The organism is Roseateles sp. P5_D6, from assembly GCF_054049415.1.
Genome location: NZ_JBFUMK010000017.1, coordinates 57,511 through 112,804, shown reverse-complemented (window position 1 = coordinate 112,804; position 55,294 = coordinate 57,511). Strand labels below are relative to the sequence as shown.

54 protein-coding genes and 1 pseudogene (2 of these 55 running past the window's edge) are annotated in these 55,294 nt (G+C 67.1%); 26 read left to right on the top strand and 29 right to left on the bottom strand.

The genetic code is table 11. The features are described from left to right. The 4 genes in view from ACXJKM_RS21470 to ACXJKM_RS21455 are tightly spaced (at most 17 nt apart) and all read right to left on the bottom strand, a layout consistent with a single transcriptional unit that may run on beyond the window. Positions 1-94, bottom strand: the 5' portion of a protein-coding gene (locus ACXJKM_RS21470) for a hydrolase 2, exosortase A system-associated (RefSeq protein WP_457355036.1). The gene continues 716 nt to the left of window position 1, outside the view; the window shows 94 of its 810 coding nt (coding positions 1-94); its start codon is at positions 92-94; its stop codon lies off the left edge, out of view. Continuing rightward, entirely contained in the window at positions 91-1,134 is a 1,044-nt protein-coding gene (locus tag ACXJKM_RS21465) for a GNAT family N-acetyltransferase (RefSeq protein WP_157281412.1), read from the bottom strand. The genes ACXJKM_RS21470 and ACXJKM_RS21465 overlap by 4 nt, the downstream gene beginning before the upstream one ends. Positions 1,135-1,139: 5 nt before the next feature. After that, on the bottom strand, positions 1,140-2,321 hold the full coding sequence (locus ACXJKM_RS21460) for a DegT/DnrJ/EryC1/StrS family aminotransferase (RefSeq protein ID WP_457355034.1): 1,182 nt from the start codon (positions 2,319-2,321) through the stop codon (positions 1,140-1,142). 17 nt (positions 2,322-2,338) lie between these two features. Further along, entirely contained in the window at positions 2,339-2,593 is a 255-nt protein-coding gene (locus ACXJKM_RS21455) for an acyl carrier protein (RefSeq protein ID WP_056195895.1), read from the bottom strand. 102 nt (positions 2,594-2,695) lie between these two features. Here ACXJKM_RS21455 and ACXJKM_RS21450 point away from each other — a divergent pair, with 102 nt between their 5' ends. Beyond that, complete coding sequence (locus tag ACXJKM_RS21450; protein ID WP_457355032.1) at positions 2,696-4,285, top strand: acyl-CoA ligase (AMP-forming), exosortase A system-associated; 1,590 nt, start codon at positions 2,696-2,698, stop codon at positions 4,283-4,285. Continuing rightward, complete coding sequence (locus ACXJKM_RS21445) at positions 4,282-5,544, top strand: pyridoxal-dependent decarboxylase, exosortase A system-associated (RefSeq protein WP_056195901.1); 1,263 nt, start codon at positions 4,282-4,284, stop codon at positions 5,542-5,544. Before ACXJKM_RS21450 ends, ACXJKM_RS21445 begins: the two co-directional genes overlap by 4 nt. Positions 5,545-5,590: 46 nt before the next feature. Here ACXJKM_RS21445 and maiA read toward each other — a convergent pair whose 3' ends face one another. The 13 genes and pseudogenes from maiA to ACXJKM_RS21380 all read right to left on the bottom strand — a co-directional run bounded on the left by maiA (position 5,591) and on the right by ACXJKM_RS21380 (position 15,716). After that, on the bottom strand, positions 5,591-6,244 hold the full coding sequence (gene maiA, locus ACXJKM_RS21440; RefSeq protein ID WP_056195904.1) for a maleylacetoacetate isomerase: 654 nt from the start codon (positions 6,242-6,244) through the stop codon (positions 5,591-5,593). A 2-nt stretch (positions 6,245-6,246) separates the two neighbouring features. After that, entirely contained in the window at positions 6,247-6,972 is a 726-nt protein-coding gene (locus ACXJKM_RS21435; protein WP_056195907.1) for an ABC transporter ATP-binding protein, read from the bottom strand. Then, positions 6,969-7,046 (bottom strand): ABC transporter ATP-binding protein C-terminal domain-containing protein, encoded by a 78-nt coding sequence (locus ACXJKM_RS21430; RefSeq protein WP_457325456.1) that lies wholly within the window; start codon positions 7,044-7,046, stop codon positions 6,969-6,971. Before ACXJKM_RS21430 ends, ACXJKM_RS21435 begins: the two co-directional genes overlap by 4 nt. Positions 7,047-7,250: 204 nt before the next feature. Then, a pseudogene (locus tag ACXJKM_RS21425) lies at positions 7,251-7,649 on the bottom strand (ATP-binding cassette domain-containing protein); the annotation flags it as partial. Between the two features lie 71 nt (positions 7,650-7,720). Next, a complete protein-coding gene (locus tag ACXJKM_RS21420) occupies positions 7,721-8,716 on the bottom strand; it encodes a branched-chain amino acid ABC transporter permease (RefSeq protein ID WP_056195912.1) in 996 nt (331 codons plus the stop codon). Between the two features lie 13 nt (positions 8,717-8,729). Beyond that, positions 8,730-9,650: a branched-chain amino acid ABC transporter permease gene (locus tag ACXJKM_RS21415; RefSeq protein ID WP_056195913.1), complete on the bottom strand. Its 921-nt coding sequence runs from the start codon at positions 9,648-9,650 to the stop codon at positions 8,730-8,732. A 10-nt stretch (positions 9,651-9,660) separates the two neighbouring features. Continuing rightward, positions 9,661-10,818, bottom strand: a complete 1,158-nt coding sequence (locus ACXJKM_RS21410; protein WP_056195916.1) for an ABC transporter substrate-binding protein — start codon at positions 10,816-10,818, stop codon at positions 9,661-9,663. Between the two features lie 23 nt (positions 10,819-10,841). Further along, the gene (locus ACXJKM_RS21405; RefSeq protein ID WP_056195918.1) at positions 10,842-11,159 is read right to left on the bottom strand and encodes a non-heme iron oxygenase ferredoxin subunit; all 318 of its coding nucleotides are present in this window, start codon (positions 11,157-11,159) and stop codon (positions 10,842-10,844) included. A gap of 11 nt (positions 11,160-11,170) precedes the next feature. Beyond that, on the bottom strand, positions 11,171-11,653 hold the full coding sequence (locus tag ACXJKM_RS21400; protein WP_200955258.1) for an aromatic-ring-hydroxylating dioxygenase subunit beta: 483 nt from the start codon (positions 11,651-11,653) through the stop codon (positions 11,171-11,173). A gap of 3 nt (positions 11,654-11,656) precedes the next feature. Then, positions 11,657-12,916, bottom strand: coding sequence for an aromatic ring-hydroxylating dioxygenase subunit alpha (locus tag ACXJKM_RS21395; RefSeq protein WP_056195921.1), 1,260 nt, complete (start codon positions 12,914-12,916; stop codon positions 11,657-11,659). A 33-nt stretch (positions 12,917-12,949) separates the two neighbouring features. Further along, entirely contained in the window at positions 12,950-13,645 is a 696-nt protein-coding gene (locus ACXJKM_RS21390) for a fumarylacetoacetate hydrolase family protein (protein ID WP_457355027.1), read from the bottom strand. Between the two features lie 23 nt (positions 13,646-13,668). Next, on the bottom strand, positions 13,669-14,715 hold the full coding sequence (gene gtdA, locus ACXJKM_RS21385; protein WP_457355025.1) for a gentisate 1,2-dioxygenase: 1,047 nt from the start codon (positions 14,713-14,715) through the stop codon (positions 13,669-13,671). 11 nt (positions 14,716-14,726) lie between these two features. Continuing rightward, entirely contained in the window at positions 14,727-15,716 is a 990-nt protein-coding gene (locus ACXJKM_RS21380; RefSeq protein ID WP_056195931.1) for a 2Fe-2S iron-sulfur cluster-binding protein, read from the bottom strand. A 120-nt stretch (positions 15,717-15,836) separates the two neighbouring features. Between ACXJKM_RS21380 and ACXJKM_RS21375 the strand changes: the two genes are divergently transcribed. Continuing rightward, complete coding sequence (locus tag ACXJKM_RS21375; protein ID WP_056195933.1) at positions 15,837-16,742, top strand: LysR family transcriptional regulator; 906 nt, start codon at positions 15,837-15,839, stop codon at positions 16,740-16,742. Between the two features lie 174 nt (positions 16,743-16,916). On the opposite strand, the gene ACXJKM_RS21370 is transcribed toward ACXJKM_RS21375, so the two are convergent. Both ACXJKM_RS21370 and ACXJKM_RS21365 read right to left on the bottom strand, forming a co-directional pair. Beyond that, on the bottom strand, positions 16,917-17,666 hold the full coding sequence (locus tag ACXJKM_RS21370) for an arginyltransferase (RefSeq protein ID WP_056195936.1): 750 nt from the start codon (positions 17,664-17,666) through the stop codon (positions 16,917-16,919). Then, positions 17,663-18,394 (bottom strand): leucyl/phenylalanyl-tRNA--protein transferase, encoded by a 732-nt coding sequence (locus tag ACXJKM_RS21365; RefSeq protein ID WP_056195939.1) that lies wholly within the window; start codon positions 18,392-18,394, stop codon positions 17,663-17,665. The genes ACXJKM_RS21370 and ACXJKM_RS21365 overlap by 4 nt, the downstream gene beginning before the upstream one ends. Before the next feature lie 23 nt (positions 18,395-18,417). Here ACXJKM_RS21365 and ACXJKM_RS21360 point away from each other — a divergent pair, with 23 nt between their 5' ends. The 15 genes from ACXJKM_RS21360 to ACXJKM_RS21290 all read left to right on the top strand — a co-directional run bounded on the left by ACXJKM_RS21360 (position 18,418) and on the right by ACXJKM_RS21290 (position 34,048). Beyond that, positions 18,418-18,786: an ArsC family reductase gene (locus tag ACXJKM_RS21360; protein ID WP_056195941.1), complete on the top strand. Its 369-nt coding sequence runs from the start codon at positions 18,418-18,420 to the stop codon at positions 18,784-18,786. Between the two features lie 131 nt (positions 18,787-18,917). Then, positions 18,918-20,123, top strand: a complete 1,206-nt coding sequence (locus tag ACXJKM_RS21355) for an ammonium transporter (protein WP_268795246.1) — start codon at positions 18,918-18,920, stop codon at positions 20,121-20,123. Between the two features lie 48 nt (positions 20,124-20,171). Continuing rightward, on the top strand, positions 20,172-20,876 hold the full coding sequence (locus tag ACXJKM_RS21350; RefSeq protein WP_457355021.1) for a riboflavin synthase subunit alpha: 705 nt from the start codon (positions 20,172-20,174) through the stop codon (positions 20,874-20,876). 177 nt (positions 20,877-21,053) lie between these two features. Beyond that, positions 21,054-21,146 carry a K(+)-transporting ATPase subunit F gene (kdpF, locus tag ACXJKM_RS21345; protein WP_082532572.1) on the top strand — a complete coding sequence of 31 codons (93 nt, stop codon included), beginning with the start codon at positions 21,054-21,056 and terminating at the stop codon, positions 21,144-21,146. Further along, positions 21,143-22,939: a potassium-transporting ATPase subunit KdpA gene (gene kdpA, locus ACXJKM_RS21340; protein ID WP_457355019.1), complete on the top strand. Its 1,797-nt coding sequence runs from the start codon at positions 21,143-21,145 to the stop codon at positions 22,937-22,939. The genes kdpF and kdpA overlap by 4 nt, the downstream gene beginning before the upstream one ends. Then, positions 22,936-25,074 (top strand): potassium-transporting ATPase subunit KdpB, encoded by a 2,139-nt coding sequence (kdpB, locus tag ACXJKM_RS21335; RefSeq protein ID WP_457355017.1) that lies wholly within the window; start codon positions 22,936-22,938, stop codon positions 25,072-25,074. Before kdpA ends, kdpB begins: the two co-directional genes overlap by 4 nt. Before the next feature lie 3 nt (positions 25,075-25,077). Beyond that, positions 25,078-25,662: a potassium-transporting ATPase subunit KdpC gene (gene kdpC / locus ACXJKM_RS21330; protein WP_457355015.1), complete on the top strand. Its 585-nt coding sequence runs from the start codon at positions 25,078-25,080 to the stop codon at positions 25,660-25,662. A 16-nt stretch (positions 25,663-25,678) separates the two neighbouring features. Next, positions 25,679-26,647 (top strand): magnesium/cobalt transporter CorA, encoded by a 969-nt coding sequence (corA, locus tag ACXJKM_RS21325; protein ID WP_457324986.1) that lies wholly within the window; start codon positions 25,679-25,681, stop codon positions 26,645-26,647. Continuing rightward, a complete protein-coding gene (locus ACXJKM_RS21320; RefSeq protein WP_200955259.1) occupies positions 26,638-29,316 on the top strand; it encodes a DUF4118 domain-containing protein in 2,679 nt (892 codons plus the stop codon). The genes corA and ACXJKM_RS21320 overlap by 10 nt, the downstream gene beginning before the upstream one ends. 17 nt (positions 29,317-29,333) lie before the next feature. Then, positions 29,334-29,999, top strand: a complete 666-nt coding sequence (locus ACXJKM_RS21315; RefSeq protein WP_056197196.1) for a response regulator — start codon at positions 29,334-29,336, stop codon at positions 29,997-29,999. Then, positions 29,996-30,214, top strand: a complete 219-nt coding sequence (locus ACXJKM_RS21310) for a DUF3820 family protein (protein ID WP_056195958.1) — start codon at positions 29,996-29,998, stop codon at positions 30,212-30,214. Before ACXJKM_RS21315 ends, ACXJKM_RS21310 begins: the two co-directional genes overlap by 4 nt. Further along, positions 30,211-30,924, top strand: coding sequence for a phosphodiester glycosidase family protein (locus ACXJKM_RS21305; protein ID WP_457355013.1), 714 nt, complete (start codon positions 30,211-30,213; stop codon positions 30,922-30,924). Before ACXJKM_RS21310 ends, ACXJKM_RS21305 begins: the two co-directional genes overlap by 4 nt. 120 nt (positions 30,925-31,044) lie before the next feature. After that, entirely contained in the window at positions 31,045-31,911 is an 867-nt protein-coding gene (locus ACXJKM_RS21300) for an ABC transporter ATP-binding protein (protein ID WP_457355011.1), read from the top strand. After that, the gene (locus tag ACXJKM_RS21295; protein ID WP_457355009.1) at positions 31,908-33,476 is read left to right on the top strand and encodes a hypothetical protein; all 1,569 of its coding nucleotides are present in this window, start codon (positions 31,908-31,910) and stop codon (positions 33,474-33,476) included. Before ACXJKM_RS21300 ends, ACXJKM_RS21295 begins: the two co-directional genes overlap by 4 nt. Positions 33,477-33,532: 56 nt before the next feature. Then, a complete protein-coding gene (locus tag ACXJKM_RS21290; protein WP_056195968.1) occupies positions 33,533-34,048 on the top strand; it encodes a hypothetical protein in 516 nt (171 codons plus the stop codon). Here the strand turns inward: ACXJKM_RS21290 and ACXJKM_RS21285 are convergent, their stop codons facing one another. From ACXJKM_RS21285 to ACXJKM_RS21270, 4 genes are all read right to left on the bottom strand, one after another. Then, the gene (locus ACXJKM_RS21285) at positions 34,049-34,915 is read right to left on the bottom strand and encodes a DMT family transporter (protein WP_056195971.1); all 867 of its coding nucleotides are present in this window, start codon (positions 34,913-34,915) and stop codon (positions 34,049-34,051) included. It abuts the gene before it with no gap. Continuing rightward, a complete protein-coding gene (locus ACXJKM_RS21280; protein WP_056197200.1) occupies positions 34,908-35,735 on the bottom strand; it encodes a DUF2182 domain-containing protein in 828 nt (275 codons plus the stop codon). Before ACXJKM_RS21280 ends, ACXJKM_RS21285 begins: the two co-directional genes overlap by 8 nt. A gap of 145 nt (positions 35,736-35,880) precedes the next feature. Further along, positions 35,881-36,483: a DUF1326 domain-containing protein gene (locus tag ACXJKM_RS21275; protein ID WP_056195975.1), complete on the bottom strand. Its 603-nt coding sequence runs from the start codon at positions 36,481-36,483 to the stop codon at positions 35,881-35,883. 145 nt (positions 36,484-36,628) lie between these two features. Continuing rightward, entirely contained in the window at positions 36,629-38,200 is a 1,572-nt protein-coding gene (locus ACXJKM_RS21270) for a cation:proton antiporter (RefSeq protein ID WP_056195978.1), read from the bottom strand. 134 nt (positions 38,201-38,334) lie between these two features. Here ACXJKM_RS21270 and ACXJKM_RS21265 point away from each other — a divergent pair, with 134 nt between their 5' ends. Further along, entirely contained in the window at positions 38,335-39,078 is a 744-nt protein-coding gene (locus ACXJKM_RS21265) for an ankyrin repeat domain-containing protein (protein WP_056195982.1), read from the top strand. Here the strand turns inward: ACXJKM_RS21265 and tsaA are convergent. Together tsaA and ACXJKM_RS21255 are read right to left on the bottom strand one after the other, a co-directional pair. Further along, entirely contained in the window at positions 39,075-39,482 is a 408-nt protein-coding gene (gene tsaA / locus ACXJKM_RS21260; protein WP_056195984.1) for a tRNA (N6-threonylcarbamoyladenosine(37)-N6)-methyltransferase TrmO, read from the bottom strand. The genes ACXJKM_RS21265 and tsaA overlap by 4 nt on opposite strands. A 30-nt stretch (positions 39,483-39,512) precedes the next feature. Further along, the gene (locus tag ACXJKM_RS21255) at positions 39,513-39,908 is read right to left on the bottom strand and encodes a YciI family protein (RefSeq protein WP_457355006.1); all 396 of its coding nucleotides are present in this window, start codon (positions 39,906-39,908) and stop codon (positions 39,513-39,515) included. A gap of 530 nt (positions 39,909-40,438) precedes the next feature. On the opposite strand from ACXJKM_RS21255, the gene ACXJKM_RS21250 reads away from it, so the two are divergent. The 3 genes from ACXJKM_RS21250 to ACXJKM_RS21240 all read left to right on the top strand — a co-directional run bounded on the left by ACXJKM_RS21250 (position 40,439) and on the right by ACXJKM_RS21240 (position 44,420). Further along, on the top strand, positions 40,439-42,139 hold the full coding sequence (locus tag ACXJKM_RS21250; protein WP_457355004.1) for a hypothetical protein: 1,701 nt from the start codon (positions 40,439-40,441) through the stop codon (positions 42,137-42,139). 68 nt (positions 42,140-42,207) lie between these two features. Beyond that, positions 42,208-43,353, top strand: a complete 1,146-nt coding sequence (locus ACXJKM_RS21245) for a hypothetical protein (protein WP_457355002.1) — start codon at positions 42,208-42,210, stop codon at positions 43,351-43,353. 242 nt (positions 43,354-43,595) lie between these two features. Then, on the top strand, positions 43,596-44,420 hold the full coding sequence (locus ACXJKM_RS21240; RefSeq protein ID WP_457355000.1) for a M15 family metallopeptidase: 825 nt from the start codon (positions 43,596-43,598) through the stop codon (positions 44,418-44,420). A 305-nt stretch (positions 44,421-44,725) separates the two neighbouring features. Here the strand turns inward: ACXJKM_RS21240 and ACXJKM_RS21235 are convergent, their stop codons facing one another. The 4 genes from ACXJKM_RS21235 to ACXJKM_RS21220 form a co-directional block, all read right to left on the bottom strand. Further along, complete coding sequence (locus ACXJKM_RS21235; protein WP_457354998.1) at positions 44,726-47,371, bottom strand: TonB-dependent receptor; 2,646 nt, start codon at positions 47,369-47,371, stop codon at positions 44,726-44,728. Positions 47,372-47,448: 77 nt separating this feature from the next. Continuing rightward, a complete protein-coding gene (locus ACXJKM_RS21230) occupies positions 47,449-48,687 on the bottom strand; it encodes an MFS transporter (protein ID WP_457354996.1) in 1,239 nt (412 codons plus the stop codon). Positions 48,688-48,697: 10 nt separating this feature from the next. After that, positions 48,698-49,639, bottom strand: coding sequence for a carbohydrate kinase family protein (locus ACXJKM_RS21225; RefSeq protein ID WP_457354994.1), 942 nt, complete (start codon positions 49,637-49,639; stop codon positions 48,698-48,700). Positions 49,640-49,703: 64 nt separating this feature from the next. After that, entirely contained in the window at positions 49,704-50,954 is a 1,251-nt protein-coding gene (locus ACXJKM_RS21220) for an ROK family protein (protein ID WP_457354992.1), read from the bottom strand. A 316-nt stretch (positions 50,955-51,270) separates the two neighbouring features. On the opposite strand from ACXJKM_RS21220, the gene ACXJKM_RS21215 reads away from it, so the two are divergent. The 4 genes in view from ACXJKM_RS21215 to ACXJKM_RS21200 are tightly spaced (at most 57 nt apart) and all read left to right on the top strand, a layout consistent with a single transcriptional unit that may run on beyond the window. Beyond that, positions 51,271-52,392: a hypothetical protein gene (locus ACXJKM_RS21215; protein WP_457354990.1), complete on the top strand. Its 1,122-nt coding sequence runs from the start codon at positions 51,271-51,273 to the stop codon at positions 52,390-52,392. Next, positions 52,389-54,194 carry a glycoside hydrolase family 9 protein gene (locus tag ACXJKM_RS21210; RefSeq protein ID WP_457354988.1) on the top strand — a complete coding sequence of 602 codons (1,806 nt, stop codon included), beginning with the start codon at positions 52,389-52,391 and terminating at the stop codon, positions 54,192-54,194. The genes ACXJKM_RS21215 and ACXJKM_RS21210 overlap by 4 nt, the downstream gene beginning before the upstream one ends. A 57-nt stretch (positions 54,195-54,251) precedes the next feature. Further along, the gene (gene sigJ, locus ACXJKM_RS21205) at positions 54,252-55,202 is read left to right on the top strand and encodes an RNA polymerase sigma factor SigJ (protein WP_457354986.1); all 951 of its coding nucleotides are present in this window, start codon (positions 54,252-54,254) and stop codon (positions 55,200-55,202) included. A 48-nt stretch (positions 55,203-55,250) separates the two neighbouring features. After that, positions 55,251-55,294, top strand: partial view of a carboxymuconolactone decarboxylase family protein gene (locus tag ACXJKM_RS21200; RefSeq protein ID WP_457354985.1) — the 5' portion only. The gene runs 436 nt beyond the window's last position; the window shows 44 of its 480 coding nt (coding positions 1-44); the start codon lies at positions 55,251-55,253; the stop codon falls past the right edge of the window.

Here is a 55,294-nt window from a genome sequence, read left to right as displayed (position 1 = left end):
CCCGGCTGCGTGGTGTACCTGCCGGCGCATGGAACAGGCACAGCCGCTGCTCGCCGCCGGCTGGCAGGAAGAAGGCGTCGATTGAGGCTTTCAAGCTGCGCGGGTCTTGCTGCGGTTGAGCCAGTCCTGCAGCGCCTTGAGCCAGGCCCACCGGTAGGCGGTCAGGTGGAAAAGCTGGCGGCTGTTGTCGGTCCAGCGCGTATGCCACTCCATCACGCGGCCAAAGAACTCGATGCGCTTGAAGCGGCCTTCGTCGAAAAGAGCTTTGAACTCCTCGGCGCGCATCAGCGTCGACGGGGACACCGCCTGGTGGGCCTGCTGATAGGCTGTCTTCAGGATCACCAGGCAGTCGTCCTGGTGCACGCACAAGTCCATCGCGACGACTTCGTCGCCGAACCAGTAGCGGTAGATCCGGGCCCGCCCGGCTGCTGCTGCGCTTTCCAACGCCTGGCGGTAGAAGTGCCCCTGGATGCCGTCCACGGAAATGGCGGTGCCGAGCTCGGCCTTCCAGCCGCTGCTTTCCAGCGTGCCGTACTGTTCGATGGCCAACGCGACCGGTCCGGGCGTGTCGATCATCTCCAGCCGCGGCGTCACACCGGTGGCCTCGACCTTCTTCAGCTGCTTGCGGGTGTTCTGGCGCAGGTTCTTGCCGCGGCCCTCCCAGTAGGCCTCGAAACCGGTCGCGACGTCGACCCAGGCCGTGTCGATGTAGTGCTGGTGGCGCAGCCGCGCGCTATTGAAAGGCCCGACGTGGGCCAGCGAGTCCAGTTGCGTCAGCCCGACGGTCAAGGCCAGGCCGGGCAGCGCCCGCAGCAGGGACTGCACAGACGCCTCGATGCTTTCGTCCTCCGGCAGCAGCACGGGTCCCAGCGGCAGTTGGGACGGCTGGAAGCTGTTCCAGCGACCCTGGCCCTGGGGCTGGATCAGCAGCGCCGCCGTCCAGCCCGTGCCGTCCTCGCGATAGGCGAGCAGCTCTCTACCCTGGCCGAACTGGTCCAGCAAGCACAGCAGGAAATCGCTGCGCAGGAAGGCATGCGGCAACGCCTTCGCCTGCAGTGCATCCCACTGTGTGGCCAGGGCGGCCAATTGCTTTGCCGGAACGAGTTTCCAGTCCATCTTTGAAGTTGTTTTCAAGGCAATCAACTCTTGCGGTAGGTGAGGAGAGAGTCGATCACCCAGTGTCGGTCCTGGTCGCTCATGTCTTGATGGCAATGCAACTGCAGTACGTGGCGGGACCAGATCTTTCCTTGATCACCGGCCAGATCCGGCACCCCTGGCCACAGCCAGTCCCAGCGCGATACGGGCACGCCGCGCGCTCTCAAGGCCTGGTAGACGGCGTCCGGCTCGTCCACCCACAACGGGAAGACGTAGGGTGCGCTGCCCTCGGGCAAGGCCGGGAACAGGGGATGCATGCCCGCCTGGTTGGCCAGCGCCTCAGCCAGCGCGCGGTAGTGCTGCTGCCGCCTGGCGACGACGCGACCGCGGGACGTCAACAACGCCGCGCGCCTGGCAGCGCGCGTCGGTGCGCGATGGCACAGCGCCACGTCGATGCGTGCATAGTCGCCCGCTGGATCAAATTGGGCAGCTTGAGGCGCGGCACTGGGCGCCGGCGCGCTGCCACCGCGCAGCAACTGCTTGAGAGCCAGCAGCGGGCTCGCCCAGAGGCGCCAGTGCCCCAGGCGGCCATGGCGCGCACTGATTTCCAGATCGTCCAGCGACGCCTTCAGCTGGCCCTTCAGGCCCACGGGCGTCAGCGGCGCCACCGGCCGGGCCGGCTGCCGGACCAGCAGCAGGCCGCCGTCCTGCGCCGCGAAGAACTTGGGCAGGCTGGCAATGACCACATCGCCCAGCGCGCCCACGGCGCCCCCTTCACCCTGGCCGAACATGGCGTGCGCGCAGTCCTCCAGCATCAGCACGCCGCGGCGCTGACACCAGGCGCGCACATCGCGCAGATCCAGCGGCAGGCCGAAGAAATGGGCGACGCACAGCACGCGCGTATCGGCGGGTGCATGCTGCTCCAGCCAGTCCAGGTTGGGGCGGCCATCCGCGTCGATGGGATAGAAACCCAGCTGATGCCCCAGCGTCAGCACCGGCGACACCATGGTGGGGCAGTGATAGCTGGGCACCAGCACGCGCTGGTCCGGCGTGAGCGCCAGGCTCTCCAGGCCAAGCAGAATGGCTGCACGGCCGCTGCTGGTCAGCAGCGCTCCCGGCCGGTCAAGCAGGCAGGGCAGCGTCTGGGCCTCTGCGTCGACCTGCCTGTTGTGCGGGCCCGGCACCGGGTGCCGGGGCGCCAAGCGAGGCGTGAGGTCGACGTTCATTCGCGAATTTGATTCGGTCAGAGCCGGGCGGCGACGAAGTCCGCCAGCGAGCCCACAGTGGCAAAGGTGTCGCCGTCGATGTCGTCATCGTCGACGGCGAGACCGAGTTGCTCCTCCAGTGCGGTGATCAGGCTGACCACGGCCATCGAGTCCAGCTCGGGCAGGGCGCCGAGCAGGGCGGTGTCGCGGGTGAAGGTCTGGGCGCGGCCGTTCAGGCTCAGCACCTCGTCGAGAAGCCTCAGCACATGGCTGAGAACCTGATCTTTGTCCATTGGGAGCTTCCAAAAAGCAGCCGCGCAGTTTAGCCGTCCTCCCCCCCCTTGCTCCCGGGGCGCTCACCCCTTGGCTCAAGGGTCGCGTGAGATACTTTTTTCATGCCCGAATCGACCCTGTTGCACGAGTTGGTGGCCGTTGCCGCCGAGCGCACGCCCGACGCCCCGGCCCTGACCTATGGTGCGGCGACGCTGAGCTATGGCGAGCTGGATGCCGCCGTGCGCGGCTTTGCCAGCGGCCTGATGCAACTGGGCCTGGCCCGTGGCGAACGGGTCGCCATCTACCTGGAAAAGCGCTTCGAGACCGTTGTCGCCAGTTTTGGCGCGCCAGCTGCCGGCGGCGTCTTCGTGCCGCTGAACCCTTTGCTCAAGCCCGATCAGGTCGGTTTCATCCTGCAGGACTGCGATGTGCGCGTGCTGGTCACGTCGCCCGAACGTCTGGCCCAGTTGGGCGACGTGCTGACGCAATGCCCGTCGCTGCGCCATGTGGTGCTGACCAGCGGTGCGGGCTCGGCACCGGTGCCGGTGCATGACTGGGCTGCGCTGCTGCAAAGCCCAGCGCATGCCGGCCATCGCGTCATCGACACCGACATGACGGCCATCCTCTACACCTCGGGCTCCACCGGGCGGCCCAAGGGCGTCGTGCTGTCCCACCGCAACATGGTGGCGGGCGGCAAGAGCGTGGCGAGCTACCTGGAAAACCGTGCCAGTGACACCCTGCTGGCCGCGCTGCCGCTGTCCTTCGACGCCGGCTTCAGCCAGCTGACCACGGCCTTCCACAGCGGCGCCCGCGTCGTGCTGCTGAACTACCTGCTGCCCAAGGACGTGCTCAAGGCCATGGAGCGCGAGAAGGTCACGGGCCTCACTGCCGTGCCGCCGCTGTACATCCAGCTGACCCAGCTCGAATGGCCAGCCGCCATCGACGCCAACCTGCGCTACTTCGCCAACACCGGCGGCCGCATGCCGCGCGCGACGCTGGACCTGCTGCGCGCCAAGGCGCCATCCGCCCAGCCCTTCCTGATGTATGGCCTGACCGAGGCCTTCCGCTCGACCTATCTGCCGCCGAGCGAGGTCGACCGCCGGCCGGACTCCATCGGCAAGGCCATCCCCAACGCCGAGATCCTGGTGCTGCGCGAGGACGGCAGCGAATGCGCGCCCGACGAGCCCGGTGAACTGGTGCACCGCGGCGCCCTGGTGGGCCTGGGCTACTGGAACGATGCCGAGAAGACGGCCGAGCGCTACAAGCCATTGCCCGTCGGCGTCGGTGGCCGCGAGGGCGGCCTGCAACTGCCCGAGTTCGCCGTGTTCTCCGGCGACACGGTCAAGCGCGACGCCGACGGCTTTCTCTACTTCGTCGGCCGCCGTGACGAGATGATGAAGACTTCGGGCTATCGCGTCAGCCCGACCGAGGTCGAGGAGGTCCTGTACGCCACCGGCCTGGTGGGTGAATGCGTGGCCTTCGGCGTCTATCACGACACCCTCGGCCAGGCCATCCAGGTCATCGCAACACCGCCGGAAGGCGCGTCCGAGCTGGATCTGGCTGCGCTGACTGCCGCTTGCAAGGCGCGCATGCCCGCCTACATGGTGCCGCACGGTGTCGATGTCCGTTCGGGCCCGCTGCCGCGCAACCCCAACGGCAAGATCGATCGCAAAACCCTCTCGACCGACTGGCTTGAACAGCACGCTGCATGAGCGATCCCATCCCCCAGAAGCGTGCCCTTGAGCATGCCCCCGTGCTCTTCCCCCGCGATGCCAACGGCGAACTGCTGGTTGGCGGCCAGCGCCTGTCCGTGCTCGCCGAGCGAGTCGGCCAGACGCCGTTTTACGCCTACGACCGCGGGCTGCTGAAAGCCCGCGTCGCCGAGTTGCGCGCGGCTCTGCCCTTGGGGCTAGAACTGCACTATGCGATGAAGGCCAACCCGATGCCGGCGCTGGTGCAGCTGATGGCCGGCTTGGTGGACGGTATCGACGTGGCCTCGGCGGGCGAACTGCAGGTGGCGCTGAACGCCGGTGCCGACCCGCACGAGGTCAGCTTTGCCGGCCCCGGCAAGCGCGACATCGAGCTGGGCCAGGCCGTCGCGGCCGGCGTGCTCGTCAATGTCGAGTCGGTGCGCGAACTGGTGCCGCTGGCCCGTGCCTCGCAGCGCCTGGGCCTGCCAGCCCGCGTCGCGCTGCGCGTGAACCCCGACTTCGAGCTCAAGGGCTCGGGCATGCGCATGAGCGGCGGCCCCAAGCAGTTCGGTATCGACGCTGAGGCTCTGCCCGAGGTGCTGGCTGAGGTGGGCCGGCTGAGCAGTGATGGCCTGGCCTTCGAGGGCTTTCACCTGTTCGCCGGGTCGCAGAACCTCAAGGCTGAGGCCATCTGCGAGGCCCAGCTCAAGAGCTACGAACTGGCCCTGCGCCTGGCCGAGGCCGCGCCGTCACCTGTCAAGTTCCTGAACCTGGGCGGTGGTTTCGGCATCCCGTATTTCCCAGGCGAATCGCGGCTCGATCTGGCACCCATCGCCGACAACCTTGCCGGGCTGCAGGCCCGCGCCAAGGCCGACCTGCCGCAGGCCAAGCTCGTCATCGAGCTGGGTCGTTACTTCGTCGGCGAGGCAGGCGTCTATGTCAGCCGCATCGTTGACCGCAAGGTCTCGCGCGGCCAGGTCTTCCTGGTGGCGGATGGCGGCCTGCACCACCACCTGTCGGCGTCCGGCAATTTCGGCCAGGTGCTGCGCAAGAACTACCCGGCGTCCGTCGAACCCCAGGGCCGCAACGAATCAGCGACCGAGCCGGCCAGCGTCGTCGGCCCGTTGTGCACGCCGCTGGACCTGCTGGCCGATCGCATGGACATGGCCAAGGGCGAGATTGGCGACCTGGCGGTCGTCTATCAGAGCGGCGCCTATGGCCGCAGCGCCAGCCCCGAAGGCTTCCTGGGCCACCCGGCCTGCGTGGAAGTGCTCGTCTGAACGTGCAGCCCAGGCCCTGGCCCATCGTGCGTGGTCGCCAATCGGGTCAATGCCCCGCGGGTCTGTCGGCATCCGGCTGCAACGCCGGAGTCGCCAGCCGGAACGCGTCAAGCCCGGCGCAGGCTTGGTCGATGCCTGCCAGGCGCGGCCAGCGATTGATGTCGACCTTGAAGCGCCGCGCACTTTCAATCTGCGGCACCAAGTAGACGTCAGCCAGCGTCGGCGTGTCACCGTAGGAAAACGGTCCACTGCGGCCGTGCGACGCCACCAGTGCATCGAACGCGTCGAATCCCGCTGCAATCCAGGTGCCACACCACTCGTTCACCGCCGCATCGTTGGCACCAAAGCTGCGGCGCAGTGTTTCCAGAATTCGCCGGTTGTTGACCGGGTGGATATCGCAGCCAACGACGGCCGCGAGCGCTCGAACCGTCGTTCGCGCCTGGGCGTCTTCGGGCAGAAATGCTGGCTTGGGAAAGCACTCCTCCAGCCACTCGATGATGGCCGGCGTCTGCGTCATCAGGGCATCACCCGTGTCGAGGGTGGGCACCAGTTGCTGCGGGTTGATGGCCTTGTATTCGGCGGTCAGGTGGCGCTCAGTGCGCAGATCGATGGGCACCTGTTCGTAGGCGATGCCCTTGAGRTTCAASGCGATGCGCAGSCGGTGCGAGGTGCCGCTGCGRAAGAAACCGTAGAGCTTCATGCTCAGACTCCCAGATACTGGTGGATCAGGTGCGGCTGACTGCGGATGGCGTCGGAATCTCCGCTCCAGACGACGCGGCCCTTCTCGACGACGTAGTGGCGGTCCGCCAGGTCCAGCAGTCGGTTGATGTTCTTGTCGATGATGATCAGGGCGAGGCCTTCCGCCTTCAGCTGCCGGATGGTTCGCCAGATCTCGTCGCGGATGACCGGTGCCAGGCCTTCGGTGGCCTCGTCCAGCACCACCAGGCGCGGGTTGGTCATCAGCGCCCGACCAATGGCCAGCATCTGTTGCTCGCCGCCCGAAAGCTGCGAGCCAAGGTTGGTGCGGCGCTCCTTCAGCCGAGGGAACAGCGCGTAGATGCCGTCCAGCGTCCATGCCTTCGCCGGCCCTGAGGCCGCAGGCCCTCGGGCGGTCGCCACGAGGTTCTCCTCGACCGACAGTTCCGTGAAGATCTGCCGGCCCTCGGGCACCAGTGCCAGGCCTTGCCGGGCGATGCGATGGGGCGCCCGGCCATTGGCCCGCTCGCCGGCCACGGTGATGTCTCCGGCGAGGCAGGGCAGCATGCCGAACAGGCATTTGACGGTGGTGGACCTGCCCATGCCATTGCGACCCAGCAAGGTGACGACCTCGCCCGGCCGGACGTCGAAGGACATGTCGAAGAGCACCTGGGCACGGCCGTAGCCCGCCTGCAGGCCGCGAACGGACAGATACGGCTTGCGTTCATTCATACCGTCTCCTCGCCCAGGTACACGGCGCGCACCTCGGGGTGATTGCGGATCTCGTCCGGCGTCCCGGTGAACATCACGCGCCCGTAGACCAGCACGGTGATGCGGTCCGCCAGCGAGAACACGGCGTTCATGTCGTGCTCGACCAGGACGATGGTGTAGCGACCTTTCAGCTGCTGCAGCAGTGCCATGACGGCGATGGACTCCTGCGCGCTCATGCCGGCCATCGGTTCGTCCAGCAGCAGCAGGGAGGGCTGGGCCGCCAAGGCCATTGCCAGCTCCAGCTGGCGGCGCTGGCCGTAGGCGAGCTCGCCGGCCGGCGAGCCGTGCTGAGCCGACAGCCCAGACAGGCCGATGGCCTCCTCGGCAGCGGTGCGCGCGGCCACGTCATCGAGCAGTGGACGCCAGAAGCGCCAGGGCTGGCGCGCAACGGCCATTGCCGCCAGCGTCGCGTTCTCCAGCACCGTGAACTCCTCGAAGATCGACGTGATCTGGTAGGAGCGCAGCAGCCCGGCACGCGCCCGGCGGTCCATGCTGTGCCCGGTGACGTCGCGCCCGTCGAAATGCACGCGGCCTTCAAGCGGGCGCAACTCGCCACTGAGCTGGTTGATCAGCGTCGTCTTGCCGGCGCCATTGGGCCCGATGACGGCGTGCAACTCGCCGGGCCGGATGTCCAGCGACACGCTGTCCGTCACCAGCAGCGAGCCGTAGCGCATCACCAGGCGGTCTGTTCTGAGTGCGGAGGCGGCCATCACGCATGCCCCTTCTGAATGGCCTGAACGACAGGGCCGGCAGCGGCCGGCTTGTGCAGGCGCTGCAGCAGGCCGGTGAGCCCTCCACGCCCCAGCAAGGCCATCAGCACGATGAGCGGGCCGAAGACGATCATCCAGTGCTCGGTATAGCCCTTGAGCAACTCCTCCACGCCCAGGAAGACCACCGCGCCCAGCACGGGGCCGAACACCGTGCCCATGCCGCCCAGCACCACCATGACGATCAGGTCGCCGGAGACCGTCCAGGCCATCGTGCTCGGCGAGGCATAGGCGTTCATGTTCGCCAGCAGCAGGCCGGCGAGCCCGCAGATGGCGCCCGACAGCACGAAGGCGGCCAGCTGCACGCGGCGCGGCGCCAGGCCGATGGCCTGCACCCGGCGTGCGTTCTGGCGCGCACCACGCAAGGCCATGCCGAAGGGCGACAGGCGCAGCCTGGCCACCCACAGGGTCAACAGCGCCAGCAGCACCCAGGCCGTGCCGTAGAGCACCGGCGAAGCACCGAGATCGATGCCGGCGCCGAAGCGGCTGGTCGTCGCGATGGCCAGGCCATCGTCGCCGCCGTACTGCTTCAGGCTGACCAGCAGAAAGTAGCCCATCTGCGCGAAGGCCAGCGTGATCATGATGAAGGACATGCCCGAGGTCCTCAGGCTGATGGCCCCGACCGCCAGCGCGACGAGGCTGCACACGCCCAGGCTGATCAACAGATGCACCCAGCCGCTGTCGATGCCATGCGCCGCGGGCAACGCCACGGCATAGCTGCCCAGGCCGAGGAATAGCGCATGGCCGAAGCTGACCAGCCCGCCGAAACCCAGCGCCACGTTGAGCGCCGAGGCGGCGATGGCGTAGATGAGGATGCGTGTGAAAAAGGAGGTCCAGAACGGCTGGCCCGTTGCCTGGGCAACGAAAGGCACGGCCAGCAGACCCGCGAACAGAAGCAGCGGAACCAGCGTGGCCGGCCGCGAATAGGCAGTGGACATCGTCACTCTCCGATCAGGCGCGTCGAGCCGGGAACAGCCCCTGCGGCTTCAACGCCAGCACCAGGGCCATCAACAGGTAAACGCTCATCGATGCCAGCGCCGGGCCGGCCGCATCGGCGATGGAACGTTCGGCGATCTGGCGCAGCAGCAAGGGCAGCAGCACGCGACCAAAGGTGTCGACCACGCCGACGATCATGGCCGCGTAGAGGGCGCCCTTCACCGAGCCGATGCCGCCGATGACGATGACGACCAGGGTGGTGATGAGCACGGGCTCGCCCATGCCCGACTGCACCGAAAGCACCGGCCCTGCCATGGCACCCGCTAACCCGGCCAACGCGGCGCCCAGCCCGAACAGCACCGCGTTGAGCAAGCCGATGTTGACGCCGAGCGCGGACACCAGCTGCGGGTACTGCGCGCCGGCGCGTATCAGCATGCCCAGGCGCGTCTTGTGGATCACCAGGTGCGACCCCACCGCCACGGCCAACCCGACCGCGATGATCGCGAAACGGTAGGCGGGATAGGTGAAGCCGAACAGGTTCACGGTGCCGTCAAGCACCTGCGGCACCTGGACGAAGAGCGGCTGCGGCCCCCAGACCATGCGCACCAGCTCGTTGAAGAACATCACGAGGCCGAAGGTCGCCAGCACGTGGTCGAGGTGGTCGCGTCGGTACAGGCGCGAGACGATCACCACCTCAAGCGCAATGCCGACCACCAGCGCCCCACCGGCCGCCGCCAGCAGCGCCAGCGCGAACGAATCGGTGGCGCCATAGGCCAGCGCCCCGGCATAGGCCCCGAGCATGTAGAGCGAACCATGCGCCAGGTTGACGAAGCTCATGATGCCGAACACCAGCGTCAGGCCGGCAGCGAGCAGGAAGAGCAGCACCCCGTATTGCAGCCCGTTGAGCAGCTGCGCCAGCAGCAGCGTGGCATTCATGCCCGGCCCCTCAAGGCAGCGGGCATTGCTGCCCGTACGGGTCGGCGTGAGCGCTCAGCGGCGTGCCGACCAGGCGCGTCGCGATCTTGCCCGCGTCGCGCCAGGTCTCGAAGGCGTAGTAGTTCTGCACCGGCATGTTGTTCTTGCCGAAGCGGAACGGGCCGCGCACCGACTTGAACTCGCTGCCCGCCGCCTTGACCGCCGCGGCCAGCTTCTTGGGGTCGCCGCCTGACTTGCGCAGGGCTGCATCGAGCAGCTGGGCCGCGTCATAGCCGGTGGCGGCATACAGGCTGGGCGTGCGCTTGTACTTGGCCTGGAAGGCGGCGACGAAGGCCTTGTTCTCGGGGCTGTCCAGCGACGCGTCATACATGGCGCCGCTGATGGCGCCGACCGCCGCGTCGCGCAGCGAAGGCAGGGTGGTGCCGTCCACGGTGAACACCGAGTACAGCGGCAGCTTGCCCATCAGGCCGGCCTGGCTCATCTGCTTGACGAAGTTGATGCCCATGCCGCCGGGGTAGAAGACGAACACCGCGTCCGGCGCCGCCGCCTGCAGCTGCGCGATCTCGGCCGAGTAGTCGGGCTGGTTGACCTGGGTGAACACCTCGTCGACCACCTGGCCCTTGTAGTAGCGCTTGAAGCCGGCCAGCATGTCCTTGCCGGCCTGGTAGTTGGGGGCCATCAGGTAGACCCGCTTGATGCCCTTGTCCTGGGCGAACTTGCCCATGGCCTCTGCGGAGCCGTCGTTCTGCCAGGCCATCGAGAAGATGTTGGCCTTGCACTGCGCGCCGGCCAGCGGCGAGGGGCCGGCGTTGGTGGCAATGGCCACCACGCCCGACTCGACCAGCCTGGGCAGGCTGCCCATCAACACGTTGGAGAAGGACAGGCCAACGATGGCATCGACCTTGTCCTTGTCGATCAGCTTGCGAACGGCCTGCTGGCCGATCTCGGGCTTGAGCTGGTCGTCTTCCTTCAGCAGCGTGAGCGGCTGGCCGCCGAGCTTGCCGCCGAGCTGCTCGACAGCGAGATTGAAGCCGTCGACCTGGTCCTGCCCGACGAGGGCCTGCGGCCCGGAAAGCGGCGCCACCAGGCCGATGACGGCCGCTTGCGCTGCGCCAGCAACGGCCAGCGCAGTGGCGCCCAGGATGATCATCTTGGATGTCGTGCTCATGCTTGTCTCCTTGTAGTAGTGGGTCAGTCGATCTGCAGATAAACGCGCTGGCCGTCGATCTTCACGGGGTAGCTGCGCAGGGCCTCGGTGACCGGCTCGCACATCGGGCGCCCGTCGCGAACGTCGAACTTGCCCTGGTGCAGCGGGCACTCGATCTCGTGGCCGTCCAGGAAGCCGTCGCACAGCCGCGCATGGCCATGCGTGCAGATGTTGTCGGTGGCGTACACCTCGTCGCCGACGGTGTAGACGGCGATGTCGCGGCCCGCGACCGCGACGCCGATCACGTCGTCGGCAGGCAGCTGATCGCGACCCAGGGCGTCGATCCAGTTGTCATGGCTCATGGGCGTCGCTTTCAGATGGGATAGATGATGGAGTTCGGGATCATTTCGCTGTCGTAGATGCACTCGCGCGACGCGAACTTGAAGCCGCCCGGCGTGCGCACGACCACGTCGATATAGCGCCCGACGTTGAACACGGTGCTGGCCTCGGACAGCTTGGTGCGCAGCACCGCGTAGTTCGCTTCGGACTCGATGCAGTCGGCTTCAGCGCGGCGCACCACGGGCGCACCGACGATGTGGCGCTGGTAGTAGGGGTCGTGGAACAGCGTCTCCTTGATGCCGTAGACCCTGTCCTTGAGCATGCCCTTGCTGGTGAAGGCCAGCGTGGCCAGCGGGAAGCCGCGCTCATGGTTTTCGCGTGGCTGCAGGCGGTAGACGCAGTCGTCGACGAAGAACTCGGGCCAGAGGTCCCAGTTGCCGGAGTCGACGGCGGCGGCGTAGTCGGCGTACAGCTGGCTGAGTGCCAGCCAGTCCTCGAAGTTGATGGATGCGGCCATGGCTCAGTCCTCCATCACCTGGCGCCAGTAGCGGTACATGCCGCGTATCAGCGTCTCGGTGACCATGTGCTCCGTGTCCTCGACCTCGCGCCCGCCSAGCTCGGCCAGCGTGCGGTGGAAGGGCTTGCTCTCGAACGCCTGCTGCGAGAACTCGATCACCTCGCCGTCRTCGGCCGAGACGAAGCCRGCCGGGCCGAACAGGTTGGATTGGCGCAGGCGCCGCTGGGTCATCTCCTCGGTGTCGTCCTCGTAGCCGAAATGGGTCCAGACGAAGTCGAAGCTGCCGTGGCCGCTGGGCTGGATGTGGCGGGTCGACACGCTGTTGACCTGCTGCTGCAGGATGACGCTCGGGAAGATCGTCGTCATCACCGCAGTCGGCCCGCCCCACCAGGGCTCCGGGACGATGTCCAGGAAGCTCGGGTCGTGCAGCTGCATGGTCTCCTTGAAGCTGGAGACCTGGGTCACCTGCTCCGACTTGCCGGCGCTGCCGCGCGTCGAGATCATGGACGCATGGCGATGGTGGTCGTCCATGCGGAGTTGCGACTTGTTGTCGGCGCGCCAGAGCCCGAAGGTGACGAACCAGGTGTGCAGCAGGCCCGGGTGATACGGGTCCTTGATGTTCTCCTGCATCAGCTTCCAGTTGCCCGGGATGCGCTGGCGGTTGTAGCCGAGGATCTTGAGCTTGCGGCCGTTGAACATGCGGTCGAAGTAGCCCAGGATGGTCGGGCCCATGAAGTCCTCGAAGGACTCGACGTCAGGATCGAACGAGGCGAACACCACGCCGCCGCGCACGGCAACCTTGAGCTTGGTCAGCGCATGGTCGCTGGTCTTGAAGTCCGCCGGCATGCCGCCGTGCACCTGGCCGTCCTGCTTGATGCCGCGCCGGAACGGCACGCCCTGCAGGTCGCCCTTGAGCGTGTAGCTCCACTGGTGGTAGGGGCAGACGAACTCCTTGCGGTTGCCGTGCCGCTCGCGGCAAAAGCGCATGCCGCGATGCGCGCAGACGTTCTCGATCACGTTGATCGCGCCGTCGTTGTCGCGCGCCATGATGACCGATCGCTCACCGATGACGGTGCGCTTGAAGTCGCCCACGTTGGGCACCTCGGCCTCCAGGCCGACGTAGCACCAGTGGCCCTTGTAGAAGAAGCGCTCCAGCTCGCGTTGGTAGAGCTGCTCACTGGTGTAGGCCAGGAAGGGGATGCGGGAGCTCCCCTCGCCTTCCCACCGGGCCTCGGTCGGGAAGATGGTGGACGTGTCGGCCATGCCTGTCTCCTTGTTGTTCTGGGCGCTCAGCCTTCAGGCCGTGACGCGCACTTCGATCTGCCCGAGGCCGGAGATCGCACCGAGCATCACGTCACCCGCCACCACGGCGTTCACGCCCTCCGGCGTGCCGGTCATCAGCACGTCACCGGGCTGCAGCTCCTCGAACTCGGACAGCACGGCAATCGACTCGGCCACGGACCAGATCAGCTTCGCGATGTCGGATGACTGGCGTGCCTGGCCGTTGACGGTCAGGCTGATGGCGGCTTCGGCGGGATGCCCGATGTCTGCGGCCCGATGGACCGCACCGATGGGCGCCGATTGGGAGAAGGACTTGCCGAACTCCCAGGGCCGGCCCTTGTCGCGGGCTTCGAGCTGCAGGTCGCGGCGCGTCATGTCCAGGCCGACGGCATAGCCGTAGACATGGTCGAGCGCCTGTGCGGCCGGGATGTTGCGCCCGCCCTTGCCCAGCACCACGACGAGTTCGATCTCGTGGTGGTAGTTCTTGGTCTGCGGCGGATAGGGCACGCTCACCGGCGCGGCCGCGTCGACGACGGCGCTTGCCGGCTTCATGAAGAAGAACGGCGCTTCGCGGTCCGGGTCCTTGCCCATCTCGCGGGCATGCGCGGCGTAGTTGCGGCCGACGCAGAAGACGCGATTCACGGCAACGCGCTCGTCGCTGTTGGCGATGGCGAGGGTGTGCAGCGGTGGGGCTTGGAGGGCGAGCTTCATGTGGGAGTCCTTGGGTCAGGGGTTCATTGGCGCTGTTCGCGAAACAGGCCTAGCGCCTGTTGCACGGGGCGGTCAGAAAAGCTGAACAGCAGGCTGTCGCGGTCCGCACGAAGCTGCAATGCGTGCCAGGACGGCACGACGAAGACGTCGTTCTCCTGCATGCGCAGCGTCAGGTCGCCGATGCGCGCCTCGCCGCCGCCTTCCAGGCAGACGTAGACGGTGCTGTCGGTGCTGCGATAGGTATGGGTTTCGAAGCCGGCCGGCAGCCATTGCGCAAAGGCGCCGATGGTGGGCATGGGCGAGGCCCCCGTCGCCGGGTTCACGTAGCGCAGCTTGTGGCCCAGGTGCGCATCGATGTCGCCGCGCGAAACGCCTTGAAGCGCGGCGCGGGTGCGCTCGAACGGGTAGACGAAAACACGGGTGGGCTCCGCCAGCCGCGGCTGGTAGTCCACCGGCAGCATGTTGGCGCCATAGCGGGCCAAGGCATCGCCTTCAGGGCGGCGCAGCTGCTGGCTCGCGTTCTCGCTCTTCTCGGAGAAGCCGGCGTCAAGRAAGCGGACGATSGGGATGTCCAGCCCGTCCAGCCACACGACCGGATCGGTGCCGAGGTTGCCGTGGTCGTGSMAGGTCCAGGCCGGGGTGATGATGAAGTCGCCGCGGCGCATCGTCGTGCGCTCGCCGTCGACCGCGGTGTAGGCGCCTTCGCCATCGAGCACGAGGCGCAATGCCGACTGGGTGTGCCGATGCGCGGGTGCGACCTCGCCAGGAAGGATCAGCTGCAGGCCCGCGTACAGCGACTGCGTGATCGACGAATGGCCCCGTAGCGCCGGGTTCTCCAGGATCAGCACGCGGCGCTCGGCTTCCTCGGCGGTGATGAGCCGGCCAGCCTCCATCACCTGCTCGCGCAGCTCCGCATAGCGCCACAGCGCTGCCTGCAAAGGCGAGCGGGGCTGCGGCGGCACCAGCGCGCCGAGTACCTCCCACAGCGGCGTCATGTTCTGGGTGCCGATTCGTTCGTAGAAGGTCGCGCGCGCGGCCCGCTGCTCGGCGCTCAAGGCGGCAGCATGCATAAGGGGTCTCCTCAGGTTCCTTGGGTGTAGAAGGCGTCGGCATGGATGCGCTCGGGCTCGATGCCCTTGCGGCGCACCATCAGCGAGGCCGCTTCCACCATCGGTGGTGAGCCGCACAGGTAAGCGCGCCAACCGCGCAGGTCGCCGAGGTCTTGATCGATGACATCGGTGACCAGGCCACAGCGGTGCAGCTTGGGATCGCCGCCCGAGGCGACGACGACGTTGAGCTTCAGGCCGGCGTGATCGCGGGCCAGTTCCTGCAGCCAGGACAGGCCATAGACGTCCCGTGGCGAGCGCACCCCGAAGTACAAATGGATGGGGTTGCGCATGCCTTCGGCAACCGCACCGCGCAGGATGGACAGCACCGGTGCCAGACCCGTGCCTCCCGCGATGCAGAGCATCGGCCCGTCGTGCTTGCGGCGCAGGTAGGCCGACCCCAGCGGCCCGCTGACGCGCACGGCGTCGCCAACCTTCAACTGACGGGCGATGTAGCCGCTGACGCGCCCGTCGGGCACGACGCGCACATGGAACTCAAGATCGCCGCCCTCGAGCGGAATGCCTGCCATTGAATAGGGCCTGGCATGTTCCGGCGTGAACTGCAGTTGAGCGTATTGCCCTGGCGAGAACGCCAACGGCTTGGCCGGCTTCAGGACCACGCGCTTGATGTCATGCGTCATGTCCTCGACTGCCGTGACCGTGGCTTTCAGGATGCGCGCCGGGTGCACCACGATCTCGTCCGGCTCCGGGATCTCGATCACACAGGGCTCGGTCAGATAGGTCCGGCACGCCAGCACGTAGCTGTCTGCGCCGTCCAAGGGGCGCTGCTGCTCCTTGCCTCCCTCCAGCACCTCGCCCTCGAGCAGCTTGCAGCGGCAGGTGCCGCAACGGCCGGCCATGCAGGAGTAGGACATCGGCACCTGGGCCGCCTGCAATGCCTCCAGCAGATTCGCGCCCGGCTCGACATGGATGACGCGATTCAGTGGTTGGATGAGGACTTCCATGCAGCTTGCCGGCCAAGTCGTTTGCGATTGGCGGCATGTTGTCCACTTCGGTGACCTCAGCCAATAGAATCTGATGAATAGATCACATCACCAGGAATGATGTGACGGCGGAGACGACGCATGGAGCTCGGAGACATCGATCTCAACCAACTCGTGCTGTTCCACCACTTGATGGCGGAACGCCGGGTGTCCAGGGTGGCGGAGCTGATGGAGCTCACGCAGCCGGCCGTCAGCAACACGCTGGCCAAGCTGCGCAAGCAGTTCGGTGACGAGCTTTTCGTGCGAACGCCCAAGGGCATGATGCCCACGCCGTTTGCCGAGCAGCTGGCGGAGCCCATCGGCTACGCGCTCTCGATGATTCACAGCGGCATCAACCAGCGCGTGGAGTTCGACCCCGCCCAGGTGCAGCGCGCCATGACCATCGGCATGACCGACATCGGCGAGATCGTCTTTCTGCCTCGCCTGATGGAGCGCCTCAGCCGGGAAGCCCCCGGCATCACCTTGAACACGGTTCGCAACACCGCCGTGAACCTCCGGGACGACATGGAGGCCGGCCGCGTCGACCTCGCCATCGGCCTGCTGCCCATGCTCAAGGCCGGCTTCTTCCAGCGGCGCCTCTTCAGCCAGCGCTACGTCTGCCTGTTCCGGCGTGGGCACGCGGTGGAGAAACGCAAGCTCACGCTCAACGACTTCCGCAACGCCGAGCACCTCGTCATCGTCTCGGCCGGCACGGGCCATGGCAAGGTCGACGAACTGATACGCCGGGCGGGCATCAACCGCACGGTGCGGCTCTCTGTGCCGCACTTCGTCAGCGTCGGGCACATCCTGCAGGATTCCGATCTCGTGGCCACCGTGCCGGAGCGGTTGGCGCAGCAATTGGCCGGCCCTTTCAACCTCAGCTACCTGCCGCATCCAGTCAAGCTGCCGGACATTGCGATCAACGTCTTCTGGCATGCCCAAGCCCATCGTGCGCCGGCCAACCAATGGCTCCGTGGCGTGATCTGCGAGATGTTCGGCGGCGACTGAAGCTTGGCGCCGCATGGCGCGGGCAAGACAAAGCAGTGAGCCGCCACCATCGTCACGTCTGAAATCTGTGGGTAATCACGTCGACTTGGACAGCGACCTGCTTGCGATTCGGGCCGCTGCCTGGGCCAGGAGCCGCACCTGCGAAATCAGCCTAGGACTTCCCGACGCTGCAGGTCATTGTTTTGGTTCGCAAACGGCATCCTCCCAGACGCCGTTTTTGAGGATCTGGTGCGGCCTGAATCCGGCCTTGTAGGCCATCTTGGGGCTCTCCTCGATCCAGTAGCCCAGGTAGAGGTGGCTGAGCTTGAGCTCCTTGGCCTGCTGGATCTGCCACAGCACGCCATAGGTGCCGAAGCTGCCCGGCACGTCCGGGTCGTAGAAGGTGTAGACCGCCGACAGGCCGTCGTTGAGGATGTCCAGGATGGACACCATGCGCAGCGGCGTGCTGCCGTCAGGCATGGTTTCGCGGAACTCTACGAGGCGGGAGTTGATGCGCGACTGCAGCAGGAACTGGGTGTACTGGTCAACGCTGTCATGGTCCATGCCGCCGCCAGAGTGCCGGCCGGCCTGGTAGCGCAGGTACAGCGCGTAGTGCTCGGGCGAATAGCCCAGGCGCATGACCTTGGCCTGCAGGTGGCGATGCGCCTTCCAGGCCCGCTTCTGGCTGCGGGTGGCCTCGAAGCTGGCGACCGGCACGCGCAGCGCGATGCAGGCGCGGCACTGGTCGCAGTAGGGGCGGTAGGTGAAGAGCCCGCTGCGGCGAAAACCCGCGGCAACCAGGTTGGAATAGGCGTCGGCGTGGATCAGGTGGCTGGGCGTGGCGACCTGGGAACGCGCCTGGCGGCCCGCCACATAGCTGCACGGGTAGGCGGCCGTGGCATAGAACTGGATCTGCGCGAGCGGCAGTTCTTTGGGATGGGTCACGTCGAGGTCAGAAGCCTGTGCCAGTAGTCCGGATGATAGGTCCAGGGGCCGGGCGTAGGTCCACCCACGTGGGTGGCGAGGTGGTCCTCGAAGGCTGCCCGTGGGACTTCTGCCGCACCCAGCGAGGCCAGGTGGGGGGTGTTCTGCTGGCAGTCGATCCAGGGGATGCCGAACTGGCGGCACAGGCAGATCAGGGCGCAAAGGGCGATCTTGGAGGCGTCGGTGCGGCGCATGAACATGGATTCGCCATAGAACATGCGCCCCAGGTTGACGCCGTACAGGCCGCCGGCGAGTTCGCCCTCCATCCAGGTCTCGATGCTGTGCATGGCCGGCCAGGCGAGATAGGCAGCCTGCAGTTCGGGCACGATCCAGGTGCCTGACTGACCCTCGCGCGGCGCGCTGGCGCAGGCACGCAGCACGGTGGCGCGATCAAAGTCGACGCGGATCTCACAGCCGGGCGTGGAGGCAAAGCGTGCCACCGTCTTGCGCAGCGAGCGCGAAAGCTTGAAGTCGGCCGTCTTCAGCACCATGCGCGGGTCGGGCGCCCACCACAGCGGCGGCTGGCCGGGGCCGTACCAGGGGAAGATGCCGCGCCGGTAGGCCGCTTCCAGGCGCTCGGGGTCCAGGGTGCCGCCGGCGGCAAGCAGGCCGGGGGCATCGGTGCCAGGGCCCAGCGCCCGCGAGCTGGGTGGAAAGTCGAGGGAAGCTTCGTCAAGCCAGTCGATCATGGAGCCATGGTAAGTTGGCGCCCATGATCACCGTCTATGGCATTCCCAACTGCGACACCGTCAAGAAGGCGCGCTCCTGGCTGGCCGAACAAGGCCTGGAAGTCGCTTTTCATGACTTCAAGAAACAGGGCGTACCGGCCGAGCTGCTGCCGACCTGGATCAAGGCCTTTGGCCGCGACAGGATCGTCAACCGCGCCGGTAACACCTGGCGCAAGCTGGACGACGCCGCGAAGGCCGCCGTCACTGACGACGCGTCGGCCATGGCGCTGATGCTGACCGAGCCCAGCGTCATCAAGCGGCCCGTCGTGCGCTGGCCGGACGGCCACTGGACGCTCGGATTTGGTGCGGAATCGTTCGAGAAGAGTGCATTGAATGCACCAAAGAAGAGCTGAACGATTGCCTGCGCTGCTCTCTGGCCGCAAATTTACGCCTTAAAAGCGGGCATTGAATTTGCAATTTCGGTGCGGTTTGGTTCGGATTGGTGCATGTCGCCCAAGTCTGGAGCCGCCGGCCGGAGGCAGCGTTGGAGTCATCGATCAAGCAGGGCGCAGACGCGCTCTTCATCCTACTGGGCGCCATCATGGTGCTCGCCATGCATGCGGGCTTTGCCTTCCTCGAACTGGGCACCGTGCGCAAGAAGAACCAGGTCAATGCCCTGGTCAAGATCCTGGTGGACTTCGCGGTGTCCACGCTGGCCTATTTCCTGGTCGGCTACCTGGTCGCCTACGGCAGCCACTTCTTCGCCGGCGCCGAGCAGTTGGCGCAGAAGAACGGCTATGAGCTGGTCAAGTTCTTCTTCCTGCTGACTTTCGCGGCGGCCATTCCCGCCATCGTGTCGGGCGGCATTGCCGAGCGGGCCCGCTTCGGCCCGCAACTGGCCGCCACCTGCGTCATCGTTGGCTTCATCTACCCGGTGTTCGAAGGCGTGGCCTGGAACCAGGCCTTCGGCATCCAGGCCTGGCTGAAGGCCGCCACGGGCGCCGAGTTCCATGACTTCGCCGGCAGCGTCGTTGTGCATGCCGTGGGCGGCTGGATAGGTCTCGCCGCCGTGCAGCTGCTCGGCCCGCGCCTGAACCGCTACCGCAAGGACGGCGCGATGAGCGCCCACCCGCCGTCAAGCATCCCTTTCCTGGCCCTGGGCGCCTGGGTGCTGACGGTGGGCTGGTTCGGCTTCAACGTGATGAGCGCGCAGACGCTGGACAAGCTTTCCGGCCTGGTCGCCGTCAATTCGTTGATGGCCATGGCCGGCGGCACGTTGGTAGCCGTGCTGCTGGGCCGCAATGACCCCGGCTTTGCCTACAACGGCCCGCTGGCCGGCCTGGTGGCCGTCTGCGCCGGCTCGGACGTCATGCATCCGCTCGGCGCCCTGGTCACCGGCGGCATTGCCGGCTGGGTGTTCGTGCAGTTCTTCACCCTGACGCAGAACCGCTGGAAGATCGACGACGTGCTGGGCGTCTGGCCGCTGCACGGCCTGTGCGGCGCCTGGGGCGGCATCGCTTGCGGCGTCTTTGGGCAGAAGGCGCTGGGCGGCATCGGCGGCGTGTCCTTCAGCGCTCAGTTGATCGGCACGCTGGGTGGCGTGACCTGGGCGCTGGCCGGCGGTTTCGTTGTCTATGGCGCCATCAAACGCATCACCGGCCTGCGGCTGGATGCGGAACAGGAGTTCGAAGGCGCCGACCAATCCATCCACAAGATCGGCTCGACGCCGGACCGTGAGGTCAGCTGGTAAGCTGGCCCGAACGCTGTTCAAAAAGGCCTCCCTGGAGGCCTGTTTTCCATGTTCACAGGCATTGTCCAGGGCGTCGCCCGCGTCGAATCCATCGAGGCCCGTGAGGGCCTGCACACCCTGCATCTGAAGTTCCCGCAGGGCTTCGACGCTGAGCTGGCCATTGGCGCCAGCGTCTCCTGCGACGGCGTCTGCCTGACCGTCACCGAGCGGCCAGCACCCGGTGTGGCCAGCTTTGACGTGATGGCGCAGACGCTCAGCCTCACCACGCTGGGCGGCCTGATGGCGGGCTCTGGCCTGAACGTCGAGCGCGCGGCCCGGGAAGGCGTCGAGATCGGCGGCCATCCGCTGTCCGGCCACGTGGACGTCTCCGCCCGCATTGCCGAGATCCGCAAGCCCGACAACAACCACGTCATCCGCTTCGCGCTGCCCGCGCCGTGGATGCGTTATGTCTTTGCCAAGGGCTATATCGGCGTCAACGGCTGCAGCCTGACCGTCGCCGAGGCCCGGCGCGAGCGCGACGGGTCGGGCTGGTTCGAGGTGTGGCTCATTCCCGAGACGCTGCGCATGACGACCTTTGGCGACAAGGGTGTGGGCGACGCCATCCACATCGAGATCGAGCGAAGCACGCAGGTGGTCGTCGACACGGTGCGCGACGCGCTGGACGAGAAGCTGGGCCCGCTGCTGCCTGTGCTGGAGGCGATTGCGCGGGAGCGCGGCATCGACATCACTCAGCTCGCGATAAGCAAATCTTGATGCTTTCTTGATACCCCCCGCCTCGATCTTGGCGAGGCTTTGAGGGCGCAATTTCCAGAATCACTTCCATCGTTATGGAGGTGTCATGGACATCATGTTTCTGGTTCTGGGCGCGGCTCTCGCGCTGTTGACCGGGCTCGCGGCCTGGGGCTGCGAAAAATTGGCGAGGAGGAAGTCATGAGTGGCTTCGAACTCGCCGCCGCCATCCTCGTCGTCGGGCTTGTCGGCTATCTGTTCTGGGCGCTGCTGTTCCCGGAGGACTTGTCATGAGTACCTCGGCCTGGGTCCAGCTCATCGTCTTTCTTGTCGTGCTGCTCGTGCTGGCCTGGCCACTGGCACGCTGGATTCACGCGGCCATGGAAGGCCGCGTCGGGTGGCTGCGCCGCGTCGAGCGCGGCCTGCTCAAGCTGGCCGGCGTGGATGCCGACGCCGAGCAAGGCTGGCTGCGCTATGCCCTCGGCCTGCTCGTCTTCAATGCCCTCGGCATCGCTGCCGTCTATGCGCTGCAGCGCCTGCAGCATCTGCTGCCGCTGAACCCGCAGGGCCTGGCCGCGGTGTCGCCAGACTCGGCCTTCAACACTGCCATCAGCTTCGTGACCAACACGAACTGGCAGGGCTATGGCGGTGAGTCGACGATGAGCTATCTGACGCAGATGCTCGCGCTGACGGTGCAGAACTTCCTGTCGGCCGCTACCGGCATCGCTGTCGTCATCGCCTTCGTGCGTGGCTTCGCGCGCCACAGCGCCCAGGCCATCGGCAACGTCTGGGCCGACCTGACCCGCGCCGCGCTGTGGGTGCTGCTGCCGCTGTCCTTCGTCTTCGCCATCGTTCTCGCCGGCATGGGCGTCGTGCAGACGCTCAAGCCTTATCAGGACGTCACGACCATTGAGGCTCAGACATGGCAGGAGCCCAAGCTCGACGAAGCCGGCCAGCCGCTGAAGGGCGCCGACGGTCAGCCCGTCATGGAAGACAAGCACGGCCAGAGCCAGCGCATTGCTCTCGGTCCGGTCGCTTCGCAGCTCGCCATCAAGATGCTGGGCACCAACGGCGGTGGCTTCTTCAACGCCAACTCGGCCCACCCCTTCGAGAACCCGACCGCGGCGACCAATGCGCTGCAGATGCTGTCCATCTTCCTGATCCCGGCGGCGCTGTGCTTCGTGCTGGGCCGCCAGGTTGGCGACATGCGCCAGGGTTGGGCGCTGCTGGGGGCGATGACGGCGATGTTCGTTGTCGCCGTCGTCATCGCCACGTCGGCCGAGCAGGCCGGCAACCCGCATCTCGCAGCGCTGGGTGTCGACTCGGCCCAGACGGCCACGCAGTCGGGCGGCAACATGGAGGGCAAGGAAGTGCGCTTCGGCATCGACGCCTCTTCGCTGTTCGCCGTCATCACGACGGCCGCCAGCTGCGGCGCCGTCAACGCCATGCACGACAGCTTCACGCCGCTGGGCGGGGCCGTGCCCATGGTACTGATGCAGCTCGGCGAGGTCGTCTTCGGCGGCGTCGGCGCGGGTCTGTACGGCATGCTGGTGTTCGCCATCCTGGCCGTCTTCGTCGCCGGGTTGATGATTGGCCGCACGCCTGAATACCTCGGCAAGAAGATCGAGGCGCACGAGATGAAGATGGTCTCGCTGGCCATCCTGCTGACGCCATTGGCGGTGCTCATCGGCACGGCCGTCGCCGTGATCGTGGAGCCCGGCAAGGCCGGCATCGCGGCGCCTGGCGCGCATGGCTTCAGCGAGGCGCTGTACGCGCTCTCGTCCGCCGGCAACAACAACGGCAGCGCCTTCGCCGGCCTGTCGGCCAACACGCCCTTCTACAACGGGCTGCTGGCCCTGGTGATGTGGATAGGCCGCTTCGGCGTCATCGTGCCGGTGCTGGCCATGGCCGGCTCGCTGGCGGGCAAGAAGCGGCTGGCGGCGGGCGAGGGCACCCTGCCCACGCATGGCCCCCTCTTCGTCGTGCTGCTGATCGGCGCCGTGCTGCTGGTCGGTCTTCTGAACTATGTGCCGGCGCTGGCCCTGGGCCCCGTCGTCGAGCACCTCATCCTCTGGAGCAAATCATGAGTGCCCCCGAACCTGTCGCTGTGCGCCAGGCCCCCCGAGGGGGGCAAGAGAGCTCGGGAGCGGCCCGTCGCTCTCTTGAGACTCGCGCTGGTTTTTCCCTCCTCGACCCGGCGCTGACTCGTGCCGCCCTGGTCGACGCCTTCCGCAAGCTGGACCCGCGCACGCAATTGCGCAACCCGGTGATGTTCGTGGTCTATCTCGGCAGCCTGTTGACGACGGCGCTGTCCGTCGCGCAACCGAACGGCTTCGTTGTCGCGGTAACGGTCTGGTTGTGGTTCACCGTGCTGTTCGCCAACTTCGCCGAGGCTCTGGCCGAGGGCCGCAGCAAGGCGCAAGCGGCGTCGCTGCGCGGGTTGAAAAAGGAAACCTGGGCCAAGTTGACCGACGACTGGAAGCCCGGTGCGCCACGTGACACGATCAAGTGGCACCCCCGCGAGGCCGGCACGCTGCGCAAGGGCGAAGTCGTGCTGATCGAGGCCGGCGATGTCGTGCCGGCCGATGCCGAGGTCATCGACGGCGTCGCCTCGGTGGACGAGAGCGCCATCACCGGCGAGTCCGCACCCGTCATCCGCGAGAGCGGCGGCGACTTCTCGGCGCTGACTGGCGGCACCCGCGTGCTGTCCGACTGGGTCGTGGCCCGCGTGGCCGTGAACCCSGGCGAGACCTTTGTCGACCGCATGATCKCSATGGTCGAGARCGCCAAGCGCAAGAAGACGCCCAACGAGATCGCGCTGACCATCCTGCTGGTCGCGCTGACGCTGGTCTTCCTGGGTGTCTGCACCACGCTGCTGCCGTTCTCGCAGTTCAGCGTGGCGGTGGCCGGCGCGGGCGAGCCGGTCAGCCTCGTCGTGCTGGTGGCGCTGTTGGTCTGCCTGATTCCGACCACCATCGCCGGCCTGCTGTCGGCCGTCGGTGTGGCCGGCATGAGCCGCATGCTGCAGGCCAATGTCATCGCCACCTCGGGCCGCGCTGTTGAAGCCGCGGGCGACGTCGACGTGTTGCTGCTGGACAAGACCGGCACCATCACGTTGGGCAACCGCCAGGCCGATGCGTTCTGGCCGGTAGAAGGCGCCAGCGAGGCTCAGCTCGCCGAGGTGGCGCGCCTGGCGTCGCTGGCCGACGAGACGCCCGAGGGCCGCAGCATCGTGGCGCTTGCCGACCGCAAGTTCGGCGCGGCCACGGCCACGGCCACGGAACGGGGCGAGTTCGTGCCCTTCACGGCGCAGACGCGCATGAGCGGCGTGGATCTTGGCGCCCGCCGGATCCGCAAGGGTGCTGGCAGCGCGGTGCGCGCTCACGTTGAAGCCCTGGGCGGCCGCTGGCCGGCCAGCGTGCAGGCCAGCGTCGACGAGGCCGCCCGCCGGGGCAGCACGCCGCTGGTTGTCGTCGATGACGTGCGGGTGCTCGGCGTCGTCGAACTCAAGGACATCGTCAAGCCCGGCATCAAGGAGCGCTTTGCGCAGATGCGCCGCATGGGCATCAAGACGGTCATGGTCACCGGCGACAACCGGCTGACGGCCGCAGCCATCGCCGCCGAGGCTGGCGTGGACGACTTCCTCGCCGAGGCCACGCCCGAGGCCAAGCTGGCGCTGATCCGCGAGCACCAGGCCCAGGGCAGGCTGGTGGCCATGACCGGCGACGGCACCAATGACGCCCCGGCGCTGGCCCAGGCCGACGTGGCCGTCGCGATGAACAGCGGCACCCAGGCCGCGAAAGAGGCCGGCAACATGGTCGACCTGGACAGCAACCCGACCAAGCTCATCGAGATCGTCGAGACGGGCAAGCAGATGCTGATGACGCGTGGGTCGCTGACGACCTTCAGCATCGCCAACGACCTGGCCAAATACTTCGCCGTGCTGCCGGCGGCCTTCGTGTCGACCTATCCGCAGCTCGGCGCGCTGAACGTCATGCGCCTGGCCAGTCCCAACTCGGCCATCCTGTCGGCGGTCATCTTCAACGCGTTGATCATCGTCGTGCTGATCCCGCTGGCGCTGAAGGGCGTGCGCTACCGCGCCATCGGCGCCGCCGCGCTGCTGCGTCGCAACCTGCTCGTCTACGGCCTGGGCGGCGTCATCGTCCCCTTCATCGGCATCAAGGCCATCGATCTGCTGCTCGTGGCCCTTCACCTTGCTTGAATCATGAACACCCAACTCCGCCCCGCATTGACCCTGTTCGTGCTGCTCAGCCTCGTCACCGGCCTGGCCTACCCGCTGGCCGTCACCGGCCTGGCGCAGGCGCTCTTTCCCCATGCGGCCAATGGCAGCCTCTTCATCCAGGACGGCAGGCCGATCGGCTCCGAGCTGATCGGCCAGGCCTTCACCGACCCCGGGCATTTCTGGAGCCGCCCCTCGGCCACCGCGCCCTCGCCCTACAACGCGGCCAACTCCGGCGGCTCCAATCTCGCGCCGACGGCGCCGGCCATGGTCGATGCGGTCAAGGCGCGCATCGACGCCTTGCGCGCGGCCGACCCGGGCAACCTGGCGCCGGTGCCGGTCGACCTCGTCACCGCCTCCGCCAGCGGCCTGGACCCCCACATCAGCCGGGCCGCCGCCGACTACCAGCTCCCCCGCGTCGCCCGGGCACGTGGGCTGCCACGGGAGCAGGTGAGGGCGCTGGTCGAGCAGCACACCGAGGGCCGCCGGCTCGGCTTCCTCGGCGAGCCGCGCGTCAACGTGCTGGCCCTGAACCTCGCGCTGGAGCGTGCGACGATCACCGCAAGATGACTCCAGGCAGACCGCCATGCTGATCAACAGCGCCGTGTACGAGGATGGCCGCATCGTGGCCGAGCCCAGCCTGGAGGGGGTGTCCGAGGCGCTGGAGAGAACGAGCGGCTTTGTCTGGATCGCGCTGCGCGACCCGAGCGATGAGGAGCTCAACCTGCTGCAGCACGAGCTGGACTTGCCGCCATTGGCCGTCGAGGATGCCCGCAAGGGCCATCAGCGGCCCAAAGTGGAAGAGTACGGCGACATGCTGTTCGCCGCGATGCATCTGCTGGAGACCAGCACCGACGGCTTGGAGGTGGGCGAGGTGCACGTCTTCGTCGGCGCGCGCTTCATCGTCTCGGTACGCCACCGCAGCAGCCAGGGTTTCCTGGGCGTGCGCGGGCGTGCGGAGCGCGAGCCGCATCTGCTGCGCCAGGGGCCAGGTTTCGTCTTCTACGCACTGATGGACGCCGTCGTGGACCGCTACTTCCCGCTCATCGACGCCATCGAGGCCGAATTGGAGCAACTGGAAGCGACCATGTTCCAGCCCCATCAGGATCGCCAGTCCGTCGTGCAGCGCCTGTTCGCGCTGAAGCAGCGCCTGGCCACGCTGCGCCATGCCGTCACGCCGCTGCTGGAGGTGACGGCCAAGCTGCACGGTGGCCGCGTGCCCGTCGTCTGCAAGGCCCTGCAGGACTACTTCCGCGACGTCTACGACCACCTGCTGCGCATCCAGGCCAGCATCGACGCCGCGCGCGAAACCATCATCGCGGCGACCCAGGTCAACCTCACCCTGGTCACGCTGGACGAGTCCCTCGTCACCAAACGCCTGGCCGCCTGGGCCGCCATCTTTGCGGCGTCCACGGCCCTGGCGGGCATCTGGGGGATGAACTTCGAGCACATGCCCGAGCTGAAATGGACGTTGGGCTACCCGATGGCGCTGGGCGTGATCGTCCTCGTCAGCGGGGCGCTGTACTGGCGCTTCAAGCGCCTCGGATGGTTGTGACCGACACCCGCCCCGACCCCGACGCGCTGCTGGCCCAGTTGCAGCGCGACGAAGCCGCCGCCCAGCGCGGCCGGCTGAAGATCTTCTTCGGCGCCAACGCGGGTGTTGGAAAAACCTTCGCCATGCTGGCCGCCGCGCATGCGGCTCGCGCCCAAGGCCGGGTGGTGCGCATCGGCGTCGTCGAGACCCACGGCCGCGCCGACACCGAGGCCATCGCGCGCGATCTGCCGCGCCTGGCGCTGAAGGACATCGTCCACCGCGGCCAGACTCTGCGCGAGTTCGACCTCGATGCCGCGCTGGCCTGGGGCCGCGAGCAAGCGGGCGGCGTGCTCCTGCTGGATGAGCTGGCCCACAGCAACGCGCCGGGCTCGCGCCACGCCAAGCGCTGGCAGGACGCGCAGGAGCTGTGCGAGGCCGGCATCGAGGTCTGGACGACGCTGAACGTGCAGCACCTGGAGAGCCTGAACGACGTCGTTGGCGGCATCACCGGCATCCGTGTCTGGGAAACCCTGCCCGACAAGGTCTTCGATGCGGCCGACGAGGTGGTCGTCGTCGACCTGCCGCCCGACGAGCTGCTGCAGCGGCTCAAGGAAGGCAAGGTCTATTTGCCGAACCAGGCCGAGCGCGCCGCCAAAAATTTCTTCCGCAAGGGCAATTTGCTGGCCCTGCGCGAGCTGGCCCTGCGCCGCACGGCGGACCGCGTGGATGACCAGATGCAGGCCTACCGGCGCGAGCACAGCGCCGGGACGGTGTGGCCCAACCGCGAGTCGCTGCTGGCCTGCATCGGCCCGGCGGCGGCGAGCGAAAAGGTCGTGCGCAGCGCCGCCCGGCTGGCGCAGCAGCTCGGGCTGGACTGGCATGCCGTGCACGTGCAGACGGCCCAGGGCCTGAGCGACGCCGCCCGCCAGCGCGTGCAGCGCACGCTGGAGCTGGCGCAGTCGCTCGGTGCCCGCACCGCCGAACTGTCGGCGCCCGAGGTCGCCGCGGCCCTGGTGGGCTATGCGCGCGAGCACAACCTGGCCCGCCTCGTGGTGGGCCGGCGCGAGCAGGCCTGGCGCTGGCCTGGCCGGCCGTCCCTGGCCGAGGCGTTGAGCCGCCTGGCCGACGAGATGGACGTGTTGCAGGTGGCGCTGCCCACCGGTGCGCGCGAGCAGCCCGCGGCGGCGACGCGTGGTGCCCTGATTCCTCTGCAGGCCTGGCGCGGCCATGCGGCGGCGCTGGCGGGCGTCGCGCTGACGACGGCCCTGGCCCACGTGTTGCTGGGTTTCATGGCGCCGACCAATATCGCCATGCTCTATCTGCTCAACGTTGTTGGCGTTGCGCTGCGCTTTGGCCGCGGGCCGGCGGCGCTGGCGGCGCTGCTCGGCGTGGCTGCCTTCGACTTCGCCTTCGTCGAGCCGAGAGGGTCGTTTGCCGTCGGCGATGCGCAATATCTCGTCACCTTCGCCGTGCTGCTGCTCGTCGGCCTCGTCATCGGCCAGCTCGCGGCCGGGCTGCAGGCCCAGGCCCGCGCGGCCCAGGAGCGTGAGCGGCGCGTGCGCGGCCTGTACACGATGTCGCGCGACCTCGGTGCCGCGCTGGTGGTGGAACAGGTTGCCGAGATCGCGACGCGCTTCCTGCGCGCCGAGTTCGGCGCCGCCTCGGCCGTGCTGGCGCCGCCGCCAGGGGCCACGCCCGGCCGCGAGATGCTGGTGGCGCTGCCGGGCGCAGGCGTGCAGCCGGACCTGGGTGTCGCCCAATGGGCCTTCGACCATGGCCAGCCGGCAGGGCAGGGCACCGACACGCTGCCGGCCAGCCCCTGCCTGATGCTGCCGCTGACCGCGCCGATGCGGCTGCGTGGCGTGCTGGCCGTCCAAGGGCAGGGCCGCCGCTGGTCGCCCGAGGAGCGCGAGCTGCTGGACACCTGTGCAGCGCTGCTGGCCATTTCGCTGGAGCGCATCCACTACATCGAGGTGGCCCAGCAGAGCACGTTGCAGATCGAGTCCGAGCGGCTGCGAAATTCGCTGCTGACGGCCGTGTCCCACGATCTGCGCACGCCGCTGGCCGCGCTGGTGGGGCTGGCGGATGCGCTCAAGCTCACGCCGCTGAACACGCCTCAGGCCGAGGTGGCCGACGCGATGCGTCGCTCGGCGCTGCGCATGACTGCGCTGGTCGGCAACCTGCTCGACATGGCGCGGCTTCAATCCGGCACGGTGCAGCTGAACCGGCATTGGCTGCCGCTGCAAGAGGTCGTCGGCAGCGCACTGGCGAGCCTGGAAGAAGCCTTGATCGACCGCGAGGTTGTCGTGGATCTGCCGGCGGACCTGCCCCTGGTCGAGCTGGACGCCGTGCTGATCGAGCGCGTGCTCGTCAACCTGCTGGAGAACGCGGCCAAGTACGCGGCCGGCGCCATCCGCATCCGGGCGCGCACGGCGGGGCGGCATGTCGAGATCGACGTCAGCGACGCCGGCCCTGGGTTTCCCGCGGGCCTCGAGGACAAGCTCTTCGACAAGTTCGAGCGCGGCGACCGCGAGAGCGCCACGCCCGGTGTCGGCCTGGGCCTGGCCATCTGCAAGGCCATCGTGGAGGCGCATGACGGCCGTATCAGCGCCCACAATGTCGCGACCGGCGGTGCCTGTGTGCGAGTGGAACTGCCGCTCGGCCAGCCGCCGGCGGAGAAACCAGAGTGAGCGCTGCACGCGTGTTGATGATCGAGGACGAACCGGAGATCCGGCGCTTCGTGCGCATGGCGCTGGAGAGCGAAGGCCTGGAGGTCTTCGAGGCGGCGACGTTGCAACGCGGGTTGATCGACTCGGCCACGCGCCGTCCCGAGCTGGTTGTGCTGGACCTGGGCCTGCCCGATGGCGATGGCCTGGACTTCATCCGCGAGTTCCGCGGCTGGTCGCAGGCGCCCGTCCTGGTGCTGTCGGCCCGTGAGGGCGAGGACCGCAAGGTGCAGGCCCTGGACGCCGGCGCCGACGACTACCTCGTCAAGCCCTTTGGCGTGGCCGAACTGCTGGCCCGCGTGCGCGTGCAACTGCGCAGGCACGGCGGCGGCGGCAACGACGCCGACCCGGTGCTGCGCTTTGGTGACGTCGCCATGGACCGCGCGTTACGCACGGTCACCAAAGCCGGCGAAGAGCTGCACCTGACGCCCATCGAATACCGGCTGCTGCAGGAGCTTGCCAACGCTCCGGGACGCGTGTTGACCCACCAGCACCTGCTCAAGGCGGTCTGGGGCCCGGGCCATGCCGAGGACGTGCATTACGTGCGCGTGCACATGGCCAATCTGCGCAAGAAGCTCGAGGCCGATCCCAACCGGCCGCAGTGGCTGGTGACCGAGGCGGGCGTGGGCTACCGGCTCAAGACATGAATCCGGAAGACCTGCTGAAGCTCGTCACGACCGAGATGCCCTTCGGCAAACACAAGGGCACGCTGATCGCGGACTTGTCCGGCAACTACCTGGGCTGGTTTGCGCGCGAAGGCTTTCCTAAGGGCGAGATCGGACGGCTGCTGGCCTTGATGTACGAGATGGATCACAACGACTTGCGGGGCCTGCTCAAGCCGCTGCGGGGGCGTGGCCGATGAAGCGGCTGCTGCTGGCGTTGGTGCTGGGGTCTGCGCTGGTGGTGGCCAGCCTGGCTGCCCGCGCTGAAGGCGATGGCCGCTTCACTGTCGTGCGCGTGGACCTCGCCACGCAGAAGCTGCGTCTGTTCTGGCAGGATGACCGGGGCCGGCCGCTGCGTCGGCTGGACAAGTTGTCGGCCTGGTTGAGAGGACAGGGCAAGACGCTGGCTTTCGGCATGAACGCCGGCATGTACCACGCGGACGCGAGCCCCGTCGGGCTGCTGGTCATCGACGGGCGCGAGCTCGCGCCGCTCAATCTATTGAGTGGAGAAGGCAACTTCTTTCTGAAGCCCAACGGTGTTTTCCTGCTGACGGCTCACGGAGCTCAGGTCGTCGACGCGGTGGACTACCCGGCGCTGCGCGAGGGTGTCCTGTTCGCCACCCAGTCCGGGCCGCTGCTGCTCAAGGACGGCCAGATCCATCCGGCCTTCAGCGCCAATTCGGCGTCGCGCTATATCCGCAACGGCGTCTGTGTGCTGGGTTCACAAGCCCTGTTCGTCATCACCGAGCAGCCCGTCACGCTGCACGAGTTCGCCAGCTTCTTTCGCGACGATTTGCACTGCAGGGAGGCGCTGTATCTTGACGGCGCCGTGTCCAGCCTCTACGCGCCCAGGCTCGGACGCAACGACCATTGGAGCGAGCTCGGGCCGCTGTTTGGCGTCGTCGATTGACGCCGGCCCAGGCCGCGCTTTCGCCGGCCTGAACCGCGCGGTGAGCGGTCTGTCGCAAGCGCGTTGGAGGCTGGCCTCTGGATCCCTAGGCTGCGCTCATTCACAAGATGAGGAGTGGCCATGCTGCAGATCCAGAACGTCTCCAAGAGCTTCGGAAAACTCAATGCCGTCGACGGCGTGTCACTGGAATTGAAGCCCGGTGTCGTCGGCCTGATCGGCCACAACGGCGCGGGCAAGAGCACGCTGATGCAGATGCTGGCCACGCTCACGCGGCCCACCAGCGGGCGCATCCTGCTGGACGGTGAGGACATCGTCGCCAAGCCCGAACTGATGCGCCGGCGCCTGGGCTATCTGCCGCAGGACTTCGGCGTCTACCCGCATCTGACGGCACTCGAGTTCCTGCAGTACTTCGCGGCGCTGAAGGGCGTGCGCGACCGGCAGCGGCTGAACGACCTGCTGGAGCTGGTGAACCTGCACGAGCAGGCCCACCGCCCGGCCATCGGCTTCTCGGGCGGCATGCGCCAGCGCCTGGGCATCGCGCAGGCCCTGCTGAACGACCCCGACGTGCTCATCGTCGACGAACCCACGGCTGGTCTCGACCCCGAGGAGCGCCTGCGCTTTCGTCACCTGCTGGGCGACCTCGGGCGCAAGCGCCTGGTCATCGTGTCGACCCACATCGTGTCGGACGTCGAGAACATGGCCTCGCACCTGGCCGTCATGCGTCAGGGCCGCCTTGTCGCCTTCGAAACCCCTGAAGCCGTGATCGCTCGCGCCGTGGGCAAGGTCTGGATGGCCCAGCTCGCGCCAGCCGATTACGAAGCGCTGAAGGGCCATGTGCAGGTGCTGCAGGCCCAGCCTCAGGGCAGCCGCATTCAGGTGCGCATGGCGCATCCGTCGCGCCCCTTTGCCGAGGCCGAGCCGGCGAACGCCAGCCTGGAAGAGGCGCTGATGGTCCAGCGTTATGCCGATGCGCGGGAGGCCGCATGAACACCAGTCTCTACAAGACCCTGGTGCTGAACGAATGGCGCTTGCGCAGCCGCCGGCTCAGCAGCCTCGTCATCCTGCTGGCCGTGGTGGCCGTGAGCTGGTTGATGGTGCTGGACCCGAAAAGTGGCATGGCCATGATGGTCGTGAACAAGCAGCGCATCGCCTACGAGAGCCAGGCACTCGCCTTTGCGAGCAACCTGATCGCGTCGCTGCTGTTCGGCCTGGCTGGCTTCTACCTGGCGCGTGGCCGCACGCAGGAAGACGTGCGCTGCGGCACGGCTGCCGTGCTGGCCGCCACACCCGTCAGCAACGCGCAGCTGCTGGGCGCGCGCTGGCTGGGCGCCTTCGGCTTCCTGCTCTCGCTGGGCACCGTCGTGATGCTGACGGTCTGGGTGTTGCAACTCGTGCGCGGCGAAGGCCCGTTGCAGCCCTTGCCCTATCTGCAGATGCTGGTGTTCGGGCTGGCGCCCGGCCTGATGCTGTGCGCCAGCCTGGCCGTGCTGGCCGACGCCTGGGCGCCGCTGATGGGCAAGCGTGGCGACGCGCTCTACTGGGTCTTCTGGATGGTGCAGTTCGCCTTCATCCCGGCCACGCTGGGGCAGGGCGCCGTGCGGCTGACCGGCTGGCAGGTGTTCGACATCAATGGCATGTCGCCGTTGCTGGTCGGCGTGAGCCAGTTGATGGACGTGACCCACATCAGCGTCGGTGGCAGCCCCTTCGACGCGACGCTGCCCCGCCTGCACATGCCCGCTGGCCTGTGGAGCGCTGAGTTGATCGCTTTGCGCCTGGGCTCGATGGCGCTGGCCCTGCTGCCGCTGCTGCCCGCCGTGATGTTCTTCCATCGCTATGCACCAGACCGCGTGAAGCTGCGCAACCCCGCCGGTCGCTGGCGCATCGTGCAGTTGCTGCAATGGCTGCTGCGCCCGCTGCTGCGGCCTTTCACCGCCGCCCTTGGCCTGTTGCTGCGCGCCAGCGCCCGCCTGCCAGGCCTGCCCGGCCGCTGGCTGGCGGACGTGAGCCTGGTGTTGCTCAGCCAGCCGCTGTTGGCCCTGGCGATGGGGGCCGGCACGGTGGCCTGCGCGGTGGTGTCGACGGACCTCGTTCCCGCGCTGCTGGCCGCAACGTTGTGCGCCTGGGGCATGGCGGTGGCGGACGTGAGTTCGCGTGATCTGCAGAGCGGCACATGGGCTCTGGCCAGCGCAGTACCCGGCGGCGCATGGGAGCGCGGCTGGCGCCAGGTGCTGGCGGCCTTGGGGCTGGGGCTGCTGCTGGCCTTGCCGGCCTTGCTGCGGATCTCAACGGTGCAAGCCTTGGCCTGCGTGGCCGGCCTGCTCTTCTTGAGCGCAGCCGCCACGCTGCTGGGCCGGCTGACCCAGGGCTCGCGCACCTTCCTCGCGTTGTTTCTGTTCGCGCTCTACCTCAACCTGCAAAAGACCGGCGTGGCGGCGCTGGACCTGTTGGGTGTGGACGGCGCGGCCAACGCAGCCAGCGTGGCCGGCTATGCGCTGGCGGGCGGGCTGGGGCTGGTAGCACTGCTGGCCTGGCCGCGGCTGCGTCGGACCTGAGCCGCCGGTACTGGCCTACAGCGCCCCTGCGAAGAATGGCGCAAGATTGCCAGGCCATGACTGCACGCTTCGCCGTCCTTCTGCTCGCCGCCACCTTTTGCGGGATGGTCGGCGCTGCTCAGGCCGAGGAGCTGCCCAGATCAGCGGCCTGCCGCATCGCGCTGAATGCGCTGGACGAAGCGGAGGAGGCCATCGCGGCGGCCGCTGCCGCTTCATCGACCAGCTTGTCCGATCAGCAGCGCCAGCACTCGGTGGCCGTGCGTCTGCAGCCGCTGCGCAAGCGCGTGGCGGATGCCTGCCTTGGCGGGCTCACCACCTCGCCGCCGCCCTCGCAGCACAGCTGGGTGGTGCCGACCGCGCCCGCACGGCCTGGCGTGGTGGCGCCCCGGGTGCCCATGCCAACCGTGCCGCCCGTGGCCTTGCCGCGTCCGCAAGCGCCGGTCACCGTGACCCAGTGCAATGCCGCCACCTGCCTGGCCAGCGATGGCTCGACGCTGACGCGGGTCGGCCCCACCCTTGTCGGACCGCGCGGTTCATGCACCGTGCAGGGCGTCTTCCTGCGCTGCCCGTGATCAGCGCCGCGACTTGCTGGCCAGCACCAGCGCAATGCCGCCGAGGATGGCCGCCGAGGCCAGCAGCAGGCGCGGGGTGACGGCCTCCGACAGCAGCGCCACGCCGCCGAATGCGGCAATCAGCGGCACCGACAGCTGCACGGTCGCGGCCCGCAGCGCGGACAGCCCGCGCAGCGCGGCGTACCAGATGACATAGCCGATGCCGGACGTGACGGCGCCCGAGGCGACGGCCAGGGCGATACCGGTGGTGCTGGCGCGCGCCTGGGCTGCGAACAGCAGGCTCACCAGCAGAGCGAGTGGCGTGGCGCGCAGGAAGTTGCCCGCTGTTGCCGCCAACGGGTCGCTCACGCCGCGGCCGCGCAGCGAGTACAGGCCCCAGGCCAGGCCCGCTGCCGCCATCATGGCCGCGCCGAGGACCGGTGGCGCCGCCACGCCGGGTGACACCAGATAGACCAGCCCCGCCACGGCCAGAGCGAGGCCGAACCAGGCCAGGGGCCGGAACCTCTCGCCCGAGCGCAGCCCGGCGCTGAACATCGTCACCTGGACCGCGCCGAACAGGATCAGGGCGCCCGTGCCCGCTGACAGGCTGAGGTAGGCGAAGGAGAAGAAGGCGACGTAGGCGAACAGCATGGCCGCGGCGAGCCAGTCGGAATGCGTGGCGGCGGCCTGGCCGGGCCTGAGCCGCACGATGGCCGCGAGCGTGACCGCCCCGGCGGCCAGCCTGATGCTGCCGAAGCTGGCCGCATCGATGAGATCCTGCCGCAGGGCGAGCCGGCAAAGCAGCGAATTCGCCGCGAAGGCCAGCATCGCCGTCGTGGTCAGGGCCAAGGTCTTCAGCAGGGGCAGGCCGGCGCGCGACTCAGACATGGACCCCCACCAGGACCGCGGCCCAGCCCAGCAGCGCGACGCCCAGCGGCGTGCTCAGCCGGTGGCCCCAACGGACATTCTTCTCAACGGCCATGACCGCGGCCAGCAACAGCATCCAGCCGAGGCTGCCGGTGCCGAGCGCAAACATCAGCAGCATCAATGCCCAGCAGCAGCCGACACAGAACAGGCCGTGGTGGGCGCCCAGCATGAACGCGTGCCGCGCCTCGGCGTGGCCGCGCCAATGCTGCATGACGAAGCTCAAGGGGGTGCGGCACTTCTCCAGGCAGCGGTGCTTGAGGCTGCTGAACTGGAAGACCCCGGCCAAGGCGATGATGGCCGTGCCGATCAGCCAGCCATGCCAGGCCAGCAGGGGCACGCCGTTGACGAGCGCCAGCAGCCCCGCGTGCAGCACATGGGCCACGAGCCCGAAGCCGCCCCACACCGCCATATAGCCCAGGCCCAGCAGCAGGAGCAGCCGGCGGTGGTCCGCCCGCCGCGCCGTCAACCGGTCGAAGGCATTGAACAGGGGCAGGGTGGTCGGCAGCATCATGGCCGTGGTCATCAGGATCCACGCGGCGCTGTAGAGCAGCGCGGGCACGATGACGTCGCCGCCGGGGATCGCCCGGCAGACGAAGGCGGCCGGGCCGGAGGCCGTCCAGTCGCCGTGTTCGAGGTAGCGCCCATAAGGGCTGCCCGCCCAGGCCCACAGCGCCAGCCAGGCGAGGCCGGCCAGCGCACTCAGCACGACGAGGAACACGCGGCGATGACGGGAATCGCCGGCTGGCGGATCCGCCGCTACGGCGCCGCCAGCGGCGCTCAATGGTGCACCCTTCGGCCTGCGGCCTTGCCTGGCCGACAGCGCGGCCAGGCGTTCGCCAGGCATGGGATGCCCACAGGGCATCCCATGTCCGGGCTCACTCCCGCCAAGCGGGAGTGAGCTTGCTTGGGACGGCCCGGCGCGGCGCTCATGCGTCGAAGACGAAGGTGCTCTGCAGCGCGTTGTGGTTCTTGAGATCGAGATCGATGCCCAGCGCCGGGTTCTTGGAGCGATAGGTAGGCGCCTTGCCGACGAACACCGGCGCACCCGGCACCGTCGAGAACACGGTGTCTGACAAGGTCGTCAGCCCACCCATCGCACCGCGATAGGGCTCGAGTTCGGCGTAGTAATTCGTGCCGATCTCGAGGATGCCCTTACCGTCTTCCACGGTGAACTTGATGGGGGCCCGCTCGACCGACACCACCGTGCCAATGAGGGCAGCGAGATCGGCGACCGGCCCGCCGGCCTGGCCCGTGTAGACCTTGAGCAGGGCCGCCTCCTGCGCCGCCGAGGCCTTGTCGTCGACAAAGATTGCGGCGGTCCAGTTGCCTTTGAGGATGTTGCCGGGGACATGGGCCACGGCCGCGATGGTGTTGCCGCCGACGTCCACGCCGTCGATCACGCCCTTGTCGATGCGCCAGGCGACGATGGTGTCGCAGGTGCCGTTGTCTGGATCCTCGCCGATCCAGCAGGGACACAGCACGTTGCAGTTGCAAACCTCCAGCAGACGACCTTCCAAGTGATAGCCCATATGACTCTCCGTCAAAGCCAAACACAATGAACTTGTCGCCGTGGCTCGGCCGGCAAGGCAAAAATCATCCTACGCCGCGGTGCCGGGTCGAGTCCAGGTTCGTTGAAGACGGCATCCTCAATCGATCACCCCTACTTCGTCGCATCTACTCCGTCGCATCGGCATTCGCCGCCCGCAGCGGGTCCGACACCTCCAGCCAGTCGAGATCGTTCTCCAGCGTGTGGAAGGCGTCGTCGCCGATGTCGCCGGCGTCGCGCATGGCCAGCAGCACCTGCCGGGCCGCCTGCAGCGCGGCGCGGTAGCTGTTGTCGTACTCGGCACCGAATGAAGCGAATGGGCTGCCGCTTTCATGCAGCGGCCGGCCCAGGTGCATCTTCAGGTTCTTGCGCACCAGGCTCACGGCGGGGGAGCCGTCTGCGGGAAGTTGCTCAAAGGCTGCCTCCAGCATGCGCTGGCGCGCGGCATGCTCTTCGTGCGCCACCGGGTCGCCGTCCTTCAGATTGAGCGCGCGCAGCAAAGGCTTCAGTGTCAGCCCCTGGATCAGCAGCGTGCCCAGCACCACGAGAAAGGCCGTCAGCACGATCAGGTTGCGGGCCGGAAAGCCTTCGGGCAGCGCCAGCGCCGCTGCCAGCGTGACGATGCCGCGCATGCCCGCCCAGGAGATCACCAGCCCGCTGCCCACGCTGGGCCTCAGCATGGGCCGCGGCGGATTGAAGCCGTGGCGGTGGTCACGCCAGCGGATCGCGGCGTTGAAGGACATGTGCCAGGCGACGCGCACGACGATGACGGTAACCAGCACGGCGGCGGCCACCAGCAGGTATTGCGTTCGCGCCGACGGCTCCAGCGCCATCAGGATGGGGCGGATCTGCAACCCGATGAAGATGAACGCAAAAATGTTCAGCGCGAACACCACCGTGGCCCAGACCGCGTTGGTGGGGATGCGAACACGGGCAGGGATGCGCGCCGGTGCCATGCGCGCCAGCGTCATGGCGAAGCAGACCGTGGTCAGCACGCCCGACAGCCCGACATGCTCCGCCAACTGCCACACGCTGATGGTGCCAATGAACTGCAGGATGATGGCCGTGGGAATGTGCTGCACATGCTCGAACATGCGCTGCACCAGCCAGCCCAGCGCAGGCCCCGCGATCAGGCTGCCCAGCACGGCCAGCAGGAAGGTCGGCGCCACCGCCTGCACCGAGAAGCCGCCGGCCGCCACTGCACCGACGGCCAGGCGGTAGATCAGCAGGGCGCTGGCGTCGTTGAGCAGGCTCTCGCCTTCGAGGATGCCCAGGATGCGCTGCGGCGGGCGCAGCGGCCGCAGCACCGCAGTGGCCGCCACCGCATCGGGCGGCGCGACGATGGCGCCCAGCGCCACGGCCGCGGCCCATGGCAGGCCCGGCACGAGGGCGTGAGCCACCATGGCCACTGCGGCCGTCGTCAGGCCCACCGCGAAGATCACGAGGCTGACCAGAGGCGCCCAGTTGTCTCTGAGGTCCCGCAATGACGCGTCGTAACCAGCGTCAACGAGAACCGGCGCGACGAACAGGGCCAGCACCAGTTCGGGCGGCAGGCTGGGGCTGGGTGCACCCGGCACCAGGGCCAGCAGCGCGCCGCCAATGGCCAGGAACACCGGGTAGGGCGCGCCCGCACGCCGCGCGGCGGCAGCCAGTGCCACGGCGGCGATGAAGATGATCAGGATTTGTTCAAGTTCCTGCACCGGCCGGAGTATGGCGACCTCGCCCTGGCAAAGGAAGGCGGGACCGGCAGGCCTACGGTCGTAGCATCGCTTCCCAACACCCAGTCCCCAGGCCGCGCCATGAAGGCGCGCCGGTTGCTTACCGAAAGCAAGTCATGACCGGCATCTCCGAGCGTCTGCTCACCGCCTTTGAAACGCACGACGTTGAAGACATCCGGGCCGTCCTCGATGCCGGCTTCGATGCGAGTTCAAGCATCGGCGGCAAGACGGTGGTCAACCATCTGATCGAGATGTACTTTCGTTCGGACCGGTTTGCCACCTGCCTTCGGTTGCTGCTGGAACGTGGCGCCGTGCTGGACGACCCGCACCTGACGCCCGTGCTGCTCAACGACGCCGACGCGCTGGCCACCGCCGCGGCGACCAATCCAGCGTTGCTGCGGCACCGCACGCAGATGCCCTGCACCTTCACGCCGCTTGACGGCGCCACGCTGCTGCACGTGGCGGCGGAGTACGGCCACGCGGCCGTCGCCGAGCGGCTGTTGGCACTGGGCGCAGACCCGAACGCCGCGGCCGATGTCGACGCCGACGGGCTGAACGGCCAGACGCCGCTCTTCCACGCCGTGAACTCGAATGCCAACCGTTCGGCGCCCGTCATGCGCCTGCTGCTGACGGCTGGCGCGCGGGCTGATGTGCGAGTGCGAGGCATCACCTGGGGCCGCGGCTTCGACTGGGAGACGGTCTGCTACGACGTGACGCCGCTGTCCTACGCCCAACTCGGCCTGCTGCCGCAGATGCAGCGCACCGAGGCCGATACCTACGCCAACATCGTCGAACTGCTCGCGGCCCTGGGGCGGCCCGCGCCGCGGCTGGGCAATCTGCCGAACCGGTATCTGCGCTAGCGCTCCCGCAGCCGATCCAGCACCGGCTTGACATCGATGATCGGCGTGCCGTCGAACGCTTCGAGATGGAGTGCCTGGTAGCGAAGCGGGCCGTCTTTCTCGACCAGCGTGACGCGGTGCAGCCCCACCGGGTTGGGCCGGTCCTGCGAGCGGGTGCTGAACACGCCGCGCAGCGGGGCGTTCAGGTCGTCGCGTGGATGCACGCTCAAGGTCTCGCGCTGGCCGCGGTCCAGCCAGGTCAGCAGCAGGATGTCGTCACCGACCTGCAGGTCGCGCAGGCCCGCCTCGAAAGCGGGCAGGAACTCCAGCCACGCCGTGGGGGCGCCTTCATCGCCTTGCTTGGGCGCCTGCTCCCGGCTCGTCAGCGGTGAGCGCACATGGCCGATGGGTTGGAGGACGAACATCTGTTCTGCGCGACGGCGCGGCGCCAGGCCTCAACGCTGACGCCACGGCGGCGGCGTTTCGTTGGTGATGTCCGTCGCCCGCGCCCGCTCGGCGTCGAGGGGGCGGATCTCCAGCGTCAGACCGAAGGCCAGGCAGGGGTTCTGCGCGGCGAGTTCGGCCGCTTCCTCCAGGCTCGTGGCGACGATGAACCAGTAGCCGCCGACGATCTCCTTGGTCTCCGCGAAGGGACCGTCGGTGACCAGCCCATGGGCAACGAGCTTGCCTTCGGGCGCCAACCGGCTGCCGGGCATCATCCGCCCCGCCGCGAGATGGCCCTCGTACCAGACGTAGAACTGATCGATGGCGCGCTGGACATCCTCGTGAGACGCTTTTTCGTCCCACAGCCCACGCGACACAACGAGGTATTCGTGCTGCGATTGGTTCATGGGTGGATGGTAAATGCAGGGGGACCGTGGAGCGTTCCGCGGAGGCCGAGTTGGGGAGCCAGACCTCCCGCGCCACGGCCTTTGCATCGATTGCTGAAGCCTCCGATAGGCAGCTTCAGGCTGGGGCTGTCCTTGGTAGTTGGCGCCCGAGGGTCAGCAAAGTGCGCCCAAAGCGGAAATTGACCCAGCTACAGCTGCCGGTCCATGAGCGAGCAGATGCTTGGGTGCACCAATCCAACATGGCGCCACTCTTCGGCGGCGAATCGGCGCTCAGGCACATGCTCAGCGGCCAAGTCGACGACCTGCAAGAAGTGGCTGACTGCTTGGCGGCGATGCGCAGCTGCGATTTTTCATAGGCGTCTTGCGGCCACTAGCAAGCGGGCGGCAAATCGGTCACTGAAGCGCCTGCTCGCTAACCCTGCTTTGGAGCGAATGCCATCAATTCTGATGATACAAGTGGAGGAACCCGATTCCCATAATTCCGCACTCAACGACTGCCGTCATCAGACGGCGCCAAGAGTGGAGGGAATATGGGCTTCAATCTGCATCGTCTGACGGCCTCGATCGTTGCGACAGCGGCGCTCGTCGGCTGCAGCGTCAACCCGATCGTTCAGTGGAAGCCCGCGAACGATCCCCCCGCCAACGTAGACGCAGCTCTTTCCGACGCGCAGTCACTACGTTTGCAGTACGAGGTGAAAGCGGAACAGCACCTAGGTCGGAAGCTGGTAACCAACGATCTTCTTTTTGGTTTGGGCGTCGCCACGTTTGCCGCCGTGGCAGGCAAGACGCACCGTGACGTACCGGCCATCACTGCAGGCCTTGGCGCATCGACGTTTCTCTACTCCACGACTGGCATACAGCAAACGGTATTCGACGCCTACCAGATTGGCATTGGGCGCGTGAATTGCGCTGCCAAGATTGGTCGCGCGCTACGCGTCACCCCAGACGTGGCGAAAGAACAAGCAGCCGAGCTCGCGCTGCTACGTGCCGAGCTTCCCACTCTGGCTGGTCTCGTTGCAGACGTCGAAGCACTGGTGCTTTCCTCGGCGGATCTCGACGAAGCGTTCAAGTCCGCTGCGCTGGAACGCATCACGGCCGCCAAGACTGTTTTGGCCCGTGCCAACGACGTCAGCAAAGATGCGGAAGCTCTTCTTGAGCGTGATCCGGTCATCGCCGGGAAGCTCATCGACACCCTGCATGCCATCCATCAAGCCGTCAATGAGATGGCATCCAAAGGGATTGCTGAGCCCAAGGCTGTGCTCGACTCTCTGAATGGACTGCTGGGGGTTTCAGGAGGAATCATCAAGTCAGTCACACCACCGTCCGCTCCCGCCAGTGCCGCGTCCTCTGTTCCTGTGAACGAAGCCGACTCTGGTGTGACACCTTCGGCGGCAGCTGAAGCCGCCAAGGCGGCGGCGCGCCGCGCCGCGATGGCCAGCATTGCAAACACCATCCGTAAAGCTCTGGTCAATATGGCGCAGTCGCAGGCGAAAGTGTCATACCTGGCCGAATCCATCGGACAGCGATCTACGCGTCAAGTTGCAACGGTCGATGCGAATGACTTCGACAAATGCGTTCCGGATGCAGCCAAGCTGAACACCTTCAGGGTGTCGAAAGCGTCGCTGACATTCACAGCGAACAAGGACGACGATCAGAGCGACAGCTTCACAGCTTCCGGCGGTACGACCAACTACACCGCCCGATTCACGAGCCAGCCGACGTTCGGCATCACCGTCGTCGCACCACCAGCTGGTGGCGGTACGTTCGACGTCAAGGTGCCTAAGACGACGAAAGGACCACATGAACTCACGCTTGTCGTCGAGGATTCCTCGGCTGCACGCAACTCGGCCTCCATCACTGTCAAGGTCAACGCCGCAGCAGGCACTACATCCGACACCCCAGCCGCCAATGAGTCTGACTCTGGAAGATCCCTGGGATTGTCCGCGGCGCTGAGCAGCGCTCGCAAGGCAGGCGCTTCTCTCACCATCGGCAGCGGGACCGGGAAAGCCAAACTGACCATTCGAAGCTGGACGTCGGATTCAGCGGGATCACGCGTCGTTATGGCCTGCCAGCTGGGCGATCACGCGCAACACCTCAGCGTGGCCGACGCCCGGAAGAAGCTGCTTGGACTCTTGGTAGATGGGCACAACCTGTCATCCGATGTGGCAGATGGCCTTCGCGCTTCGCCACAGCGGCTCTCCGTCGTCTCCGACAACGGTTGCGTGCAATGACGAGAGCGCCAAGGGTCGACAAGCGGCCCTCTGAACGATCGAGAGACTGGGAAGAGCGGTCTGTCGCTTTGGATGAATCACTCATTCTCGAAGCCCGAGTGCGATGGTCTCAGCTAGGTGCGGCTCGTCAGTTGGATTTGGCGAGCTGTCTGGCGCTCTGCCGCCAGATCGAGTACGCCCGCGGCTTCAAGCAAGTCGTCTCGGTCACGGCCGGATTGAGGCGGCGCAACGACTCAGCCGGCGTCGAACATCTACACAACGAACCGTGCATCGTGTTCCTCGTGAAGCGAAAGTTATCCGAGGATCAGCTCGCGCGTTCGCCGGGCCAACGCCTGCCCCGCGAGATCCTCACGCCAGCGTTGATCGACGGCAGCGAGCAAGTCGTTGCTGTTCCAACAGACGTGCAGCACCTCAAGCGAATCCTCGCCGCTCGAGCACAAGCGCTGACTGGCATCCAGGCACAAGACGCCGACGGTCGCTGGGCACGAGGTGCATTGACATGGATCATCGCAGTTGGCAACACCAAGTACGGCCTTGCTCCTGTGCACGTCTTAAGCCCGCTGCCCAGCCTCGACGGCGTTGGTCGGCGACCTGGCGCACAGGAGAAGCTGCAAGGGCCCGGGAATAGTACGACCGGCAACGCCTTTGCCCAGAGCACCGGGTTTGGTGGGCGGGTGATACCAGGGGGAGCTCTCAGCTTCGATGCGCAGCTTGCGACCATCAATCAGGCTGCAAGTTACGGATTCCTGTACGGCGGAATGCAGCTGTCCAACACGCTGCCCTGGGTCCAAAGCGAGCAGAAGTTGAACCAGCTTCTTGCCAGCGGTCAGTCACTGGAGATCTTCGCTCCGGCGAACAATCGCAATAGGCCTGCTGGCAGCATGCTCCCGCTGCAAGCGGCGCGGTCTCTGGTGGAACATCCAATGCCCCTCGCCTACGATTTCGGTGACGGCACACGACGCGGCATTACGCACTCGGTCATTGAACTGCAGGTGCGTTTCGGCGACCGAACGTATCCCGGCGACAGCGGCGCGCCCGTGGTGCTGCGCGATGCGAATGACCAGTTCACCTTCGTCGGGATGCACATTGCCGGCGATGGAACCAGGCAGGTTTCGTACATCGTGCCCGCTTGGAGGTTGCTGGCACTAGGGAGCTACGCAAGCGTCGGTGGAGCGATGCCGACTGGTCCCATGAGACTGTTGACTCGGCCTTAGGGCGAAATCGCTGCTCATGGATGCCGGCGACAACTCGGTCTCGTACTCTCCTCCCCCTGAGGACGATGACGACGACAAAAGGAAGAAGACCCGGCATGGTCATTCACCATGAGCGCCCCCAATTTGCCTTGAAGGCCTCAACTCATTCCCACTGATTTGGGGATGACAAGACAATCGCACCCAGGCCCAGTCCAATGCTTGGCATCCGGACCTCCGGAGCCGTCAACGGGGAGAAACGGCTCATGATCTACGACCTCGAGTTCGGCGACGAAGGCACCGACGTCCGGCGCCTGCAGGAGCACTTGAACAACGTGTCCGCAGCAGGTCTGTCACCCGACGGCGGCTTCGGCACCTTGACCAGGACGGCGCTGCGCAACTACCAGCACGGCGTAGGCGTATCTCAAAGCGGAAAGGTGGACGAGGCGACGTTCAACGCTCTAGCCAGCCATGGCCTCGTCCTTCTTGGTCCGCCAGCGGCAGGGTCCAGCTCCTCGCTTAGTTGGCCGCCTGCGTCTGCCAACCTCGCACAACCGACCGTAGCGCGGACGGAGGCAGTGTTCTCAGCGTTCGAATTTCGGCATGCCCCAACCGCAACGGACCCTGAGCACATCGAGATCCTCGACGACTGGGCGGCTCAGAACATTGTCCGTATGCACATTCCTCAGCTGGACAAAGGCTTGTTCGCGGCCGGGCGCCACTACGTCCGCCGGGAGCAAGGCACGATCAGCTGTCATCGCCTGGCGGCGCCCTCGTTCCTCAAGCTCTTTGAACGTTGGGAAGAAGCGGGCCTGCTGGACCGCGTGCTCACCTGCGCCGGGGCCTTCAACGCGCGGCTTAAGCGAGGCACCACCAGCCCCAAGCGCGTGAACTTGTCTAACCACTCCTGGGGCACAGCCATCGATCTCAACGCCGGCGAAAACCCTTTGGGAAATGTGCCAGTAGGCCTTCATGCCAGAGGCTGTGTGCGAGAGCTAGTAGGCATCGCCAACGAGCTGGGCTTCTACTGGGGCGGCCATTTTGCGAACCGCCCGGACGGCATGCATTTCGAACTAGCAGTCATCAAGTAGGTCGGTGCCTGACAACTTTCACTACCCTACGGGAGGCGTTACTGAGCGCCAGTTGTTTTATAGACCCTCGTCGTGAACGAGAGCCGCCGCCCGGGGTCAAATGCTGAGTGTCGGCATTCGCTGCGGTGCTGTTCATCGCCGTGGATCCGGAACTTCGGCTTTGGGCACCTTGCTGTCGCACGGGCGCTGGCCCCGACCGTCAGCAACCGCTGCAAAACGGAATTTCCGCGCTCTCCGTTCGACAAATCGCCTAGCGCCGACAGCCACCTGAATGCCGAACCCGCGCCGGCAAGCATGAGTGACCCTCAGTAGTCGATCCCCACCCGAATCCCGTAGGTCCGCGGGTCGTTCCAGTAGGCGCGCACGAAGCCGCCGCCGTCCTGCACCGCGTTCTTCGTCATCTTGTTGGTCGCGTTCAGCACATAGAGCTCGGCGCGCCAGTACTTGGGCGCCTGCAGCTTGAGGCTGGCGTCGATCTTGGTGAAGGCCTTCTGGCCGTCGGAGATGTGCGGGTTGTCCAGGTTGAGCAGGGTGAAGTACATCTTGTCCTGCCACTTCAGGTTGACCCAGGGCGTCAGCTCCCAGCCCTCGCCGAACATGAAGCTCTGCGCGAAGTTGATGCCGAAGCTGTACTTGGGCGACAGGGGCAGGTGGTTGCCGGTGATGTCCAGGATCTGGCGGCCGGCGAACTCGCGGACGGGGCCGCTGTAGGGCTCGGGGCAGTGCGGTGCGCCCATCTCCTCGCGCACACCGCAGTTCCAGGTGTCGCTGTAGGACGGGTAGTCCTTCATCTTGCTGTTGATGTAGCTGAAGAAGGCCCCCAGGCGGGCGCCGGGCCAGGGCTTGTAGTCGACCTCCAGCTCGATGCCCGGGATGCTGACGACGCCGACGTTGACGGTTTGCCACTTGGTGACGATGTCGCAGGTCGGGTTGTCTTCGGGGCAGGGCTCGGTGCGCTTGATGCGCGAGGCGAAGTTGTCGCCCGTGACCTGCATGTCCTTGTAGCGGCTGAAGAAGAGGGTGGCCGACAGGCTCAGCCGCTTGTTCAGCAGCAGGCCCTTGTAGCCGATCTCGAAGTTGGTGACGGTCTCGGGCTTGTAGGGGAAGAAGGTGTACTGCGGGCCGGCGGGGCCGTCCACGCAGTCGTGGCCGCCGCAGCGGTCGTCCTTGTCGCCGAAGCCGCCGGCCTTGTAGCCGGTGGACAACGATGTGTAGACCATGTCCAGCGGCGTCAGCTGCTTCTGCAGGCCCAGGCGGTAGGTGACCTTCTTCCAGCTCTGGGCGTTGTCGTTGCCGGCCGGCGGGCCCCATTCGGCATAGGCGGCGGTGCCGGCGAAGGGCCCCATCTTCTCGGTCAGGTCACGGCCGTTGTGGGCGCGAAAGCCCGGCTCGCCGGGCATGCCGGGATGGAACAAGCCGTTGTAGTAGGCCGGCGTGGAGCCGTCCCAGCCACCGAAGACCTGGCCGTTCTTGTCGGTCTTCTTGTCATGGCTGTAGCGGGCGCCGAGGGTGGCGGTCCAGGTCGGCGTGAACTTCCAGTCGGCCTGCGCGAAGACGGCCTTGGCGTCGATCTGGCGGTCGGGCTGGTGATAGAACTGGCTGGTCGGGAAGCCATAGGGGGCTGTGACGAGCTGCTCCTGCGCATAGTCGATGGCGTTCTTCTCGTGCATCCAGAACAGGCCGGTGACGAGCTGCAGCGTGTCGGTGTGGTGCTTGAACTGCAGCTCGTGCACGCTGGACTTGTAGGTCGAGCCGAGCGTGAACGAGGTCATATCGCTGACGGGCCAGGTGCCCCAGTCGCCGTCGGGGCCGACGGGCAGGCTGGCCGTCACCTGGCTGGCGATGGGGTGGTAGCCGCCGTCATCGTCGGACTGCTGCGTGCGCTTCTGGTTGGCGAAGGCGAAGCCGTATTCGATGCTGCTCTGCGGGCTGAGGTTCCACACCAGGTTGGAGCGCAGCGTGCCGATGGACATGTCGGTCTTGCCGGGCACGTTGATCTTGACGTCCCATTTGCCACCAGTGCAGGCGAAGGCGGTGCCGGCCGCCATGTCGCAGTCCTTCATGGCGACGTCGCCGGCGCCGTTGTTCTGGAACTTCTCGTAGGCCACCAACCACTCGATGTTGTCGGTCAGCTTGAGCCGGCCGGCGATGCGCGCCGCCCATTCGTCGCGGTTGTAGTAGTACTTACTTTTGGAGACCAGGGTGTTGCGGCGCTGGTCCACGTCAGGGATGCCATCGGCGACAAAGCCATGCGCCGGCAGATTGACGTCATAGAAGTCCTGCTGCTGGTTGATCCAGCCGTCGCGCGTGACCTTGCTGACGGTGGCGCGCAGCGCGAACTTGTCGTTGACGGCGATGTTCTGGATCAGGTTGATCTGGCGCTTGCGGTAGTTGCCGAAGTCCGCTTCGACATTGCCGTAGGTCGAGCCGAACTCGGGCTTGGCCGGGATGATGTTGACGCTGCCGCCGGTGGAGTTGCGGCCGAACAGCGTGCCCTGCGGGCCGCGCAGCACTTCCACCTGCTCGAGGTCGAACATCAGCGCGAGCGCGCCTTGCGGCCGCGGCGAGTACAGGCCGCCGACATGCAGACCCACGGCGGGGTCGCCGATCTCCGTGAAGTTGGTGGAGCCGACGCCGCGGATGTTGATCTGGATGCCGGAGTCGGCGCCCGAGGAGATCTGCAGATTGGGCACGGTGCCGGACAGTCCGCGCACGTCGTGGATGCCTTCGCGGCTCAGCGCCTCCTGGGTGATGGCGGTGACGGCGACCGGCGTCTTCAGCAGGTTGGAGTTGACGCGCGTCGCGCTGACGGTGACGGTGGGCAGCTCATTCCTGGCGTTGTCCTTGTCCGTCGTGGCGGTCGTCGTCTCTTGGGCAAAGGCTGCGCCGGCCAGCAGGCTCACGGCGGCTGCGGTGACGGTCTTGGCGTATCCAGCTCGGTTCGTTCTCATCGCTCTCGGCTCCTTGTGTCTGTGTATGGGCGGCCACCGTCCTGGCCCGAAAGCCACGGCGTGTTTGAGTCGGGAAGTCAGGCCCCGGGTCTGGGCTTGGGTTTGGTGCCGGACAACAACTGCGCCAACGAGACGGTCTCGTTGCGCACGAGTGGCCTCGCCCAGGCGCTGACGCTCAGGATGTAGGCCAGGGTCAGGAAGACGGTGGTCATGGCGGCGCGCAGGCCGATGGCGTCGCCCAGCACGCCCACCAGCAGCGGCACGACGGCGCCGCCGAGGATGCCGGTGCACAGCACGCCCGAGAAGGCGCCGTGGTGGCGGGGCACGGAGTTCAGGCCCAGCGAGAAGACGATGGAGAACATCACCGACAGGCAAAAGCCCGAGGCCGGGAAAGCCCACAGCGACGCGGCCGCCGGGCCGAACAGCGCGATGCCGACGCAGACCATGGCCAGCACCGTGAAGCCGGCCAGCACGACGCGTGAGTCCAGCAGCTTGAGCAGCACGAGGCCGAGCAGGCAGCCGACAGACATCAGGCCCCAGAAGCGCGCCACGGCGTCCGCCCCCTCGGCCGTGGCCGAGAAGCCGTGATAGGTAGCCAGGAATTGCGACATCCAGTTGGCCAGCACCTGCTCGGTGCCGACATAGGCCAGGATGCCCAGGAAGAACAGGCGCACATCACGCCGCGCCAGCAGCTCCTTGTAGGCCGCCCAGCCGCCGGCGCGCTCGTCGTCCTTGAGCTCGACCCGGGGCAGGGGCAGGGTCTGGTTGGCGAGGATGAGGGCAACGAAGCCGGCCGTGAAGATCCAGTAGAAGGCGACCCACACCAGGGGACTGCCGGCCGCGCCGGGCCTCTCCATCAGCAGCTGGAAGGCCCAGGGGCTCAGGAAGGACGCCAGCCCGAAGACGAGTTGCCCCATCACCGAGAAGAAGGCGAAATGGGCCTCACCGCCGGCCGTGCGCAGCAGCGGGTTGATGACGACCTGCAGCAGGGCCATGCCCAGGCCGATGACGAAGAGACCGGCGATGGCCGTGCCGTAGCTGGGCCACATCGCGATGGCCAGCGACCCGGCGAGGTTGAGCAGGAAGGCGATCAGGATGGTGAAGCGTGGTCCGCGCGCCTCGACCAGCATGCCGCCCGGCACCGATACCAGCCCGTAGGCGAGGAAGAAGGAGAAGGGCAGGAAACCCGCGAGCGCCAGGCTCAGCTTGAAGTCCTGGATGATGATCGGCATCAGTGGGCCGATCAGGTTGGTGACGAAGGAGATCACGAACCAGATCAGCAGGATGTAGCCGACGATCAGCGCGCGGTGCTTCATGGCTTGGTGCTCAGGCGGCCACGCAGTCAGCGAATTCGCCGGCGCGGATGGTCTTGCGCGGGAAGCGCGCGAGGATGGCGCGGGCGGTGCGGCATCCGGCGGCGAGGGCTTCGGCGAGGTCGCCACCGCGCAACCGCGCAGAGAGGTAGCCGGCGTTGAAGGCGTCACCCGCGCCGATGGTGTCGAAGATGTCGGCCGGCTCGGTGTCGTGGGCGACACGACGTCCAGCCTCGATGCCCAGCGCGCCGCGAGCGCCGACCTTGACGACGAGGCTGGCCCCTGGCTTCAGCGCCTTGGCGATCAACGTCAGCGCATCGTCCAGATCCTTGGTGCCGGCGATGCTGCGCGCCTCGAGCTCGTTGATGAGCAGGTGGTCGCAGTGCAGCAGCCAGCCCAGCACCTCGTCGCGGTCCCAGCCCTCGGGCGGCCAGCCGGTGTCCAGGGCGATGCGATAGCCGCGCGAGGCCGCCTCGGCCAGCAGGTCGGCGTAGCGGATGCGCAGGTGGGGCAGCAGGAAGGGCGCCGTGAAGAGGGCGATGGAAGGCACCGGCGTGGCGTGCAGGTGCTTGAGCACATGCTGCACCGACAGCTGCTGCAGATGGCCGTGGGTGGTGAAGAAGTTGCGCTCGCCGCAGCTGTGCATCAGGCCGACCGAGATGGTGGTCTCGCGGTCGCAGACTTCCAGGTGGGTGCGGATGCCGCTGAACTGCTCGGCCAGCCAGTGGCCGAAATGGTCGTTGCCGACGGCCGAGATGAGGTGGGTGGCCTGGCCGATGTGGCGGGCGGCCAGCGCCGCGTTGGCGCCCGAGCCGCCGGCACGCAGCTCGCTGCGCGGCATCAGCAGTTCGGTGCCGATGCTGGGCCAGCCTTCCAGCGAGCCGAGAACCAGGTCGACGCCGACGTCGCCGACGACGCTGAGCTGAGGGGTGAAAAGGGCGCGATCCGTGTCCATGGGCGCCGACTATAGGAGCCCGCCGGAAGTCGTGTCAATAATTAAATCCAATGGATTGAAATATTTATCCGATTCGCTTGGTGACGGGGCGATGGCCCAGCAATTCGCCCACGTCGAGGTCGCTGCGGCGGTCCTGCTGCAGCACTTCCAGGCGCGGCGACAGCATCTCGTAGATGGGCAGCACGGCGGCGCCGAGGATGGAGGAGTCGTCCTGGCGGTCAGACAGCACGATGCGGGTCTCGGGCGCCGCCATGCCGCCACGCACCGAGCGGTGCCAGGGCAGGGCCAGCGCCACGAGATGCTCCACCAGCACCTTGGGCGCGGAGCCGCCGATGACGATGGAGCGCGGGTCCAGCATGTTCTCGATCATGCAGACGGCGTCGCGCAGGCGGTCGGCGGCCTGGCGGCACCAGCGGTGCAGGGCCTCGTCGGCGGGCTGCTGCAGGCGTGCGCTGAGGTCCAGGGTCCAGACATCGTGATCGCTCACGCCCAGGGCTTCGGCCAGGGAGTACATGGAGACGTAGCGCTCCAGGCAGCCGCGGTTGCCGCAATAGCAGGGCGTGCCGCCGGGCACGATGGGCACGTGGCCGATCTCGGTGGCATTGCCGTCGGCGCCGGGGTAGGCCGAGCGGCCGATGACCAGGGCCCCACCCAGGCCCAGGCCCAGGTGCAGGTAGAAGAAGTCGTCCAGGTGCCTGGCGACGCCGAACAGCGTCTCGCCCAGGGCGCCGGCAACGCTGTCGACGCGGTAGAAAAGAGGCAGGCCGGTGGTCTCGCGCAGTTCGTCCAGCACGGACAGGTCGTTCCAGCCTTCCAGCGCCGTCGGGCCGACAAAGCTGATGTCGGTGTGGCCGAGAGGGCCGGGCAGGGCGACGCCGATGCCCCAGAGGCGCTCGGTCGATTCGCGGCGCAGGCGCGCGACGAGCTGCAGCATGGACGCCAGCATCTGCTGGCGGTCGCTGGTGTCCAGCTCGACTTCGCAGCGGCTGCGGATCTCGCCCACGAGGTTGACGAGGGCCGCCGAGGCCCGGCCCGGCTCCAGGCTGATGCCGATGGCGTTGCCGGCCTGCGGGTTCAGCTCGAAGGCGATGGGCGGCTGGCCGCGGGATTTGTCGACCTTCTGGCGCCGCGACACGATGAGGCCGATGGCCTCCAGGTCGTTGGTGATGTTGGCCACCGTCTGCGGGCTCAGCGACACCATGTCGGCGATGTCCTTGCGCGAGGCGGCGCCTTGCTGGCGGATGAAGTCCAGCACCACGCGGCGGTTGAAGGGGGCGCTGGACTGTTGGGTGGCTCCTCGGCCGGTGGTTCTCATGCGTGCTGACGGCGCTTTCGTGGTGCCCATGATAGGTGGGGCCTGTGCCCGGGCCGCGATTCTGTCCGAGGCGGCGGTTCCGGCGTCGATCACGCTTGAAATAAATTTATACAACCATTGGATTTAAATATTGACGATGCCGGCTTGGCGGCCCTACATTCGCCGCCCATGAGACGTGAAGTCCCGTTGGAGGGACGAGGTCTGGCCCGGCGCATCCAGCAGTGAAGTTGCGCTCCTCGCCGGCAGTGCGTGCGCTGCTCGTGGGCATCCACAACCCGTGGCTCTTCCATCGCCACAAGACTTCGTTGAGGCAAACATGCAATCACTCCGGATCGGCTCGTGTGCGGCCCTCGCCCTGTTGAGCCTGTCTTCGCTGGCAATTGGGGCTGGCAATGCGGCCGGCAGCAATGCCGCCAAGAGCACGGCCTTTGTGCAGGACGGCTGGCTGTACACCCAGACTGAGACCGCCAGCGGCCAGGCCCTGGTGACGGCCGTCCAGCCGGCGGCGGCCAGCGGCGTCATCCCCGTGGGCGACGCCAAGGTCTACGGCAACGTCTTCGACAAGAACCGCAAGCTGACCGTCGCCCAATGGCAGGCCGTGCTCAGCATGGACGCCTACCCGGAGAACGGCACCACCAACTACCAGGACGTCGGCCCCTGGCGCTATTGCGAGGTGGACTACGAGGCCAGCCAAGGCATTTCCGACTACCGCGGTGACACCTTCGGCCCGGTCGGTGTGACGACGGTGGGCGATTTCCCCGACTACTTCAAGAACGCCTTCGCGCCCTATGTGCTGGGCAAGACCGGCGCGACCAACACCGACATGAAGAACTGGGGCGTGCAGGTCACCGGCGTGTCGGCCGCCAACTTCAAGGCGGATGATTCGCGGCTCGACCCCTATCCCAACCTCAGCCGCTCCAACTCCACCAAGCGCGCGGCCCTGACCAAGATCTGCAAGGCCCTGCAGTCGGCCTTCGACAACCAGCAGGACAAGTATGTGATGAGCCATTACGCGCACATCAACAACGACAAGCTGCTGCCGGTCCTGAGCGCCTTGAAGGGCATCGGCTTCACGGCCTTCGACAAACACAACCTCGTCGGCCTGGCCTTCCAGGTGCAGGTCAACACCGGCTCGATTGGCAGCGTCTCGGCCTTCACCTCGGTCAAGAACGCTGGCAATTGCGGCAGCCTGAGCGCCGAAACCTGCTTCGCCACCTACCTGACCGACCAGTACATCCGCTGGCTCAAGTCCAGCAGCCTCGGCGACGATGCGGGCAATTGCTGGCGGGCCAGCATGGCCCTGGACATCTACAAGAAGAACCCGGCCATGAACAGCGTCAGCACGGTCAACTCGGTCATCAACAGCAGCTACCCCGACAACAGCGGCAAGTGCCCGACCTCGGGCATCAAGTGGTCCAAGAACATGGCATGGGAATGAAGCGAATCCTGATTGCAGCGGCCCTGGCGGCCGCCATGCCGCTGGCCGTTGCCGCCGATGCGGCTGCGCCGGTGACGACGGTGTCGGTCAAGTTGCCGGCCGATCCGCTGCTGGTGCAGATCAACCAGGTGGCGTTGGAACGCGTCGGCTCCAAAAGGGCTGTCGTCGAGTCCACGGGCCTGGCCCAGGCCGGGCGCTACCGCGTGCTGGCCGGTGGCAAGGTCGTCGCCCAGGGCGAACTGAAGGCCTTGCCCGAGTTCTCCGCCTGGGGGGCGGGCAAGCGCTACTTCGAGGTGGACTTCTCGGCCATCGAGAAGGCGGGCGCCTATCGCGTCGAAGCCACGTTGGGTGGCAAGCGCGCGCTGTCGGCGCCGGTCCCTCTGCGGGACCAGGCCCTGTTCACGACGATTGCCGACAAGACGCTGGATTACTTCCGCCGCAGCCGCCATACGGCCAAGGTCGACCGCCATATCCGCATCTTCGAGACGGACCGCTTCGTCGACGTGCACGGCGGCTGGAAGGACGCCGGCGGCGACACGGGCAAGTATTTGTCCCACCTCGGCTACGCCAACTTCTTCAACCCGCAGCAGACGTCGATGGCGGCCTGGGTGCTGGCCTACACGTCGCACACCTCGGCCGATCTCTACCGGCGCGCGGGCCTGCTCAAGCGAGCCGAGAACGAGGCCTTCTGGGGTGCCGACTATCTGCACCGCATCCTCGACGCGGAGGGCTATTTCTACACGACGGTGTTTGACAAATGGGGCGACGAGAAGGCCGAGCGCATGGTCGTCGGCTACGAGGGCGAGGACGGCAAATACACCCAGCTCTATCGCTCGGCCTATCGCGCGGGGGGCGGCATGGCCATCGCGGCGTTGGCGCGGGCCTCGCTGCTGGCGAAGCAATCGGGTCGGCAGGGCGAGTTCAACGGTGCGACCTATCTGGCCGACGCGGTCAAGGCCTTCGACCATCTGCAGCAGTTCAATGCGCAGTACACGGCCAATGGCGTCGAAAACATCATCGACGACTACACGGCGTTGATGGCAGCCGTCGAGCTGTTCAACGCGACACGCGAGCCGCGCTTCCTCGACGCCGCCCGGCTGCGCGCCGAAAGTCTGATGGGCCGCCAGACCGCTGCCGGCGGCTTCATCAGCGATGGCGGCTCGCGGCCCTACTACCACGCGGTCGAAGCCGGCCTGCCGGTGCTGAGCCTCACGCACTATCTAGCCATCGAGACCCAGGAGGCGCGTCGCGGCCGCGCGACCGCTGCCATCGCGTCGGCACTGAAGCATGAGATCGCCATCACCCAGCGCGTGTCCAACCCCTATGGCTATGCACGCCAGTCCTTCCAGCTCGCGCCGAACGGCAAGGCAGAAGGCTCCGTGATGGAGGGCTTCTTCATGCCGCACAAGAACGAGACTGGCTATTGGTGGCAGGGCGAGAGTGCGCGCCTGGCCTCGCTGACCACGGCCATGACGGCCGCCAGCCGCCAGCTCGGCACCGGCATGCCCGAGGGCTGGGCCGGCTATGCGCAGAGCCAGCTCGACTGGACGCTGGGGCGCAACCCCTACGGCATCTCCATGCTCTACGGCTTTGGCAAGCGCAACCCGCCGGCCGTACCGTCCAGCGCGGGCGACATGTTTGCCGGCGGCATCTCCAATGGCATCACGGGCGCCGTCGGCAGCGATACGGGCGAGGATATTGCGTTCGGACCAGGGCCCGACGGCGAGCAGTGGCGCTGGGTGGAGCAGTGGCTGCCGCACTCGGCCTGGATGCTGCTGGCGGCGGTGGAGATCGCGCGCTGATGTCACAAACGTGGGGGCTGTCCCGTCAGGAGGGAGTTGAACCGCGAAACTCCCGCCATGACCGACGACCTCTCGCCCACCGCCCGCGCCCTGCGCTTTGACCGTGACCATGCGCGCCGCCTGCGCGCGCTGGCCTACCGCATGCTCGGCTCGCGTGCCGAGGCCGAGGACATCGTGCAGGAGGCCTGGCTGCGCTGGGCCGAGGTGGATGCGGCCCCCATCCAGCACGAGGGCGCCTTCCTGTCGCGGCTGGTGACCAATCTCTGCCTGGACAAGCTGCGCTCCGCCGCCGTGCAGCGCGAGCAATACGTGGGCGTCTGGCTGCCCGAGCCCATGCTGGAGGACGAAGCCTTGTTCGGCTGGGCCCCCGGCCCCGAGAAGCAGGCCGAGTTCGCCCAGGACGTGTCCATCGCCTTCATGCTGGCCCTGGAGCGCCTGTCGCCGCTGGAGCGCGCGGCCTTTTTGCTGCACGACGTGTTCGACCTCGACTACGACGAGATCGGCCGCCACCTGGACCGCAGCGAGGCTGCCTGCCGCCAGCTCATCAGCCGCGCGCGCAAGAACATCAAGGCCGACTACGCGCGCCGCGAGGTGGCCAAGGAGGAGGCTGATCGGCTTGTGGCCGCCTTCATGGATGCCGTGCGCAGCCAGGACGTCTCGGCTCTGGCCCAGTTGCTCAGCGAGGACGCCGTGCTGATGGCCGACGGCGGCGGCAAGGTCAGCGCGGTGCCCAAGCCCCTGCATGGCGGTGCGCAGATCGCGCGCACCTTCATCGGCTTCGCGCAACTGCCCACCAGCCGGTCCTGGCGCCTGGTGCCGGCCGTCGTCAACGGCCTGCCGGGTCTGCTCATCCTCGACGACAGCAACGGCGGTCGACTCGTGCAGACCATTGCGCTGGCACCGTCGGCTGAGGCGGGCCAGGTGGGTGCCGTCTACATCCAGCGCAACCCCGACAAGCTCAGCGGGATCCGGATGCGTGTCACAAACGCCGCGGCTGATCCGTCTTGAGTGTGAGGCCGGCGATTTTGTCGGCCCACAACATCCAAGGACATTGCCATGAGCACGCACCAAGCCCGCCTCGACTATTTCCGCCAGTCCGC

Excerpts from the sequence above, each read along its gene's own strand:
- ACXJKM_RS21310 (WP_056195958.1), top strand. The coding sequence starts at position 29,996 with ATGAATCCGGAAGACCTGCTGAAGCTCGTCACGACCGAGATGCCCTTC.
- ACXJKM_RS21305 (WP_457355013.1), top strand. The coding sequence starts at position 30,211 with ATGAAGCGGCTGCTGCTGGCGTTGGTGCTGGGGTCTGCGCTGGTGGTG.
- ACXJKM_RS21250 (WP_457355004.1), top strand. The coding sequence starts at position 40,439 with ATGGGCTTCAATCTGCATCGTCTGACGGCCTCGATCGTTGCGACAGCG.
- ACXJKM_RS21410 (WP_056195916.1), bottom strand. The coding sequence starts at position 10,818 with ATGAGCACGACATCCAAGATGATCATCCTGGGCGCCACTGCGCTGGCC.
- ACXJKM_RS21380 (WP_056195931.1), bottom strand. The coding sequence starts at position 15,716 with ATGGAAGTCCTCATCCAACCACTGAATCGCGTCATCCATGTCGAGCCG.
- ACXJKM_RS21415 (WP_056195913.1), bottom strand. The coding sequence starts at position 9,650 with ATGAATGCCACGCTGCTGCTGGCGCAGCTGCTCAACGGGCTGCAATAC.
- kdpC (WP_457355015.1), top strand. The coding sequence starts at position 25,078 with ATGAACACCCAACTCCGCCCCGCATTGACCCTGTTCGTGCTGCTCAGC.
- ACXJKM_RS21400 (WP_200955258.1), bottom strand. The coding sequence starts at position 11,653 with ATGGCCGCATCCATCAACTTCGAGGACTGGCTGGCACTCAGCCAGCTG.
- ACXJKM_RS21360 (WP_056195941.1), top strand. The coding sequence starts at position 18,418 with ATGATCACCGTCTATGGCATTCCCAACTGCGACACCGTCAAGAAGGCG.
- ACXJKM_RS21350 (WP_457355021.1), top strand. The coding sequence starts at position 20,172 with ATGTTCACAGGCATTGTCCAGGGCGTCGCCCGCGTCGAATCCATCGAG.
- ACXJKM_RS21450 (WP_457355032.1), top strand. The coding sequence starts at position 2,696 with ATGCCCGAATCGACCCTGTTGCACGAGTTGGTGGCCGTTGCCGCCGAG.
- ACXJKM_RS21265 (WP_056195982.1), top strand. The coding sequence starts at position 38,335 with ATGACCGGCATCTCCGAGCGTCTGCTCACCGCCTTTGAAACGCACGAC.
- ACXJKM_RS21445 (WP_056195901.1), top strand. The coding sequence starts at position 4,282 with ATGAGCGATCCCATCCCCCAGAAGCGTGCCCTTGAGCATGCCCCCGTG.
- ACXJKM_RS21255 (WP_457355006.1), bottom strand. The coding sequence starts at position 39,908 with ATGAACCAATCGCAGCACGAATACCTCGTTGTGTCGCGTGGGCTGTGG.
- ACXJKM_RS21295 (WP_457355009.1), top strand. The coding sequence starts at position 31,908 with ATGAACACCAGTCTCTACAAGACCCTGGTGCTGAACGAATGGCGCTTG.
- ACXJKM_RS21435 (WP_056195907.1), bottom strand. The coding sequence starts at position 6,972 with ATGAATGAACGCAAGCCGTATCTGTCCGTTCGCGGCCTGCAGGCGGGC.
- ACXJKM_RS21290 (WP_056195968.1), top strand. The coding sequence starts at position 33,533 with ATGACTGCACGCTTCGCCGTCCTTCTGCTCGCCGCCACCTTTTGCGGG.
- ACXJKM_RS21275 (WP_056195975.1), bottom strand. The coding sequence starts at position 36,483 with ATGGGCTATCACTTGGAAGGTCGTCTGCTGGAGGTTTGCAACTGCAAC.
- ACXJKM_RS21420 (WP_056195912.1), bottom strand. The coding sequence starts at position 8,716 with ATGTCCACTGCCTATTCGCGGCCGGCCACGCTGGTTCCGCTGCTTCTG.
- ACXJKM_RS21320 (WP_200955259.1), top strand. The coding sequence starts at position 26,638 with ATGGTTGTGACCGACACCCGCCCCGACCCCGACGCGCTGCTGGCCCAG.
- ACXJKM_RS21455 (WP_056195895.1), bottom strand. The coding sequence starts at position 2,593 with ATGGACAAAGATCAGGTTCTCAGCCATGTGCTGAGGCTTCTCGACGAG.
- ACXJKM_RS21430 (WP_457325456.1), bottom strand. The coding sequence starts at position 7,046 with ATGTTCACCGGGACGCCGGACGAGATCCGCAATCACCCCGAGGTGCGC.
- ACXJKM_RS21315 (WP_056197196.1), top strand. The coding sequence starts at position 29,334 with ATGATCGAGGACGAACCGGAGATCCGGCGCTTCGTGCGCATGGCGCTG.
- ACXJKM_RS21365 (WP_056195939.1), bottom strand. The coding sequence starts at position 18,394 with ATGATCGACTGGCTTGACGAAGCTTCCCTCGACTTTCCACCCAGCTCG.
- ACXJKM_RS21210 (WP_457354988.1), top strand. The coding sequence starts at position 52,389 with ATGAAGCGAATCCTGATTGCAGCGGCCCTGGCGGCCGCCATGCCGCTG.
- ACXJKM_RS21300 (WP_457355011.1), top strand. The coding sequence starts at position 31,045 with ATGCTGCAGATCCAGAACGTCTCCAAGAGCTTCGGAAAACTCAATGCC.
- ACXJKM_RS21220 (WP_457354992.1), bottom strand. The coding sequence starts at position 50,954 with ATGAGAACCACCGGCCGAGGAGCCACCCAACAGTCCAGCGCCCCCTTC.
- ACXJKM_RS21235 (WP_457354998.1), bottom strand. The coding sequence starts at position 47,371 with ATGAGAACGAACCGAGCTGGATACGCCAAGACCGTCACCGCAGCCGCC.
- ACXJKM_RS21230 (WP_457354996.1), bottom strand. The coding sequence starts at position 48,687 with ATGAAGCACCGCGCGCTGATCGTCGGCTACATCCTGCTGATCTGGTTC.
- ACXJKM_RS21215 (WP_457354990.1), top strand. The coding sequence starts at position 51,271 with ATGCAATCACTCCGGATCGGCTCGTGTGCGGCCCTCGCCCTGTTGAGC.
- kdpF (WP_082532572.1), top strand. The coding sequence starts at position 21,054 with ATGAGTGGCTTCGAACTCGCCGCCGCCATCCTCGTCGTCGGGCTTGTC.
- ACXJKM_RS21225 (WP_457354994.1), bottom strand. The coding sequence starts at position 49,639 with ATGGACACGGATCGCGCCCTTTTCACCCCTCAGCTCAGCGTCGTCGGC.
- ACXJKM_RS21375 (WP_056195933.1), top strand. The coding sequence starts at position 15,837 with ATGGAGCTCGGAGACATCGATCTCAACCAACTCGTGCTGTTCCACCAC.
- ACXJKM_RS21285 (WP_056195971.1), bottom strand. The coding sequence starts at position 34,915 with ATGTCTGAGTCGCGCGCCGGCCTGCCCCTGCTGAAGACCTTGGCCCTG.
- corA (WP_457324986.1), top strand. The coding sequence starts at position 25,679 with ATGCTGATCAACAGCGCCGTGTACGAGGATGGCCGCATCGTGGCCGAG.
- ACXJKM_RS21405 (WP_056195918.1), bottom strand. The coding sequence starts at position 11,159 with ATGAGCCATGACAACTGGATCGACGCCCTGGGTCGCGATCAGCTGCCT.
- ACXJKM_RS21460 (WP_457355034.1), bottom strand. The coding sequence starts at position 2,321 with ATGAACGTCGACCTCACGCCTCGCTTGGCGCCCCGGCACCCGGTGCCG.
- ACXJKM_RS21390 (WP_457355027.1), bottom strand. The coding sequence starts at position 13,645 with ATGAAGCTCGCCCTCCAAGCCCCACCGCTGCACACCCTCGCCATCGCC.
- tsaA (WP_056195984.1), bottom strand. The coding sequence starts at position 39,482 with ATGTTCGTCCTCCAACCCATCGGCCATGTGCGCTCACCGCTGACGAGC.
- sigJ (WP_457354986.1), top strand. The coding sequence starts at position 54,252 with ATGACCGACGACCTCTCGCCCACCGCCCGCGCCCTGCGCTTTGACCGT.
- kdpA (WP_457355019.1), top strand. The coding sequence starts at position 21,143 with ATGAGTACCTCGGCCTGGGTCCAGCTCATCGTCTTTCTTGTCGTGCTG.
- ACXJKM_RS21240 (WP_457355000.1), top strand. The coding sequence starts at position 43,596 with ATGATCTACGACCTCGAGTTCGGCGACGAAGGCACCGACGTCCGGCGC.